This is a genomic window from Frankia sp. Hr75.2, from assembly GCF_949319125.1.
Taxonomy (GTDB): Bacteria; Actinomycetota; Actinomycetes; order Frankiales; family Frankiaceae; genus Parafrankia; species Parafrankia soli.
This window is the reverse complement of the sequence record NZ_CASGGV010000300.1, coordinates 1-51,774: the sequence shown is the minus strand read 5'-3', so window position 1 is coordinate 51,774 and position 51,774 is coordinate 1. Positions and strand designations below refer to the sequence as shown.

Sequence of the window (51,774 nt, the reverse complement as noted above, 5' to 3'; positions counted from 1 at the left end):
TTGCCTCCCGGCGTCGCCGCTTCAGGACTGCTACCCCATATCGAGCGCCCCGACACCCGTGCCCACGGGGAACATCCGTGGCCGGGTATCGCACGCTTCGACGTCCATGGCCGGGTATCGGTGTTCTCGCGGTTGCCTGCTGCGCCCAGGTGGCTTCCGATGCGCCCGAGAGCTGCCGGCTCGCGTTTCAGGGCCGTGGACGTCCGCCCGCCGCCTCGGAGCGCTCGGCCGCCCACCGTGCCCAGCCGGCCAGGGCCTCGTACAGCCGCGCTCCGCCCTCGATCGCCAGGCGCAGCGACCGGTTCTGTGGGGTGTCGGGGAAGTCGCCGCGGTCGGTGGCCTGCGCGTAGGCGCGGTACCGGCCGGCCGCCGACGCGAAGAACTCGGCCTCGCGCACCAGGTGCTGGTTGAGGTCCGCCGGTTCCATGAGCCAGAAGAAGAACGACCGCAGCAGCGACTGGAGCCGCATGGTGTGGTCGACCTCCGACGGCTCACGCAGCCAGCGCCTGATCTCGTCCAGGCCGGAGTCGGTGATCCGGTAGGCCTTGCGGCCGCGGGGGCCCTCGCTGTCGATCTCGATCAGGCCGTCGCCGGCGAGCCGGCTCAGCTCCCCGTAGATCTGCGGGTGCCCGGCCGGCCAGACGGCGCCCAGCACCTGCTCGAATCGCCTCGTGAGGTCGTAGCCACTGGCCGGACCCTCCGCGAGCAGCCCCAGCAACCCGTGACGTAGCGACACTCAGACACCTCCCGCTCCCAGTTCGACACCGAGCGTAACCGTCGGTGGCGCGGACTGCCCCTGCTCAGGAGCCGGGGGCGGCGGGACCGGGAGAGGCTTCGGCCGGGAGACGACCTCAGCGCCCCGGGAACGGCGACGGCCGGGTGCGGCCCTCCGGACAGAGAGGGAACGCACCCGGCCGTCCTGCGCCCGGTCGGGACGGCCCGGTCGCGGGCCGTCCCGGATGGAGCGGCTCGGCTGGTCAGCCGGCCTTGTGCTTCTGGATCTCCTCGGTGAGCTGCGGGACGACGTTGAACAGGTCACCGACCAGTCCGTAGTCCGCGAACTCGAAGATCGGGGCCTCGGGGTCCTTGTTGACCGCCACGATCGTCTTCGAGGTCTGCATGCCGGCCCGGTGCTGGATGGCGCCGGAGATCCCGACCGCGATGTACAGCTGGGGCGACACCGTCTTACCGGTCTGGCCGACCTGGTTCTGGTGCGGGTACCAGCCGGCGTCGGTCGCGGCGCGCGAGGCGCCGACGGCCGCGCCGAGGGTGTCGGCCAGCTTCTCGACCAGCGCGAAGTGCTCGGCGGCACCCAGGCCACGGCCGCCGGAGACGACGACCTGGGCCTCGGTGAGGTCCGGACGGCCGGACTTCGCCTCGACGACGCGGTCCACGATCTTCGCGCCCTTCGCGGCGTCGGAGATCGCGATGTCGACCGGGGTCTCCACCGGGGTCGTCGGCGCGGCCTCGGGTGCGGTCGAGTTCGGCCGGACGACGACGATCGGGGTGCCCTTGGTGACCTTCGAGTTGACGATCGTCGAACCGCCGAAGATGCCCTGGGTGGCCGTCAGGTCGGAGGTGAGCGCGGTGGCGTCCCAGATCAGGCCGGAATCCGTGCGGGCGGCCGTGCGGGCCGCGACCTCACGGGAGTCCGGCGTGGCCGCGGCCAGGACGGCTGCGGGCGAGACGTCCGCGACCAGCTTCGACAGGACCTCGGCCGCCGGCGCCCCGATGTAGTCGGCGACGTCTTCGGACTCGACCAGGTAGACCTTGGCCGCGCCGTACTGGGCCAGGTACTCCTTCGCCTTGGCGTAGCTGCCCGGGCCGCCGAGGAACACCGCCGACGGCTCGCCGATCGTGCGGGCCAGCGTCAGCAGCTCGGCCGTGACCTTCTTCGGCTCGCCATCGCTGTGCTCGACGAGTACAAGAACTTCAGCCATCGAACAACAACCCCTCAGATGAGCTTCTGGGCCGCGAGGAACGCAGCGACCTTCGCGCCGCCATCGCCCTCGTCCTTGACGATGGTGCCGCTCTGGCGCGGCGGTGCCGGCTGCGCGTCGACAACCGTGGACGTCGCCCCGGCGAGGCCAACCGAGCCCGCGTCGAGACCGGCGTCGGCGGCCGAGAGCTTGGTCAGCGGCTTCTTCTTGGCCGCCATGATGCCCTTGAACGAGGGGTAACGCGGCTGGTTGATCTTCTCGACCACGCCCACGACGGCCGGCAGGGTCGCCTCGACGAGCGCGTAGCCGTTGTCGGCGAGGCGCTCGACGGAGACCTTGTTCGCGCCCGGGTCGACCGTGACCTTGCGGGCCTGCGTGAGCTGCGGCAGACCGAGACGCTCCGCGAGGAGGGCGCCCATGACGCCGCCTCGGGCGTCGGAGGCCTCCGAGGAGGTGATGATCAGGTCCGGCGAGAGCGTGGAGATCACCTTCGCCAGCGCGGCGGAGGTGGCGAGGGCGTCGGAGCCGTGCAGCGACTCGTCGGTCAGGTGCACCGCCTTGTCGGCGCCCATCGAGAGAGCCTTGCGGATCGTCTCGACGGCCTTCTCCGGCCCCATCGTGACGACCGTCACCTCGCCGCCATGGGCTTCCTTGATCTTCAGGGCCTCTTCGACCCCGTACTCGTCCATCTCGTTCATGACGTTGTCGACGCTCTTACGGTCGACCGTCTTGTCCGAGGCGTCGAGCTTCTTCTCCGCCCAGGTATCGGGAACCTGCTTGACGGTAACCACGATGTTCACGCCTTGGGGCCTCCGTAGCCAGCAATATCGATGTCGGTCCTCCACGCATCGTCGCATCTGACGCCCTGACATGCCCGATGATCGGCGCCGTGATGCAGGCCGCAATCCGCCCGCTCCGGGCATGCCAGCCCGGCGGTGACGGACATCCGGGAGACATCATCCGGACACAACGGCGCCGGCCGGCGCAGCCTCGACCGGCGTATCGCGACACGGCCGCCCACCCACGGCGACGGCCACCGACCGCGCGCGGCGGCGGGACGGGTAACGCCCACCGGGCGCGTCCGCGGGCGGACCGATCTAACGGATCGGCCATCGACGCCGCCCGGCACCGCCGCGACAGCGGCCTGGTTTGCCATGATGTCTCCCACTTCGACCGCCCCTACCGCAAGAGGCCCGGGTCCCACCATGACCGTGCATTCCGGCCCACTACTGCACACCCTCTTCCTGAATGTGTGACCAATCGGCTACTTTCTGCCCCATGAGGTAGCCGAGGGCCTGGTAAAGGCCCATCCGGCCACATCGAGCAGACGGGGGTCCGATGGTCGCGGAAGAACTCATGGTGGCTGGGCCGCCCCTGGCCCTGTCGGGCCCGATCCGGCCGGGCCGCCTGTCGGCCCGTATCTCCCCGGACCACACCTCCCCGGAGATCATCCCGCCGGACCGCATCTCGACAGCGCAGTCCGCCGCCGACATCCCGGGCACGCACATCCCGGCCACCCAGCTCCCGAACAACCAGGTCCCGGCGCCGTCGATGGCATCCACCGGGCGCGCCAGGCCGACGGCGAAGGCTGCCGCGGGCAAGGCCGCCGGCGGAACGTCCACCGGCGCGGGTGGCGCTGGCGGCGCCAGCAGCACCCGCGCAGGCGGCACCAGGGGTGCCGGTACCAGCCCCGACACCGGCGAATCCGGCACGCCGACCCTGTTCTCCCGCCTGCTCGCCGAGGCCAACGTCTCCGACACCCGCTTCGCACGTCAGGTCAACAACCGCGCCCGATCCCAGCGCCGCATCGAGCTCGGCCTGGCCCGGACGACCGTCGGGCACTGGCGCCGCGGCATGCGGCCCCGGGACCCGATGGTCGCCGAGCTGGCCGCGGCCGAACTCTCCGCCCTCGTCGGCTACCCGGTGACCCCCGCCGACCTCAGCTGGCGGGGCGAAGCCAGTGAACGCGACGACCTCGGCCTCGCCGTCGCGGACATCCCCGACGACACCCTGCGGACGCTCGCTGGACTTTCGGGACGAGACATGCGGCGACGTGACGTCCTACATGACGGGGCGGCCTTCGTCGCCACCGCCTTCGCCGACCCCGTGCTGTCCAGCCTCACCGGCATGATCCGCCGGATCAGCGCGGACGTCCCGTCCTCCCCGTCCGGCGGAGCGATGATCCGGGACATGACCGAGACGTTCCGCCGCCTGGACGCCCGGTTCGGCAGCAGTGAGATCCGCCCCCAGGTCGTGACGTTCCTGCACGACCGGACGCGGGCGGCCGTGGCAGGACCGGCCGACACCGACACCTTCGGCGCCCTCGCAGAGCTGGCCCAGTTCAGCGGCTGGCTCGCCCAGGACTGCAACCGCCAGGCACTGGCCCAGCGCTACTACATCCAGGCACTCACGCTGGCCGAGCACGCCGACGACGTCATGATGGCCGGCCGGGTACTGTCCGCGATGAGCGACCAGTCCGCGGCCCTGGGGCACAACCGGCACAGTCTGTCCCTGGCGCGCGCGGCGATCGACCGGTCCGCCCGGCAGTCCGCGCCGGCCGTGCAGGCGATGCTGCAGGACAAGCTGGCGTGGGCCCTCGCCCGCAACGGCGACGAGGCCGGCTGCATGCGTGCCCTGGACGCGCTGGAGCGCACGATCTCCCGCGAGCCCGGCGACGCCCCGTCCTGGGCCGGGCACTACAACATCGGCGACGTGGCCGAGTGTCAGGGCCACTGCTTCCTCCTGCTGGGCCGGGCGGAGATGGCCGAGAAGCGGCTGCTGGAGGCACGTGACCTGCAGGGTCCGGCGCGGGCCCGGACCCGCGCGTACGCAGAGGCGGACCTGGCGCTGTCCTACCTGAAACGCCCGCGCCCCGAGCTCGAGGCGGCCCTCGAAGCCGGGTACCGGGCGGTTGAGGTGGCCGGTCCGGTGTCCTCCACCCGGATCGTCAACAAACTCGCCGAGCTGGACCGGACGATCGCCGGCTTCTCGAAAGCCGTCGCGGCCCGTGAGTGGCGCTCACGCGCCGCTGGTCTCGTGCGACCTTCCCCGCAGCGGCCGGAACCCGCCGTCGGCTGACCGGCGTGGACCGGGCACCCTATGTCCGGTGAGCCCCGCGAAGGGCATCGGCCGCCGCATCGGCCGACGCGCCCCCACCTCCAGCAACGGCACCAACATCGGCGGAGCTACCGACAGCGGCGGAAGCCGCGGAGGTGACGGCGGTGGGAGCGGCGGCGGCAACGGCGGAAGCGGAAGCGGCGGGGGTGACGTCGGTGCCGGGACGGGCACGGGCATCGGCGCGGGCGACATCCCGGCGATCCCGTCCGACCCGCCCGGCCGGGCAGGCGGGACGCATCCGCCGGCCCGGATCGCCCTGGTGCTCGCCGCCTGGGTCGTCACGGTGGCGCTCGCCGTCATCGCCGCGGTGCGCCTCGTCCACCTCGACGACGCGTTCGCCTGGCCGTTCGCCTCGTTCAACGCGCTGACACCGCTGCTGTACCTGCCGGTCTACGCGGCGCTCGCGATCGGCTTCGCGCTGCGGCGCAACCTGCTCATGATCTTCTGTGCGCTGCTCGTAGTCGCCCACCTGGTCTGGGCGCTGCCCGAGGTCCTCCCCGGCGACGCCGACGACGTCCCGCAGGGCTCGGCCCGGCTGCGGGTGATGAGCGCGAACCTGCTCTACTCCAACACCGAGGCCGGCCGGCTGGGCCGGCAGATCGAGGCCGCCGACCCCGACGTCCTGGTGCTGGTCGAGCTCTCGCCGCTGACGTTGGCGGACGTCCAGGCGTCAGGTGCACTGAAGGAGTACCGGTACTCCGAGGTCCACCCGCAGGACGGCGCGTTCGGCTCGGCGGTGTTCTCCCGCTTCCCGCTGTCGGACACGGCGGCACCCGAGGTGGCCGGCAGCATGTCACTGCGCACGACGGTGCGGGTCGACGAGCGCCGCTCCTTCGTCATGTACGCGGTACACACGATCTCGCCGACCAGCGGGGACTACGCGAAACGGTGGCGCGCCCAACTCGACCACCTCCGCGAGGACGTCGAGACGTCGAAACTGCCGGTCGTGCTCGCCGGCGACTTCAACGCCACCCGCGACCACCGTCCGCTGCGCCGGCTGCTCTCCGCCGGTGTGCGCGACGCCCACGACGTCCTCGGCGCCGGTTGGACACCGACCTGGAACGCGAAAACGGTCGCGTTCCCACCGGTGCTGCGGATCGACCACGTCCTCGCGTCACCGGCCTTCGCGGTCACCGGCTACCAGGTCGGCTCCGAGTTCGGCAGCGACCACAAGCCGGTGACCGCCGACCTGGCCCTACGCTGACCAACCCGGCCCCGGGCCTGCACTGACCGAGCCGGGCCGAGCCTCGCGCCGGCCGGCCCGGACCGCAGACCGAGCCGGGGCCGATGTCGGGTGCTGCGACGGCTAGCTAGCGGCCGACGAAGTCGGCCTTGCCCGGGCCGCGCTCGATGAACGAGTCCATGCCGTGGCGGCGGTCCTCGGTACCGAACAGGCCGATGAACAGCGCCGACTCCAACCGCAGCGCCTCGGAGAGCGCGAGGTCGCCGCCGTCGTCGATCGCCTGCTTCGCCGCGGCCAGTGCCAGGGCGGGCCCCGTGACGAAGCGACCCGCCATCCGCAGGGCCTCGGCGTACACCTCATCGGCCGGGACGACCTTGTCGGCCAGCCCGATCGCCTCCGCCTCGGCGGCCCGCACCTGCCGGCCGCTGAAGACGAGATCCTTGGCCCGGGCCGGCCCGACGAGCCGCGGCAGGCGCTGCGTGCCACCGGCGCCCGGGATCACACCGAGGGTGATCTCGGGCAGCCCGACCTTCGCGTTCTCGGCGAAGACCCGGAAGTCGGCACACAGCGCGAGCTCCAGGCCGCCGCCGAGGGCATAGCCCGTGACGGCCGCGACGACCGGCTTCGGGATACGCGCCACCAGGTCGAAGGCCGCGGCCAGATCGCGGACCCAGCCGGTGATGCCAGCGACGTCCAGCCCCGCCATCTCCTTGATGTCCGCCCCGGCGGCGAACACCTTCTCGCCGCCGTAGATGACAACGGCCCGGACGTCCGCCCGGGCGGTGGCCTCGAGGGCGGCGGCGCGCAGCTCAGCGGCAAGCGCCGCGTTGAGCGCGTTCATCGGCGGCCGGTCCAGCCTGATCGTCCCGACACCGTCGGAGACCTCGAGCCGCACGACCGCCATCGCCAAACCTCCGCATCGTCGCGAAACCATGAATCCTCATCACGATTCCGCGCATCCGTGAGCCACCCGCCCGCCGGAGACTCCCCCGCCGGGCCGCAGCCAACACTAGACGAGTAGGCCTCCACGTTCAGGCCGCCAACAACCACCCCAAGACCACACTCAGCCCACACCCTTCCCCGGCGAGAGCCTGCCCGAGGCACACAAGCTCCCCCAGGCGCCGAAGGCCCTGAAGCCGGGCCGGGACCACGCCAGATGGGGCACCTCGGGCCCGGGTGGGGGCCGACAGGGTCCGGGCGTCGGCCAACTGGGTGCGCCGCGGGAGGGGAAGTGACGCCGGTCACTTGGGATGGGTGGAGGTGAGAGTTCGGGGGACCACCGGATGATGTGGCGGTTAGCGTCGTTCCCATGATCCGCCCCGGCTCGGCCACCCCGCTCGGCGTGTGGTGGGACGGCGAGGGAGTCAACGTCGCCGTCGTGGCGCCCGGTGCCGACGCGGTGGATTTCTGTGTGTTCGACGGCCAGAACGGCTCGGGCGGCCAGAACGGCTCGGGCGCCACCGGCCGCACCGACCTCGGCACCGACCCGGCCCGCGGAACGGACGGTGGCGCGGAGACCACTTCAGGTGGTGAGACGCGGTACCGGCTTCCCGAACGGGACGGCGGTGTCTGGCACGGTTACATCCCCGGGGTGGGCCCGGGGCAGGCCTACGGCCTGCGGGCTCATGGGCCGTACGCGCCCGGGCGCGGCGAGCGGTACAACCCGGCGAAGCTGCTGCTCGACCCCTATGCGCGCCGGGTCACGGGAAGCTTCGTGCCCCATCCGGCGGTGCACGGGTATGTGGCCGGCGATCCCTACGGGCAGGACCCCGACGACCGGGACTCGGCACCGTATGTGCCAAAGGGCGTCGTGACCGGACCCGTCACGCGGCCTCCCGCGGGATCCGTCACGGGGTCTGCCGCCGGGTCCGTGACGGGGCCGGACCCGGCCGCGAACAGGCCGCGGACGGCCTGGGCCGACACGATCCTGTACGAGCTGCATGTCCGGGGCTTCACCATGCTTCACCCGGGGGTGCCCGAGCGGCTGCGCGGGACCTACGCCGGCCTGGCGCATCCGGCGGTCGTCGACCACCTGCTGCGGATCGGTGTCACCGCGGTCGAGCTGCTGCCCGTCCACGCGCACATCTCCGAGACGACGCTGCTGGAGAACGGCCGATCCAACTACTGGGGCTACAACACGCTGGCGTTCTTCGCCCCGCACCCCGGCTACGCGGCCACGGACGACCCCGTCGCCGAGTTTCGCGCCATGGTCGCCGTGCTGCACGACGCGGGTATCGAGGTGTTGCTCGACGTCGTCTACAACCACACCGCCGAGGGCAGCGAGCGCGGGCCGACACTGAGCCTGCGCGGCCTGGACAACATCGCCTACTACCGCGTCGAACCCACCGACCCGCGCCGCTACCGCGATGTCACCGGCTGCGGGAACACCGTCGACGCCACGTCGCCGCACGTCGTGCGCCTGATCTGCGACTCGCTGCGGTACTGGGTGTCCGAGATGGGGGTGGACGGGTTCCGCTTCGACCTGGCGACGGCGCTCGCGCGGTCACCGGACGGGTTCGAGCCGGCCGCGCCGCTGCTGACCGCGATCCAGGCCGACCCGCTGCTGTCCTCGGTCAAGCTGATCGCCGAGCCGTGGGACCTCGGCTGGGGCGGGTACCAGGTCGGCGCGTTCCCGGCGCCGTGGGCCGAGTGGAACGGCCGGTTCCGCGACACCCTGCGTGACATCTTCAGCGACCGCACCGGCAGCGTGGCGGATCTCGGGTACCGGATCACCGGCTCGTCCGACATCTACGAGCATTCGGGACGCCGGCCCTGGGCCTCGGTCAACTTCGTCACCGCGCACGACGGTTTCCCCCTCGCCGACCTGGTCTCGTACAACGAGAAGCACAACGAGGCCAACGGGGAGGGCAACCGGGACGGGGAGTCGGAGAACCGGTCGTCGAACCACGGCGCCGAGGGACCGACGGACGACCCGAAGATCCTCACGAACCGCCGCCGGGCCCGCCGGGCCCTGATCAGCACGTTGCTGCTGTCGGCCGGTGTGCCGATGCTGCTCGCCGGCGACGAGCTGGGACGTTCGCAGGGCGGCAACAACAACGCCTACTGCCAGGACAACGCGGTCTCCTGGCTCGCCTGGCCGAACGGAACGGCAGGAACCCCCGAGGCCGGTGGGCCCGGCGAGGTGCCGGCCGGCGAGGTGCCGGCCGCGGATCCGGCAGGTCCCGATCCGGCGCTGGTCACGCTGGTGGGCGGGCTGAGCAGACTGCGACGGGCCGCGCCGGTGCTGCGGCGGCAGCGGTTCTTCCGCGGTGGCGCGCCGACCCCGCAGCGGCTGCCCGACATCACCTGGTTCCGGCAGGACGGCGCGGTGATGTCGGCCGCGGACTGGAACGCCCCGCAGGTGGCGATCCTGGTGGCGCACCTGGCCGGGGAGGGCATCGAGTGGACCGACGCCGCGGGCACGCCGATCACCGGGGAGAGCCTGCTGCTGGTCATCCATCCTGAGGGCGAGGACCGGACGGTCGTGCTCCCCGGGGCGCCCTGGGCGACCTGGTACGACCTGCTGCTCGACACCGCCGCGGACGACCTCGCCGGGTTCCCGGACACGATCACCGAGCCCCGCCGGACGCTGGCGGCCGGCGCGCAACTCGACGTGGCCGGACGAACAGTCCTCATCCTGCGGGCCCTCGGCGGCTCCGATTGCAGTGTGGCGGCCGAGTGAGTCCACGATGACACTCGGCCACCACACCGGCCGCCCTGGGCCCGGAGGCCGGAGGCCCAGGGCGCGGGGGTGGGTCAGGGGTTTGTGACCAGGCCTAGTTCGGCTGGGCTTGCGGTGAGGCGATGGCGGGGCAGGACTCGCACCGTGTAGCCGAAGGGGCCGGTCCGGCCGAGCGGGATCGTGCCCTCGTACCGGTGGCCGTGGCCACCCTCCCCCTCACCCACGTCGGTCAGCGGGAGCGTGCCGGGCGCCATGATGCGGTCGGTCTCGTCCACCCGGCCGTAGGAGGCGATCACCTCGACGTCGGCCGGGTCGAGCCCGCCGAGGTCGACCGTCGCCCGCACGACCAGCGACTGGCCCACCTGGGGGGTGTCCCCGAGCCCGGCCGAGTCGACGTTGAGCACGTGGACGCCCGACCAGGCGCTGCGCACCCGGTGCTTCCAGGCCGCGAGGTCGCGCGCCCCGGCGAGGTCGCCCTCGGTGGCCTGGCGGGCCGACACCCCGGCGGGCACGTAGTAACGCTCGACGTACTCGCGCACCATCCGGGTCGCCAGCACCTGCGGGCCGAGCGTGGAGAGGGTGTGCTTGACCATCGCCGTCCACCGCGGCGGGGCGGACGTCGGCGTCGCCCGGTCGTAGAAGCGCGCCGTCACCGTGTTCTCGAGCAGGTCGTACAGGGCCGCCGACTCGATGTCGTCGCGGCGGTCGGGGTCCTCGACGCCGTCCGCGGTCGGGATGGCCCAACCGTTCTGACCGTCGAACATCTCGTCCCACCAGCCGTCCCGGATGGAGAGGTTCAGGCAGCCGTTGAGCGCCGCCTTCATCCCGGACGTGCCGCACGCCTCGAGCGGGCGCAGTGGGTTGTTCAGCCAGACGTCGCAGCCGGCGTAGAGGAAGCGGGCCATGCCGATGTCGTAGTCGGGCAGGAAGACGATCCGGTGGCGCACGGCCGGGTTGTCTGCGAACTGGACGATCTGCTGGACGAGCAGCTTGCCGCCGTCGTCGGCCGGGTGGGCCTTGCCCGCGATGACCATCTGGACGGGGCGGTCGGCGTGCAGCAGGAGCCGCTTGAGGCGCTCGGAGTCACGCAGCATCAGCGTGAGCCGCTTGTAGGACGGCACCCGGCGGGCGAACCCGATGGTGAGCACGTCCGGGTCGAAGACGGACTCGACCCAGTCGAGCTCGCCGGGGGCCGCGCCGCGCTGCAGCCAGGAGACGCGGACCCGGCGCCGGATCTCGGCGACGAGCTGCTCGCGCAGTTCCCGCCGGGTCGCCCAGATGGCCTCGTCGGACACCTTGTCGAACCGGATGAAGGCCTCGGCGCCGCCGCTGAGCAGGCCGGGGCCGGGCTGGCGGTCGGCCAGCTCGGTGATCGAGCGGGAGACCCAGGTCGGGGCGTGCACGCCGTTGGTCACCGAGCCGATCGGCACCTCGGCGTGGTCGAAGCCGGGCCACAGGCCGGCGAACATCTCCCGGCTGACGATGCCGTGCAGGCTGCTGACGCCGTTGGAGCGCTGGGCCAGCCGCAGGCCCATGTGGGCCATGTTGAACACGTTGGGGTCGGGCTCGGCGCCGAGCTCGAGCACCCGGTCGACCGGGACGCCGGGCCAGCTGTTGTCGCCGCCGAAGTGGCGGGCCACCAGGTCCTTCGGGAACCGGTCGATACCGGCGGGCACGGGCGTGTGGGTGGTGAACAGCGTGCCGGCGCGGGCGGCCTCCAGCGCCTCGTCGAAGCTCAGCCCGGTCTCGGTGAGCTCGCGGATGCGCTCCAGCCCGAGGAAGCCGGCGTGGCCCTCGTTGGTGTGGTAGACCTCCGGCGCCGGCGAGCCGGTGACGGCCGCGTAGGCGCGCAGCGCGCGGACGCCGCCGATCCCCAGCAGCATCTCCTGGAGGAGCCGGTGGTCGGTCCCGCCGCCGTAGAGGCGGTCGGTGACGCCCCGCTCGGCGGACTGGTTGTCCTCGACGTCGGAGTCGAGCAGCAGCAGCGGGACCCGTCCGACCTGCGCCTTCCAGATCTGGGCGTGCAGGGTGCGCCCCTCGGGCAGGCCGACGGCGACCTTCACCGGGGCGCCCTCGGCGTCGGTGAGCTGCGTCAGCGGCAGGCCGTGCGGGTCGATGCCGGGGTAGCGCTCCTGCTGCCAGCCGTCCCGCGACAGCGACTGGACGAAGTAGCCGGCCCGGTAGAGCAGGCCGACCCCGATGATCGGCACCCCGAGGTCGCTGGCGGTCTTCAGGTGGTCGCCGGCGAGGATGCCCAGGCCGCCCGAGTACTGCGGGAGGACCTCGGTGATCCCGAACTCCGGCGAGAAGTAGGCGATGGCGCTGGGTGCGCCCGGGATCGCCTGCTTCTGGTACCAGAGGTCGGAGGTCAGGTACTCCTGCAGGTCGTCCGCGGCGTCGGAGAGCCGGCGCAGGAACTTCCGGTCGGCGGAGAGCGCCACGAGCCGATCGTGGTCGACCTCGCCGAGCAGCCGGACGGGATCGCCCTCACAGACCCGCCACAGCTCCGGATCGACCGACTCGAACAGGTCGAGGGTCTCCGGATGCCACGACCAGCGAAGGTTCAGAACCAGCTCGCCCAGCGCAGCGAGCTGCTCCGGGAGCTGGGCACGGACAGTGAATCGGCGCAGCGCTCTCACGAGACGGGAAGCCTAAACAGGGTGCATGAACTCGCCGCACCCGGGTTCGACCCGCCGGTTGCCGAGCCGCAACAACTTCTCCACGATCCCCCCAGGACGGATATTCCGCACTCCGCGCCGCCCGTCCACCGCGCGGTGGACGGGCGGCGGGGACGGACGGCGGGGACGGACGGGACGGCGGCTACTCGTCGGGGGCGGTGGCGACCTTCTCGGCGAGCGCGGACATGACCGCCGGGTCGCGCAGGGTCGTGACGTCACCGAGCTCGCGGCCCTCGGCGACGTCCCGCAGCAGCCGGCGCATGATCTTGCCGGACCGGGTCTTGGGCAGGTCGTCGGCCCAGATGATGCGGCGCGGGCGGGCCAGCTTGCCGATCCGGTGGGCGACGTGGTCCCGGAGCTGGGAGACCATGGCGTCGTCGCCGACCAGCTCGCCGCGCAGCGTCACGAACGCGACGATCGCCTGGCCGGTGTCCTCGTCCGACTGGGCCACCACGGCCGCCTCGGCGACGGCCTCGTGCGCGACGATCGCGGACTCCACCTCGGCGGTGGACAGCCGGTGCCCCGACACGTTGATCACGTCGTCGATCCGGCCGATGATCCAGAAGTAGCCGTCCGTGTCGAGCCGCGCGGCGTCGCCCACGACGTAGGTGCGGGGACCGAACCGGGAGAAGTAGGTCTGCACGAACCGCTCGTCGTCGCGGTAGAGCGTGCGCAGCATGGACGGCCACGGGCTGGTGATCACCAGGACCCCGGTGCCCTCGGTGACCGGCTCGCCGTCCTCGGACAGCAGCGCCGGGCTGATCCCGGGCAGCGGCGTCGTCGCCGACCCCGGCTTGGTCGATGTCACCCCGGGGATCGGCGAGATCAGGATCGAGCCGGTCTCGGTCTGCCACCAGGTGTCGACGATCGGGCAGCGCCCGCCGCCGATCACCTGGTGGTACCACAGCCAGGCCTTCGGGTTGATCGGCTCGCCGACCGAGCCGAGCAGCCGCAGCGACGACAGGTCATGCCGCTCCGGGTACCGCGCTCCCCACTTGATGCACGCCCGGATGGCCGTCGGCGCGGTGTAGAAGACGGTGACCTTGTACTCGGCGATCAGCCGCCACCAGATGTCGTAGTCCGGGTAGTCCGGCGCGCCCTCGTACATCACGCTCGTCACGGCGTTCGACAGCGGGCCGTACACGATGTAAGAGTGGCCGGTGATCCAGCCGACGTCGGCGGAGCACCAGTAGACGTCGGTCTCCGGGTCGATGTCGAAGACCGTGCGGTGGGTGTACGTCGCACCGAGCAGGTAGCCGCCGGTGGTGTGCAGGATGCCCTTCGGCTTCGCCGTCGACCCGGAGCTGTACAGGATGAACAGCGGGTGCTCGGCGGAGAGCGGCACCGGCGGGCACAGCGGCTCGGCGGCGGCGAGCAGCTCGTGGTACCAGACGTCGCGACCGGCCGTCATCACCGTCTCGGCCCCGCCCACCGGCCCGGTGGAGCGGACGACCACGACGTGCTCCAGCTTCGGCAGGTCACCCAGCTCGGCGTCCACGCCGGCCTTGACCGCCGCGGTGCGGCCCTTGCGGCGGGCCCCGTCCACGGTGATCAGCACCTTGGCGTCGGAGACCTCCATCCGCTCCCGCACCGCGGACGGCGCGAACCCACCGAAGACCACGTTGTGCACCGCGCCGATGCGGGCGCAGGCGAGCATGGCCACCGCGACCTCGGGGATCATCGGCAGGTAGATGCCGACGACGTCGCCCGGGACCACCCCGAGGGAACGCAGGCCGTTCGCCAGCCGCTGGGTGTCGGCGAGCAGCTCGGAGTAGGTGACGGCCCGACGCTCACCCTCCTCGCCGTGCCAGTGGTAGGCGACCCGGCCGCCCAGGCCGGCCGCCACGTGCCGGTCCAGGCAGTTGGCGGAGACATTGAGCTCGCCGTCGTCGAACCACTTGTAGAAGGGCGGGTTCGCGTCGTCGAGGACGCGGGTGAAGGGCTTCTGCCAGGTCAGCAGCTCGCGTGCCTTTCCCGCCCAGAAGGCCAGCGGGTCGGCGGCGGCCGCCGCCACGTCGGCGGCGTACGGCTGGCGACGGGCGAAACCCGGCGGCGGGTCGAAGCGCTCCACGGTCTGCAGGCGCTCCAGCTCGGCCTCGAGCGCTCCACCGGCGCCGCCGCCGTCGCCGTCCGTCCCGCTTCCTGCGTGCATGCCTGCCACGGTCACGCGTTCCTCCTGCGTCGGCGAAGGCCCGAACAACGGCAGCCCGGACAACGCGGTCACCTACGGTTTCACCGGTGTATCACGAAGCCCCGCGACCTCCCAGGGCCACCGGGCCGCACGGGCGGCCCGGTTCAGCGGCGGGCGGGCGGGGCCGTCAGCCGACGGTGAGCGCGAGCAGGACCATCATGGCCTGCTTCCAGTTGGGCGACGGCGCACCGTCGGCGCCGTCCCCGAACCGGAACCAGCCGCTGAACGACAACCCCACGGTGCGGACGTCGAAACCGGCGAAATGCCGCCGCCCGTCCGCGAGGAGTTTCTCCCGGGCGGCTGAATCCAGCCATTCCTCCAGGTGCCGCATCGAGTCGTACCGGAAAAGCGCGACCCAGTGCTCCTGCACCCCGGGAACCGGCCGGAAAAGTTCGTATCCCAGGAATCCCGGCGACCTCGCCTGCACCCGGCGTGCCTTCTCCTGCCAGGTCTCGAACTCCCGCTCGTGCCCCCGGCGCACGACACCCGACCTGGTGCGGATCGGCTTCGACGACGCCTACCCGTACGAGGACTTCAGCCGTCCCGTGAACGAGCGGGGCATCCACATCGAGCAGGTCTGCCAGGAGGTCGACGCGACGGCGTACGCGGCCTGGAACGCCAGGCCCGACCGCCACCCCTGCTGACCCAGCTCCGGTACTGACCCACCTCCGGCTCGGCTCGGCAGGAGCGCGGCCCCGGGCCGCGATGGTTACCGGGCCGGCTCGGGGTGGGAGGTTGACCAGGTGTGGAGGAGGGTCAGCAGTTCCTCTGCCGCCAGGAGGCCGGTGGCGGTGGTCACCGTGAGGTTCGGGGCCTGCCAGCCCTGCTCGTGCAGCTCCCCGTGCGCCGGTCGGACGGCCAGGTCGGCGGCGGCGAGCATCGGCGCGTCGAGGACGGAGTCGCCCGCGGCCAGCACCCGGGACGCGCCGGCCCGGCGGGCGACCTCCGCGACGGCCGCCTGCTTGGTGAGGGCCGTCGGAACGAGGTAGACCTTGCGGCCCTGGGTGGACAGCGACCACCCCGCCGACGCCACCTCGGCGGCGACGTCGGACAGGTCGGGAATCGCCTCCCGGCTGTGCGCGACCAGGTAGACGAACAGGCCGTCCGCCACCCGGACGATGCGGGCCCATCCGGCGGCGTCGAGCCGGGCGGCCAGGGCCTCCATCTCCGCCAGCGGCGCGCAGGTGCCCGTGAGTCGGGCCGCGACCTGCTCCGCCCAGGCGGGGTCGGGCTCGCCGTCGACGAGCAGGTGCCCGCCGTTGGCCGCGATCGCGAACGCGGGGCGCACCCCGAGGTCGATCCGCCGGTACTGGGCGAGGGTCCGTGTGGTGACCGGGACGAAGACCGCCGTCCGGTGCAGGCGGGCGAGGATGTCGAGCGCGCGGGTGGTGGAGTAGGCCGAGGGGACGCCGTCGATCCGTTCGACCAGGGTCACCTCCGGCTCGGCCGTCCCGGAGGCCAGCCGGAAGGACTTCCGGGCGAAGATCAGCGTCTGGTCGAGGTCGCAGGCCAGCAGGTGCGGACCGTCCGGCGCCGGCACCGGCACCGGCGCGGGGCGGGGCGGGGCGGTCACGGCGTCTCCGGACGCCAGCGCGCCGCCGGGGTGTGGAACACCGGTCTCTCGCCGTCCGCGGCGCGTACCGGCCGCACCAGGCCGACGCAGGAGAAGGGCAGGTCGGCCATCTCCTCCACCGGCACCCCGCGCGCCTCGGCCAGCGCCAGGACGTGCGCGAGCTCGTCCAGCCGGTCGGGGGCGACGAGGATGCGCCACGGAACCCGGCGCAGCAGCACCCGGGTGGCCTCGCCCACCCCGGGCTTCACCATGATCACATCCGGGATGTCGAACCGCTCGGCGATGCGCTCGACGGCGGCCCAGCCCTCCCAGGTCGGTGTCCGGTCGGCGGCCCACAGCCGGGGCCAGGCCGCCTCGACCTCGTCGGCCACCTCGTCGAACCGGTCGACGACCGTGTCGATGAAGTGCCGGGAGAGGTCGTGCGGGAGGAGCTCCCGGTAGAACTTCGCGCCGTGGAAGTCGTCCGGGCCGATGTGCTCGGCGTTGAGCACCGTCCGGCTGACCAGCCCGCTGACCGTGGAGTTCAGGCAGGCGCTGGGGATGAGGAAGTCGTCGCGGGTGCCGAACAGCGGCACGCAGCGGGCCGGGTCGGCGAGCACGGCCAGGGTGTCGTCGACGCCGAGGCCGCGGACCGCCTCGGCCAGCACCCGGGTCATCACCCCCTTACCGGTCCATCCGTCGACGAACTGGATGGCCGCGCGGTCGTGACGGTCGGTGATGTGGCGCAGGGCGTTCATGTCGACGCCGCGGTCCTTGATGACCGAGATCGCGTAGTGGGGGACGTCCAGGCCGTGCCGGAGCGCGTACCAGCGACGCATCAGGATTCCGATCGGCGTGCCCGCGCGGGCGATCGAGGCGATCACCGGCGCGGGCTTGGTGTGCCGGACGAGCTCCGCGACGATCCCGGTCGCCAACGCCACCCGCCGTGCGGACCGCTCCAGCGCCTGGTGGTAGATCCGCAGGTAGGCGGCGTCGGGCTGGTACTCGATCGGCAGGTCCTCGGAGTAGTGCCGGCCGGACTGGAAGCCCTCCTCGCGGTCCTCCGTCGGCCGTTCGAGGTTCGCCGCGCTGAGGTCGGTGAGCAGGAAGGTGACATCCTCGGGCAGGTAGGAGCCGGAGCCGATCAGCGTTCGCCCGCCGGTCACGACGGGCCGCACCGCGCTCACCGGGCGTCCTCGGCGCCGCGCGCCGCCGGCACGTGGCAGGGGATGGTGACGACGGTGACGTCGGCGCAGCGGCGCAGCTCGGTGAGCAGGCCGTCCAGGTCGGGGCCGTCGGGGACCGGCCCGCGGTCGTCCATCCCCGAGTCCACGACGAGCACGATGTCGTCGTAGCGGCCCGGCGTCACGTTGTACACGTGGCTGACCCGCTCGGGGCCGTCGGGCGCCGGGAAGGTCAGCGCCGCCCGGATGGCGTAGCCGTCGACGTCGAGCGGATGGACCGGGGAGCGGGTCGTCGACTGGTAGACCACCCTGCGCCCGGTCAGTTCCGCCAGGCCGTCCGCCAGCCGCATCGGCACGTACATCAACTCCTCGGTACCCAGGACCAGGATGTCCCCGCCGCGGGCGGGGTCGGGCAGTCCCGCCAGGACGTCCTTCGCCACGGCCGGAACCGCGTCGGTGAGGCGCTCACGGGCGGCCGGGGACCAGCCGTGGCGTGCCCCGTCCGGCAGACCCGCCGGCCAGCTCACCGCCACCCGGGTGACCCGGTGCTCCGCGCGGCCGCCGTCATCGTCGGCGACGCCGTCGCCGCCGCCCTCGGCAGGGGTCGGGGCGCCGAAAGCGGCGCGGATCCGGCTGGCCCGGGCCGTCACGTCCGCGGGCACCGTGACGGTCGCCGCGACGAGGGAGACGACGTCCAGGCGGATGCCGAGCTCGGCGGCGAGGGCGTCGAAGGCAGCCCGGGCGGACGGCGGCCGGGCGTCGACGAGCGCCGCCACTGCGTAGTCCGTTCGGGGGGCGAAGGCATGCAGGATGCGGATGGTGCCCATCGCCGTCCGTCCGGTCGACAGCTCGTCGTCGACGAGCAGCAGCCGGCCGGGGGTTTCCAGCACACCGGGATCGGCGGGCATGAGCCAGTGGTGGGTGGCGTGCGAGTGCGACTCGACGAATTCCAGGACAGGCGTGCTGCCCGGTACCCGGCGCCGCGTCGTGTGCAGGTAGTGGCTGTTCGGCAGGCCGTCGGCGACGGCGTGCCCGAGCGCGGTGGCGGTCTCGCAGTACCCGATGACGAGCGGGACCTCGGCCGCCCCCGGCCCGGGGCCGGCCCACCGGGCGGGTGCCGGCAGGGCCCGCACCCGTTCGGCCAGGCGGGCCGCCGCGTCCAGCGCGGTAGCCGGCGGCACCGGCAGGTGCTTGCCGAGGACCCGGCTGACGAGCAGGTGCGCCCGCAGCGGGTTGCGGCGCAGCGCCAGCCCGACGAGCCGGCGCAGCTCGGCCGCGTCCGCGGGCGCGGCCGGTTCGCCGCCGCGTACCTCGATCCCCAGCCCGAGCTCCTCCCACAGCCAGTCGGGGTCACGCGTCCGGTCCTGGCCGAGCATCCGATCCTGCCCGGTCACCGCAACGCGTCCTGCGTCGCGGCCAGAACGTCGACGAAGGTGAGGCCCTCGCGCAGCACGCCGAAGGCCCGTGCCCGCCGTTGCACGGCCTGCGCCCACGGCCGGTGCGGGCGCAGCTCGTTCATCTTGTTCGCGTAGCTGCTCGGCCGGACGCCGCCCGCGTCCCCCTCGAGGACCGCCTCCGCGTCCTCGTACTCCTCCTGGGTCACGACGTACAGGGCGTGGACGGCCGGCACGTGGCTCGGGTGGATCACCGTCTTGCCGATCAGTCCGTTGGCCTTGTCGAGGACGACCTCCCGGATGAGCCGGTCGAGGTCGGCCGAGACGAGCTCCGTGCGGATCCGCGCGCCGCGCTCGCTGCCGTCGACGAGGTCGGCCTCCTCGAACGGCGTCACCCGCAGGGAGCTCACGAACAGCCGCTCGGGCTGGGCGAAGTACTCCCACACCGGGCCGGTGACGACGTGGTCGCCGCCGCGGGCGCAGATGTTCACGATGTCGGCGATGCAGTCACGTACCACCGCGATGTCGTAGATGGTCAGGTCACGGTCGCGGCGCAGGCCGAACACCCCGGACAGGTCGGTGGCGCCCAGCCGCACGGCCAGCACGTGGTCGGCGTGCTTGTCGACGAGGCGGCGCACGGCCGTCAGCGCCTCGATCCTGGTCTCGCGGTAGATCACCTGCGGGCTCTCCAGCACGGGCATCGCCCACAGCAGCCGGCCGAGGGTGTCGGACCCGCGCAGCACCGCCTCGAGCGCCGCCTCGCCGCTCTCCTCCCCGAACTTCGGCAGGACGAACCCGGCGAGCAGGGAGCGCGCGGGCCCGCCCAGCCGGGCCAGCAGCGCCGGGATCTGCGCGACGGCGCGCACCCGGACGAACAGCAGCGGCAGACCGTCACCGCAGACCGGCGGATCCTCCCCCAGGTCGGCGAGCGCCGCGGCCACGTTCGACTCGGCCCCGAGCACCTCGTGGTCGGCGATGGCGTCCTCCAGGCAGAGGACCATCGAGGTCACCCCGGCCGCCACCTGGCGGCGGACGTCCGAGGCCAGTCGCGGGCGGGTACCGGGGGCGTACAGGGTGGCGCCGAGCGCGGTGGCGACGAGCCGCCGGTCACCGCCGGTCGTGATCTCTTCCGGAGCTCGGTGGAACAGGGTCCTGGCGGCCTGGCCGTCCAGGAAGCTGAAGTGACGCAAGCGGCGCGCTCCTGTCGAGACGATCCGACGATCCGGGGACGGACGATCCGGCGGGCCTGCGCGAGCGATCCCGCGAGCCCTCGTAAGCGGGAACCGCAACCGCGCAGGTCACAGGGCGGGCTTGGACATGGTGCCCGGGGCTGACGCTACCGCGCCACTCCGGGAGTTCGACACGAAACAGCACACGACGCCTCCGTGCACAGGTGTTGGTCGGCAGACGAACGGGCCGTCACCCCCGCGATGCCGGGGTGACGGCCCGTTCACTGAAACGAACGATCATCTGTGTGCCGAGAGCGGTCCGCCGTTCGGACCGGGCTGCTCAGCGCTGCCCGGAAGACGAGCAGCGCTGAGTGGCGCCGTTCAGAGCGAGCCGAACAGTTTCTTGTACAGGGCGGACGCCTTCGGGTTCTGGCCGCCGTTCATGATGGTCGAGCAGACGTTGCCGGGCGCCGCGTCGTGGAAGTACGCCTCGTACGCCATCACGTCCGCGTACTTCGTGAACGTGTCGAACATCTTCTGGATGTAGAAGGGGTTGTCACCGCCGCCGTTGCGGCTGCACGAGGACACGCCCCATTCGCCCACGCCCACCTTCTTGCCGTGCTGGCGGGCGAACTCAAGCAGGTAGCACAGGCCGTTCGGGTCCTCGCACTGCTTCTTCCAGGTGGCCTCGTCCCGCGACGGCGGGTACCAGTCGTAGGAGTCGATGCCGACATAGTCGACGTACTCGTCACCCGGGTAGGCCGCCCACGGGGTGCCCCCGTTGGGAACCGGCGAGGCGTGCGCGTTGAACGTCCAGTCGATCTTCACCGCGGGGTCCGTCGAGCGGATGGCGGTCGAGATCTTGCGGAAGCAGTCGCGGAACTCCGTCCCGGCCGGGTCCGAGTGCCAGTACATGAACTTGCCGTTGAATTCCCAGCCGATGCGGACGATCGAATCGGCGCGGCCGTTGTTCTTGAGGAACGTGCCGAAGGTCTTCCAGTAGCTGTCGTACTCGCCGCGGGCGCAGGCCGCGTTGTTGCCCTGGCCCTTCGGATAGGTCGGCTGGCTGATGATCAGCTTGCCCGGGAAGGCCTTGTACAGGTCCAGCGGCCAGCGCGGCTCGACCATCGCGTTCCAGCCCTGGGTACGGACGGTGAACACGTGCGCCACGTCGTTCGCCCGCCCGCGCCACGTCCCGAAGGACATGACCTGCGACAGGACGTGCGACGGGTAGACGCCGGACATCCAGGGCAGGCCGGAGAGCCGGCCGGTGCCGCCGGTGGTGGTGCCGGTGCCCGTCCCGCTCCCCGCCGACGGCGCGGCCGTGGGCGCTGGCGCGGGTACGGCGGTCGGCGCCGGCGAGCCCCGCCGGCCGGTGCTCGGGGGGGTGGTGGCCCGAGCGGTGCCCGTCGGCTCCGAGCTGGTGGGCCCGGAGGCCGTGGGCTCCGAAGTCGTGGGCTCGGCGGTCGTCGGCGCCGGGGTGGCCGCGGGGCCCGGGACAGGACTCGCCGTCGGGGCTGGTGCGGGGACCTCGGCGCCGTTGGCCGCCCCGTTCGCCAGGCCCGGCGTGCCAGCGTCGACGACGTCGAGCGTGCCGCTGGCCTCCACCGACTCCTGCTTCGCCGTCACGGTCACCCGGCCGGAGAAGCCAAGCGGCACCTGGAAGCCGAGGATGAACCGGCCGTCCGCGCCGGACCGGGCGCTCGCGGAGCCACCGAGGTCGGTGGTCGCGGCGGTGACCGCCACGTCCTTGCCGGGCCCGAAGCCACGCCCGCCGACGAGCACGATGTCGCTGTCGAACAGGACGAGAGTCAGTTTCGACTGCCCGGCGGTGGCCGGGCCGGAGGTCAGGCCGGCGACCGGGACCTGCTGGTCGGCGACACCCCCGGCCGACGAGGACGGCACGGGCGACGAGGTTCCGTCAGCCTCCGGGGTCGTGCCCACGGTGGGTGACGGTGTCGGTGTGGCGGCCGTCGGCGCGGCACCGGCCGGTGCCACCAGCGGCAGGGACAGCGCCAGCACGAAGCCGGCTGCCAGGCCCAGCCGCGGCCCACGGCCGAAGCGGTGCCGGCGGCGCGGCCGCGGCGGCCGGGACGCCGGGGCGCCCGCGGGATTCCGGCCGAAGCCGAACCGGGAGGTGCGGTCGACCTGAGGGGTCGGTCGGCCGCCGGGTGTCGAGGCCATGCTCGCGCGCCGCCTTTCGGTCGTGGCGTCGGACGGAGCATCGACGGACAAACAACTCGGCACACGCGGGAAACCGGCTGTGCGCGGTCTCCCTGCGGCTCGTCCCCTCCGGGCCACCACCACCGTGGTGGGACCCAGCGTGCCGCCTCGGCGCCAGAGCCGACGGCGTCCGACGGATTCTCCGGCTGCAACGGCCGGATCCGGCAGAATCCGGCCTTACCACCCTGGGACTGATCGAAAGTGCCCCAGAGCTGATCGAAGCCATCGTAAGGGACTAACCAGAACGGGGGTGGTACTACCCCGGAAACAGCTGGTGCGATAGGAGGAAAGTGCCAGCACGGCAAATACCATCCATAACACGACAGCCAAAGTAACGGATACACAACAATCCGATCATCTTTGGCGATCCTGCTCACAACGACGGGCGAACAGCGAAAGAGTTCACGGTTCGTCCGGAACACACGAGGACGGCGGTGACAGCGCGGCTGGTTGTCACCAAGCAGGTCGGAGCGCACGCGACCGTCGCAATCGCCCGCCACCGCCCCGCGGGTGGCGGGCGAGACCAGGGCCCTCGTCCGCGGGGACGCTCAGCGGACGACGAGCATCGGGTCCTCAGGATGGTCGATCCACACCGCCGGAGCACCCGGCGTGACCACCGGCAGGAGCCGGACCCCCCACGGGAGCTGCGCCCCCTCGAGGGTGACCTCCATGGTCCACGACCCCGAGCTCGGAGCCGGCTGCAACTCGGCCAGCACCTGTCCCTCGGCCGGCGACCCGGGCGGCTCCTCGCCGGGCCGCGCCAACAGCACCAGCCGGGGGGCCGGCCCGGTCACCCGCACCTGGACGCGCAGGGTCCGCCGGCGCCACCCCGCCTTCGACACCGAATAGGTGACGGACGTCAGCTCCGCCGGCGGTGGCACCGGCACCGGCGGCTGGAGCTGGGCCGGAGAACCGAACGGCGCGGGCGGCCCGGGAACCAGGGCGTGGCCCTGGGTCTGGGCGGGTGCGGGGGGCGGCGCGGCGAGCGTGCCGGGGCCGGGTGCGCCGGGACCGGCCGGCGCCACGGGGTGCACGCCGACGTCGGGCGTCGCCGGACCCGTCCCCATGCCGGGGTGCGCCCCGGACGTGGCGGCCGCCGGTCCCGACCCGGGTGCGGCGGCGCCCATCGGGTCCGGCATGCCCATCGGGTCCGGCATGCCAACCGGGTCAGCCGCGGGCCGCGGGCCGGCGGCTGACCACTCCTCGTGTCCCGGACGCTGGTCCGCCCCGGACTCGTCCGACGCCACGGGCAGCGGCATTCCCACCGTCGGCGGGCCCACAGGGCCCCCGCCAGTCCCCGGCGCGCCGCCTCCGGCGCTCGGCCCGCCGGGCCCCGCCGGACCGCCGGGGATCGGAAGGGCACCTGTCGCCGGCGGAGGGCCCGGCACCGGCGACGCGCCGGGAGCGGGCTGCGCACCCGAAAGCGGCTGCGCACCCGAAAGCGGCGGGGCACCCGTGAACGGCTGGGCACCGGGAAAGGGTTGGGCTCCGGTCACCGGCGAAACGCCCGGGGACGGCAGGACACCCGATACAGGCGGACCGACCGGAGACGACGGACCGAGCGGAGACGCCGGACCACCTGGGGACGACGGACCGACAGGTACGGGAGCTACGAGCGGAGCGCCCCCGGGCGCCCGGACGGTCTCCGGGGACGGCATGACGTCGATCATGACCGGCCGGGCGTCCGCGGACACCGCGGGCAGCGGTGGCCCACCGGCCGGCGGGCCACCGCCATGGCCGGGAGCGGTACCCCCGTGGCCCGGCGGGGCGGACTGCGCGGGACCGAGCCCGGCGCTGGCGGGATCGTGACCACCGTTGCCGGGACCGTGACCACCGTTGCCGGTCGGGAAGTCGGCGATGCCGGTGGTGAACTCGGAGACGTCATGCGTCACCACCGGGAAGCGGTGCGGAGCCGAGCGGCCGAGCACACCGAGACCACCGACGACCGTGACCGGGGTGTAGATCAGCTCGCCGGTGCCGGGAGCAAGCGGGACCGCCGCGTCCCGCAGGTGGCCCTGCCGGCTCGCGCCGACCAGTCGCAGCGGTGGTGTCAGCGCGGCGAGCGGGACCTCGGCGCCCTCGCCGCCCAGCAGCGCCAGCGGGCCGGAGCTCGGCTCGGGCCCCCGCCCGAACTCCCCCGCCCCGACCGACACCGCGCCGGCGCCAAGCACCCCGGTGCCGTGCCCACCGGAACCGTGCCCACCGGCACCCTGCCCACCGGCACCGTACGCACCCACGCCATACCCACCGGCCCCGTTCGCACCGGAGCCCGACCCGTCCGCACCGGGACCACCCGGGTGGAGAGCGCCGACGGCGCCGCCGGACGGGGGGACGGCCGTCGCGTAGACCCGCACCTCGGCCCCGGAACGCGGCGTCCACCGCAGGGCGACCTGCCCGTCCTCGGCGCCGACGACCAGGTCGGTGACCGGTCGCGGCCGGGTGAGCAGGCCGAATTCGGCCCGCGACCCCGAGGTGCGGGCGGCGCTGCCGTCGACGTCGGTGTACTCGACGAACACGCGGTAGCGGTAGCCCACACCGGGCAGCACGTCGGAGTCGAGGAAGCTCCCGCCGGTCACCCGGGCCCGGCGCGGCGGGGCGGAGACCGACGAGTCGGGATCGACCGTGCGCTCGATCGTCACGGTGTCGGACGGCCCGCTCGGCCGCCAGGTGAGGCGGACCCCGGTCGGGGTCGCCTCGGCCCGTAGGTCGGCGACGTCCCGCACGGCGATGACCGGCGCGGTGCTGACCGGCCGGGAGCGCCGCTCGCCGGAGAGCGCGGTCACCTCGTGCCGGACCGGCGTCCACGGTGGGGCGCCCGCGTCGGCGAGCTCGGTGGAGCTGGTGGTGCCCAGGCCGCGCCGGGTGAGCTGCCCGGAGCCGGGGTCGACGGCGACCCGCTCCACCCGGTAGGTGACCGGGCCGGCCGAGGCGGACGGCCGCCAGCGCAGCAGGACCGCGTCGTCGGCCAGCACGGAGGTCAGATCGGTCGGTGGCTGCAGCGGCAGAGCAGCGAGAGCGCGCAGCGCGTCCGCGCTGTCGACGGCGGTGGCGAGCACGGCGACCAGCGCGGCCTCCTGCTGCTCGGGCGGCAGGCCGCGGGCGGCCTCGACCCGGCGCCGGATGACGGCCTGTTGCGCGGTCAGCTCGCCGAGCACCTCGGCCGGCGGGCGGCCGTCCGGCCCGGGGACGTCCGCCGCGCGGGCGACCAGCCAGCGGGCGCGTTCCACCGCGGCGTCGGAGCGCAGGGTGGAGCGTTCCTCCGCCAGTGCCCGCCAGCCCGCCTCGGCGGCGCCGAGCCCGGCCCGGACGAGCGACTCCAGCTCGTCGGCGGCCTCCGCCGTCCCGTTGCCGGCCCCCGAGCCGGCGGCCGCGACGGCCGCGCGCACCCGGGCGAGGCCGTCGCTCGCCTCGCGGGGGCGGCCGGCCTCCAGCGCCTGGCGCACGGCGGCGAGCGCGTCGCCGGCGGCCCGGACCTGGCGCAGGCTGTACCCGCAGCGCCGGCAGGTCACTGCGGCGGCCTCGGTGAGCGAGGCGCACCCGGGGCAGGTGGTGTAGAGCCCCGCGTCGCAGTACCGGCAGGTCCGCGAGCCGCCGACCGGCTCGGGACGTCCACAGCCGGGGCACAGCACGTAGTCGACGGCGCCGCCGGTGCTGACCGCGGCGCCCAGGTTGCGGGCGATGCCCAGGATGACCGTCTTCGCCTGCTCGGCGCCCAGCCCGCGGCCGGCGGCCAGGGCGGCCCGGACGAGCCCCTCGTAGGCGACCGCCGTCAGCTCGCCGTCGAGCACGACGTGCTCCTCGACGATCGGGCGGAGCTCGTCGGCGACATCGGCGAGCAGACCCGCGGTGTACGCCGCCGGGTCACCCTCGACCAGCCGGGAGCGCACCATGGCCAGCAGGTCGGCCGTCAGCGTCTTCTCGCGGTCGTGCGGGCGCCGGGCGTTGCCGGCCGCCACCGCCTCCCAGGCGGAGCGGATGCGGTCCGGCCCGGCGTCGGGCGGCAGACCGAGGAAGTCCCACAGGGAGGCGGTGCCGGCCCGGTCTCCGCCGCGCAGGACGCGCAGGTCCTCCAGCCGCTGCCGGATCTGGCTGCGGACCTCGGGGGCGAGCGCCTCGACGCCGGCGCCGCCGCCGTCCGCGATGATGACCTCGCGGCCCAGCCGGGCGTCGAACTCGGCCCCGGTCACCCCGGCCGCGGCCGCGAGGCGGCGCAGGCCGGCGACCCTGGAGGCCGGGATGCCACCAAAACGATCACGCAGTGTGACGAGGTAGCCGTCGACCTTGGCGAGCCGCTCGGCGTCGCCGTTGCGCCGGGCATCGAGGACGGTGTGCCGCAGGCGGGCCCGGGCGTCGCCGTCGAGCAGCGGCGCCTCCCACTCACCGCGGCGGCGCACCAGCTCGGTGGCCAGCGCCGCGTACTTCGCCGAGTTGCGCTCACGCTGCAGGAACGCCATCACCCGGGCGAGCTGCGCGGCGACCTCGGAGTCGGTGTGCTCGAGCAGCGGATCAAGGTCCGCGACCAGGTAGGGGTCGGCCGTGTCCACCGGGGTCCGGGCACGCAGCGGCGCCAGGACCCGTCGCCGGTAGCCGCTGCCGTCGAACGCCGCGCTCACCGTTTCACCCTCGTTCCGCCACCGCCCGCACGCCCGGGCACACCCGCTCCAGGTCGAGGGTACGGATCTCGGCTCGGGCCGCGGTCACGGTGGTGCTCATCCCCGCGAGCACCACCGCCGCCCCGACGGAGATCAGTTCCGTTGCTTGAGGAGATTGACCTTGGCCGATTCCTCGGTCTTCATGCTCTCGCTGCCGACCCCGGCCTTGACCCGCAGGACAAGCGGCTCGGAGGCGCCCACATGGGTGGCGGTGACCTGGATGGTCTGGTCCCGGCCCATCTCGAAGGTGACCTCGACCGGTGTCCCGCGGGGATGACCGGCCGGGATGCCACTGATCGCGCCGGCCACGATCACCTTGTTGTCCTCGATGCGCGTCGACTCGACGCCGGTGCCCTGCTCGAAGACCCGGATGTCGACCTCGGACTGGTCGTCGGAGATCGTGTAGAACGTGCGCTTCACCTGGATCGGCAGGGCGTCGTTCTGGTGGGCCAGAAATGCCGCCACCGCGCTGCCGCGATCTTCCGCGAAGATCCCGAAGCCACGCGAGGTGACATCCGTCACGCGGGTGCGCACGAGGTCGACCACCGACGAGGTCGTCAGCCCGGCGGCGGACGCGCTCGCGGCGGCGGCGACCTCAAGGTCACCGGTCGCGGCCGCGTCGAGCTGCTGGTCCGGACGCAGCCGTCCGCTGGCCACCAGCTCCGCGCGGACCTCACGCTCCAGCGCCTTCTTCTGCCCGTAGACCGCCGCGCCCTTGGCGACGGCGAGGTCCGGGTCGACCAGCCGGCAGGTGAGCCCGAAGGTCTCCCCCAGCCGGCGGGCGACCGCGGGCAGCTTGCTCATCCCGCCGACGAGGAGACAGAGGTCGATCTTGTCGACGCCCTTCTCCTTGGCCCGCTGCAGGACCGCGCCGGTGAGGTCGATCGTGCGCTGCAGCAGCGGCCCGGTGATCTCCTCCAGCGTCGCCCGGGTCACCGGCACGCTGCTCCGCCGCCCGCCGTGCATCACCAGGACGTCCACGCTCTCCCGCCCGGACAGCGCGAGCTTGGCGTCCTCGGCCGCGGTGAGCAGCTCCTGCTCGTCGTGGACGTCGTCGAGCGGGTCACCGGCGTCCGGCTGCTCCTGGACGAACTTCTGCGCCAGGTAGCGGACGATCTCGTTGTCCCAGTCGGCGCCGCCGAGCTCGTGGTCGCCGTCCGTGGCCACCACGGTGATGTCGTTCTCGCTGAGCCGGATCACCGTCGTGTCGAACGTGCCGCCGCCGAGGTCGTAGACGAGCACCGTCGAGGTGGACTGGCCGTCCTGGGCGAACCCGTAGGCGAACGCCGCCGCGGTCGGCTCGTTGATGATGTCGACGACGTTGAGGCCGGCGAGCTCGCCGGCGAGCTTGGTCGCCTTGCGCTCCTCGTCACCGAAGTAGGCCGGGACGGTGATGACCACGTCCGTCACCGGGGTCCCGGTCGCCCGCTGCGCGTCCGCGGCCAGTGCCTTGAGCACCAGGCTGGACACCGACGCAGCGCTGTACTCGACGTCGTACGCCACGAACCGCCAGTCCGAGGCGCCCATGTGCCGCTTGACGAGCCGCGCGACGTCGTCCGGGCGGATGCGCGCCTGACGCTTGGCCTGGGTGCCGACCACGAACGACGTCGAGCCACCGCCGCCGGACGCACCGGCCACCGCCCCTGCCGTGCCGGCCGTGCCGCCTTCCGCGCCGCCCGGGCCACCGGCGGCCACGCCGTCGAAGAGGACCACCGAGGGGGTCGTCGGCTGTGACTCGATGTTGCGGATCACGTCCGGGCGGCCGTACTCGTCGACCTGGGCGATACACGAGTAGGTGGTGCCCAGGTCGATTCCGAACACCTTGGTGCCTGCCACCGTCTGATCTTCCCTTCACCTGACGACTGCTGCGGCCGGCAGACCACGACCGGCGACGCCCCCACCCGGCCGGCTTACGTGCCACCGGCTCCGCCGCCGGCGGCGTGCGCGCCGGCATCTGCCTCATGATGATGACGCGCGCGTGCCGGGCCGTCGGAGCCGGCCGTCCCCCGGGCCGTCCCGCCCCGCCGGAACGCCCGGTCGGGACGCCTGGTCAGAAGGCCCGGTAGACCTCGGTCTCGGCAGGTCGGACGACCATGGACTCCCCGCGGACGAAGCCGGGACGAACCGTCCGGGCGACCGTTCCCTCCAGCGCCGGATCGTCGGTGCCGACCCGGCGGACCCCCAGCGACCGCCCCGGATCGAACGGGTCGCCGGCCGCCGGCGCGTAGGGACGGACGTCCGCGGCCAGGTCCAGGATCTGGAGCAGCTGCTTGCGCAGGATCCCGGCGACGCTCTGGGCGTCCTCGGCACCGAGGCTGCTCATCTGGTCGTACAGCCGGACCAGCCCGCGCAGCAGCGGGGTCATCGCCTCGGTCAGCTCACCGCCGCGCAGCCGGCCGTTCTCCGCGTGCAGGCGGTCGACCAGCTCGGCGTCGTGGCGGCGCAGGCGGACGAGCTCGTCCACCCGATCGGCGAGGCGTTCCAGCACCTGCCGGTCGACCAGCGCCGCGGCGGACACGTCCACTCCGGCTCCGTTCATGACGGCTCCGTTCAAAGCACCGTCCACGGCGGCGGCCGGCGGGGCCTCGTCCGACGGGACCGCGCCGGTCACGGCCGGGCCATCGGTGTCCCCCACCGCCAGGCCCACCGGGACCGCGGCGGACGGCACGACCCCGGCACCCACCGAAACGGCGCCCGCCGGCCCAGCGCCGGCTGACCCAGCGCCGGCCGGAACGGTGCCCGCCGGAACGGTGCCCGCCGGAACGGTCTGCGCGGGCACGGCGTCCGCGCCCGATCCGTCGATCACGTCCGCGTCGGCCGGCCGGCCGGTGCCGTCGAACGGCCCCCGCTCGAAACCGAGGCCGAGGCCGGTGCCCGGCGGTGGTGCGCCCAGCGCCTGCGCGCCGGCCCCGTCCGCCGTCCTGCCGGTGCCTGCCTCGTCTCCTGTCAGGAGATCATCTCCCGTCAGGAGGTCATCGAACGCCACAACATCATCGGATGCCGACAGATCACCGGACGCGACGACGTCGTCGGGCTCCAGCAGCTCGCCGGACGCCACGACCTTGCCCGCCGCGGCATCGCCCGCCGCGGCATTGTCCGGCACAACACTGCCCGGCACGATGTCGCCCGCCACGACGTCGCCTGTCGCCACGACATCGCCGGCCGCCACGACATCGCCGGCCGCCACGGCGTCGTCCGCCAGGTGGCCACCCGGTGTCGGGAGGTCACCCGGCACGAGGACGTCCACCCGGTCCCGCGCGGCGAAGGCGTGCTCCGCTGCCGGGTAGTTCCCGATCGGGTCCCCGGCGTCGTCGAGCTGGCCGGGGACGCGGCCGGCGGGGGCGTCCCCGGCATGCCGGTCGGACGCGCTCCCGCCGAGGATCTCGTAGTCGAGCAGGTCGAACTCGTCCCGACGGCTGGCGGGACGGGCCCCCGTCGAGTCCCCGCCGTCCCCGACCGGGGCGTCCGGCATGCCGGCGGGCTCGGTCGACTGGCGCACGTAGCGCCGGAAGAAATCAATCTTCTGCGCGGGCATCGGCGGCAGCTCGGCACCGCCGCGATCGCCGGCTCCGTCGTAGCCGGCGGCGGCTGTGTACTCACCGTCGCCGGAGTAGCCGGTGTCCCCGCCGTAGCCGGTTCCGCCGCCGGGCGCGAAAGCGGTGCCGCGTCCGGCATCGGCCTTCGCCTCGTAGGCGGCGCCACCCGCGTAGCCCGCATCATCGGTGTAGTCGGCGCCACCGGCGTAGGCGGCGTCGCGCCGGTATGCCGGGCCGTCGGGGAAGTCGCCCTCGCGTTCGTACCGGTCGGACCCGCGGGCGTACGGCGCGGCATCCGGGTGGCCCTCGCCACCGGCACGCGGGCCCTCCCCCGAGTACTCCTCGTCACCGGCGAACGTCGTGTCCCTCGGGTACTCCGCATCTCCCGAGAACTGGGAGTCGCCCGAGAACCGCGGGTCGTCCGAGAACTGGGAGTCGTTTGAGAACCGCGGGTCGTCCGGGTACCGCGCCTCCCCCACGAACCGCGCGTCACCTTCAGTGAACCGCACGTCACCGGAGTACTCGGCGTCGCCGGAGTACTGCGCACCGGCCGGGTAATCGGCCTCGGCGACGTACTCCGGCGTACCGGGGCCGTCCGGGACGAACTCCGGGTCGCGGGCGTATCCCGGCGTGCCGGCATACGCCGCGGCACCGCCGCCGTCCCCGGCGTACCGGGGCTCGCCCCGGTAGCCGCCGTCGTCGGGATAGCCGCGAGCGGCGTTGTAGCTGGTCCGGCGCGGGAGCGGGGGCTCGCCACCGCGGATGTAGTCCGCCTCGCCTGTGAAAACCGCCTCACCGGGGAAGCCGGGAGCGTCGGCGAACCCGTCACCGCCCGCGTACCGCGGCCCGCCCGGGTACCCGGGACCGCGGTCGTACTCGCCGTCGGCGGTCTCGGGCCGCCGGTAGCCGTCGCCCGCGTACCGGTCCTCGCCCTCCGGCCCGGACTCGTACGTGCTCTCCTCGTACCCGCCGCCGGCGTACCCGGGGTCGCCGTACCCGGGGTCGCCGTAGGCCTCGTCCGGGTAGGCGGAGCGGTAGCCCGCCTCCGGATCTCCCTCGCCGCGGTCCGGTGGGCCGTACCCGGCGCGCTCGTAGGTGTCCGGGGCGAATCCGCGACCGCCCCCGGCCGGCGCGCCCGCGCCACCGGAGTCGGAGCGCTCGCGCCCCGACCGGCCGCCCGGCAGCCGTGACACGTAGCCCCTGGGACGGAGGTACTCCCCGTCGCCCGGGTCGGTGCCGTCGTCCGTGTCGTACCAGGCGGACGTCCGCTCCGGCCCGTCCGACCGGGGCTCGCCCCGATCGTCCTCACCCTGCTCCCGGGTGTCGGGCAGCTCCTCGCCGGGCAGGTCCTCAGGGGCGAACCAGCGGTAACCACCGGCGCCGCCCCGGCCCTCGCCCGCCTCACCCGGGCCGCCGGAGCGGCCTGACCGGGAGGAACGCCGTGGCTGGAACATGGAGTAACGCCCCTCCCCGTCAGGCGGCGGCAACGGACGGGTCATCCCGGTGCGTGGGCCCTGATCACGACTGATTCCCGGCTACTGCGGACAGCCTGCCCGGTTCCGGCGTTCCACTCAACTCCGGGTCCGCCCCTCGCACCGCGGGACGGGCCGCGGTGACCGGTCACTTGCGGCCAGCGGTCCAGTCCAGGCCCCACGAGTACGCCTTGTCCAGCTCGCGGTGTCCGCTGACATACCGGACCTCCCGGCTGACGGAGAAGTCACCACCGGTGTTCGTCAGCAGTGCGATCGCGCACATCCGGGCGCCGCCGGCCCGCTCGTCGAGGCGGACCTCGATCGGCGCGCCCTGGGCCGGGGTCAGCGTCACCACGGCGTCGGCCTGGTCGAAGGAGGCCACGCCCTCGTAGATGAAGGCGAAGACCAGCAGGCGACGGATCTCACCGATCCGGGCGAGGTTGACGTGCAGGTTCTCACCGCCGGTTGCGGCCCCGGTCCGGTCGTCGGCGTCGAGGTTGACGTACGGCGGGTTGTCGAACGAGCCGAAGGCGTTGCCGAGCGCCTGGACCACGCCGGAACGGCCGTCCGCCAGCTCGAACAGGCAGGCCAGGTCGAGGTCGATGCCGCCACTGCCGGCGCTGAGCACCCGCTTGAGGAAGCCGCCCTTACCCCCGCCGCCGCCGCCGGTCCCGGTCTGGTTCCAGTTCAGGTTGACGTGCAGCCGCCCGCCGCCACCCTGCTTGCTCAGCGACACGGTCGGCGTGGACTTGGTCAGCGTGACCTTGCTCAGTGACACCGGCGGCCCCGCCGCCGGTGCGGCGGGTCGTTTGCTGTAGTCGATGCCCATGTTCCGCTCCCTTGCGGTCGGTGGGTGATGGCAGTGGGTGACGGCGGTGGGGTGGTCGGCGGTGAGATAGGTGGTGGGTGGTGGTCGGTGGTGACGTCAGCTCCGGGTGCCGACGACCGGCGCGCTCTCGGGATCGCCGGCGTCCCCGGACTGGTCACCCGCGGCCGCGTCGTCCCCGCCGTCGAGGTTCTCCTGCCGCTCCTTCGAGCGGTGGCGGATCGAGGACAGCAGGGCCAGCCCGATGAACGCCACACCGATCAGCCCGGTGACGATCTCGTGCACCTCGGTCTCGATCGAGACCGCCAGGATGACGGCGAGCGCGCCGATCGCGTAGTGCGCTCCGTGCTCCAGGTAGATGTACTCGCCCAGTGTCCCGCGCCGGACGAGGTACACCGTGATCGACCTGATGTACATGGCGCCGATACCCAGGCCGGCCGCGATGATGAAGATGTTCTGCGAGATGGCGAACGCCCCGACGACGCCGTCGAACGAGAACGACGCGTCGATCACCTCGAGGTAGAGGAACAGGAAGAAGGCGGCCCGGCCGGTCGCGAGGACCACGTCCGAGGTTCCCGTGGTGCGACCGGGTGCCGTGGTCTTCCCCGCTGCCGAGCCGTCGACCCCGGCCTTCTCGTCCTCGTCGTCCTCGTCGTCGTCCGCGCCGATTCCGCGGGCCTCGAAGAACTCGCCCAGCCCGCGGACACCCAGATAGGTGGCGAGACCGGCGACCCCCGCCGTCAGCACCTGCTGGGTGTGGTCGCCGGAGAAGGCCTCCCCCACGACCAGCAACGCGACGAGCCCCAGCACGACGGACACGACGTCGAGCTGGCCGGCCCGGCGGAACGGCTCCTCGATGCGCTTGATCCACTGGATCTCGCGCTCCGGGTCGAACATGAAGTCAAGGAAGATCATAAAAAGGAAGATCCCGCCGAAGGCGGCGATCGAGGGGTGCGCGTCGTGCAGCCGGGCCCCGTACTCCTCCTCGTGGTTCAGCGCCAGGTCGAAGACGTCCACCGGGCTGAGATGCGCCGTCAGCGACACGATCACGATCGGGAACAGCAGCCGCATCCCGAACACGGCGATGATGATGCCGACGCTGAGGAAGATGCGCTGCCAGAACTCGCTCATCCGGCGCAGGATCGTCGCGTTGATGACCGCGTTGTCGAACGAGAGGCTGATCTCGAGGACGGCGAGGATGGCGACGATCGCCGCGGCGTCGCCGCCGCCGATCACACCAGCCCCCGCGACCCCGATCACCGTGATGGCGAGGGACCAGCCGAAAATTCGAAGTGCGTGCACTCCTTGAAACACCTCCCGGACCGGCTCACAGTGCTTCGACAGGCGTTTACGGACGAGCTCCGCGGTCCGTACGGAACCCACCACACACAACGTCACACACTGTCGCCGACCGCTGCGTCCAGCTCACCGGGCGGTGTAGGTCCCGCGGTCGAGCGAATCGTAGCCAGGTACGGGTCACTCGGCACGACCGAAACCCGACAGGCACCCACCTTCCCCACCGTCCGTACACGACTGGATCCATCGGCGCGAACGCGTCGCAGGGGGCCGGCCCGTGACCCGCTCGAGCTCCCGGCCGGGGCCCGCCGGCGGAGCCGGAGTCGATGCCGGGGTCAGCGCCAACGCCGAGGATCACCCCGGGACCAAGTCGTCCCGGGGTGATGTCGCGCACGCGGACGCGAACCGTCAGACGTTCACCCCGTAGTCACGGGCGATTCCCGCGAGGCCGGAGGCGTAGCCCTGGCCGACCGCGCGGAACTTCCACTCCGCCCCGTGCCGGTAGACCTCGCCGAAGACCATGGCGGTCTCGGTCGAGGCGTCCTCGGTGAGGTCGTAGCGCGCGATCTCGGCCTGGCCGGCGGCGTTCACCACGCGGATGAACGCGTTTCGCACCTGCCCGAAGCTCTGCGAGCGCGAGTCCGCGTCGTAGATGGAGACCGGAAAGACGATCTTGTCGATCTCGGTCGGGAGGCCCGCCAGGTCGACGTTGATCTTCTCGTCGTCCCCCTCGCCCTCACCGGTGAGGTTGTCGCCCTGGTGCTCGATCGCGCCTTCCGGGCTCTTCAGGTTGTTGAAGAAGATGAAGTGCCCGTCCGAGACCACCTTGCCGTCCGCCCGGCACGCGATCGCGCTGGCGTCCAGGTCGAAGTCGGCGCCGGTGGTCGTCCGCACGTCCCAGCCGAGACCGACGATGATGTTCGTGAGACCGGGCGCCTCCTTGGTCAGCGACACGTTGCCGCCCTTGCTGAGGCTGACTCCCACTGCTCCTCCAGGTTCGGTGTTGTCGGATGCTCGCCGGGCCGGCTTCCCAGCCGGCCCGGCGCTGTCGCCCGCGCGCGGTGGTCGCGCCGGGGGCGGCGCGCCGCCCCCGGCCGCCCAGGGGTCCGGGCGCCGGCAGCGTACTGCGTCACACATCACGCCCCGGGCCCTCGCGGGTCCGGTGTGTCCGCCTCGGACCCTCGCGGGCCCGGTCTGGTCACCTGCGTCACATGTCCAGCCGCGCGCGAGCCGGCGGGACCTGCCCGGCAGCGACGCGTGCCCCCGGGCAGTTGCCGGCAGCCACCCGCACCGCCACTTCGCCCGAGGGCGACCGCCCCGGCGGCCGTACCCTCCGGCCGCCGTGGCCGGGCCGTGCTCCGCCCGCCCGGCGCCCGGGTCGATCGGAACTCGGTGTTCTGCAGTTCTGTGTTCAGCGGGACGAACGAGCGCGCGACGAGGTTCCCAGATCACCGAGCGTGCCACCACCAAAGGCTCACCACCCCCAGGGGCCACTGTCACCCAAACGACACATCACCCGAACTCGACGTGCGGCGGGCGATGTGGTGGGCACACCGTCAGAAACGAGCGCCATCGAGGCTCCCAGACCGGCGCAGCGACCCGTCCGACGTCACCCACTGGACACACCACAGTCTCTACGAGAGCAATACTCGCCGCGGAAGGTTAACCACCGGAGCAAGCCGGGAACATCGGTCAGGACCGTGACCATCGGGACAGCACAGGCAGACCCACCACAGAGACAACGTGGGCCCATCCGGTGGTTGCATGCAGTTCACGTGGCGGTGTCACCGAACGCCATGTACAGGGTCGACCATTGAGTCGTGGTTCGTCTGGATAAGGTCCCCATGATGATCGGACGTTCAGTAGGCCGGGTTGTCATCACTGACGCGCGCCCGGTCGTCTCCTGTGGCCAGTGGCCGTCGCGGGCGGTGGAGGGGGAAACCCTCACCGTCAGCGCGACGGTCTTCCGTGAGGGGCATGACCTCATCGGGGCCAATGTCGTTCTTTCCGGCCCCGACGGCCAGGGAGTTCCGTTTACGCGGATGAAACTCGCCGGCGCGGGCACGGACCGCTACGAGGCCGATGTCGCCATGGGCCGCGAGGGCCTGTGGGGCTATCGCGTGGAGGCCTGGGCTGATCCGCTGGCCACCTGGCGGCACGGCATCGAGCTCAAGGTCGGTGCCGGCCAGACGGTGGACGAGCTGGCGGTCGACTTCGAGGACGGCGCGCGGCTGCTGCTGCGCGCGCTGCCCGGAGTGCCCGAGCCCCGCCGGGTCGACATCGCGCGGGCCGTCGCGGTCCTGCGCGACGACAACGTGACGGATCCGCACGAGCGCATCGCCGCCGCCTGCTCCCCGGAGCTGGCCGGTCTGCTCGACGAGCACCCGCTGCGCGAGCTCGTGACCCGCACCCCGTTGTACCGGGTGTGGGTGGACCGCGAGCGGGCGCTCTACGGCAGCTGGTACGAGCTGTTCCCCCGGTCCGAGGGTGCGAGCCTCGACCCACCGCGATCGGGCACCTTCCTCACCGCCGCGGAACGACTGCCGGCCGTCGCCGCGATGGGCTTCGACGTGGTCTATCTGCCACCGATCCACCCGATCGGCGAGATCAACCGCAAGGGCCCGAACAACACCCTCACGCCCGGCCCGGAGGACCCCGGTTCACCGTGGGCCATTGGCAGCTCGCAGGGCGGCCACGACGCCGTCCACCCGGATCTGGGGACCCTGGACGACTTCGACCTCTTCGTCGCGCGGGCCCGCTCGCTCGGCATGGAGGTCGCACTCGACCTGGCGTTGCAGTGCGCGCCGGACCACCCCTGGGCGAAGCACCATCCGGAGTGGTTCGTCGTGCGCAGCGACGGCTCGATCGCGTACGCGGAGAATCCGCCGAAGAAGTACCAGGACATCTACCCCCTGAACTTCGACGCCGACCCGATCGGTCTATATCACGAGATTCTGCGGGTGGTCCGGTTCTGGACGGCCCGCGGCGTCCGGATCTTCCGGGTGGACAATCCGCACACGAAGCCGGTCGAGTTCTGGGAGTGGCTCATCGGCCAGGTCAAGGCGACCGAGCCGGACGTGCTGTTCCTGGCCGAGGCGTTCACCCGCCCGGCGATGATGCACACGCTCGCCAGGATTGGCTTCACCCAGTCCTACACCTACTTCACCTGGCGCAACGAGCGCCGTGAGCTGGAGGAGTACGCGCAGGAGCTGGTCGACGCGGCGCACTACATGCGGCCCAACTTCTTCGTCAACACCCCGGACATCCTGCCCGGGTTCCTGCAGACGGGCGGGCCGGCGGCGTTCCGCATCCGGGCGGTGCTCGCCTCGATGCTCTCCCCGACCTGGGGGGTGTACGCGGGGTACGAGCTGTACGAGAACTCCCCCGTGCGGGCCGGGAGCGAGGAGTACCTCGACTCGGAGAAATACCAGTACAAGCCGCGGGACTGGGCCGGCGCGGAACGCGCCGGGGCCTCGCTGGCGCCCTACCTCACCCGGCTCAACCAGATCCGGCGCGACCACCCGGCCCTGCACTGGATGCGCAACCTGCACATCCACGAGTCCGCGACGCCCGAGATCACAGTCTTCTCCAAACGGCACACCACGGCCCGGGCGGGCGGACCCGCCCTCGGCCGCCTCCGCCCCGACGACGACCTCGTCATCGTCGTCGTCAATCTTGACCCGCATTCGGCCCGGGAGACCACCGTGCGACTGGACATGCCCGCTCTCGGGCTTGACTGGGGCGACCGCTTCGAAGTGCACGACGAGATAACCGGCGCCACCTACCAGTGGGGCCGTGAGAACTACGTCCGCCTGGAGCCGACCGAGCCCGCCCACATCCTGACCGCGCGGCGCCTGCCGTGAACGAGTCGGAACCGTTCGCGGAGCAACCGCTGCGCGAGACCGCGGCCGAGGGCGGCGACACGGGGACGTCCCAGGACCCGCTGTGGTTCAAGCGGGCCGTGTTCTACGAGGTCCTCGTCCGCGGCTTCGCCGACTCCAACGGCGACGGCACCGGTGACCTGGCCGGGCTGGTCTCGAAACTGGACTACCTCGAGTGGCTCGGCGTGGACTGCCTGTGGCTGCTGCCCATCTACTCCTCGCCGCTGCGCGACGGCGGGTACGACATCAGCGACTACTTCCAGATCCTCCCCGAGTTCGGGGACCTGGGTGACTTCATCAACCTCGTCGACGAGGCGCACCGGCGCGGGCTACGGATCATCGCCGACCTGGTGATGAACCACACCTCCGACGCACACCCGTGGTTCCAGGCGTCCCGCTCGGACCCGGACGGGCCGTACGGCGACTTCTACGTCTGGTCCGACACCGACGAGAAGTACCCCGACGCCCGGATCATCTTCGTCGACACCGAGAAGTCGAACTGGACCTGGGACCCGGTGCGCGGGCAGTACTACTGGCACCGGTTCTTCTCCCACCAGCCCGACCTCAACTACGACAACCCGGACGTCCAGGAGGCGATGCTGGAGGTCCTGCGCTTCTGGCTCGACCTCGGCCTCGACGGGTTCCGCCTGGACGCCGTCCCCTACCTGTACGTGCGCGAGGGCACGAACGGGGAGAACCTGCCGGAGACGCACGAGTACCTGCGCCGGGTCCGCAAGGAGATCGACGCCAAGTACGCCGACAGGGTCATGCTGGCCGAGGCGAACCAGTGGCCCTCGGACGTCGTCCAGTACTTCGGCAACGACGACGAGTGCCACATGGCCTTCCACTTCCCGCTGATGCCGCGCATCTTCATGGCGGTGCGGCGGGAGTCGCGCTACCCGATCTCGGAGATCCTGGCGCAGACCCCGGAGATCCCGCCGAACTGCCAGTGGGGCATCTTCCTGCGCAACCACGACGAGCTGACCCTGGAGATGGTCACCGACGAGGAGCGGGACTACATGTACGCCGAGTACGCGAAGGACCCGCGTATGAAGGCGAACATCGGGATCCGCCGACGCCTCGCCCCGCTGCTGGACAACAGCCGCGACCAGATGGAGCTGTTCACCGCCCTGCTGCTCTCCCTGCCCGGCAGTCCCGTGCTCTACTACGGCGACGAGATCGGTATGGGCGACAACATCTATCTCGGTGACCGCGACGGCGTGCGCACCCCGATGCAGTGGTCCCCGGACCGCAACGCCGGGTTCTCGACAACCGACCCGGCCCGGCTGTACCTACCGGTGATCATGGACCCGGTGTACGGCTACCAGGCACTGAACGTCGAGGCCGAGCAGCGGATGCCGACGTCGTTCCTGTCCTGGACCAGGCGGATGATCGAGGTCCGCAAGCGGCATCCCGTCTTCGGGCTCGGCACCTACGAGGAGCTCGGCGCGTCGAACCCGTCGGTCTTCGCGTATGTCCGGGAGTTCGGTGACGACAGGGTGCTCTGCGTCGCGAACCTCTCCCGGTTCGCCCAGCCCGTCGAGCTCGACCTGCGGAGATTCGCCGGCCTGGTGCCGGTGGAGCTGCTCGGCCGGGTCCATTTCCCACCGGTCGGCGAGCTTCCGTACCTGCTGACACTGCCCGGTCACGGACACTACTGGTTCGCTCTGTCCAATCCGGGGGAATTCACTCAGTAGACGTCAGGACAGCCGTCAGGACATGCGGCTGGACGCGCCGTACGGCTGGCGTCGCCCGCGCGGTGTGTCCGGGCGGAACCGAACCGGGCCGAACCCGGTCGGTTCGGTCTTGATCTCCGGGCCGGACGACGCCAGGATTCACTCCTCCGGTGCCGCGCGGTTCTCCACATCCCGGGCGGCACCCAGGCCGGAGGAGAGCCGCGGAACACGGCGGGGCGGCTCGACGCCGATGACGAAGTGAAAAGTGACGCGCAGGGAGGTCGGGCATGACGGACCACCACTCCGAGCTCACGGCCCTGCTCTCGGACTGGCTGCCCAGGCAGCGCTGGTTCGCGGGCAAGGGCCGGCCGGGCGGGAGGCTGCGCGTCGGGCAGGACGTCCGCCTCAGCCTCGACGCGGCGGTGAAGGCGGCGATGCACCTGCTGGTGGTGGAGGTCCGCTACGACGACGGCGGCCTCTCCGACCACTACCAGGTCCCGGTGGTGATCCGGCCGGACGCCCCCTTCGGCCACGAGGGGTTCCTCATCGGCGAGTCGTCGGTGGGCCTGGTCTACGACGGCCTGCACGACTCCGACGGAAGCGCCGCTCTGCTGGACTACCTGCGCCGGGGCGCGAGCCGCGAGGGGCTGACCGCGACGGCGGTCGAGTCGTTGGACGACCTGCCCGCGCACGCGGTCGGCGCCGAGCAGTCGAACACCTCGATCGTCTACGGCGACGCCTACATCCTGAAGGTCTTCCGCCGCCTGTGGCCCGGGACGAATCCCGATCTGGAGATCACCCGGGTTCTGGCGCGCGCCGGCAGCGAGCACGTGGCCCGGCCGGTGGCCTGGCTGAGCGGGCAGCTCTCCGGCGTCCCGACGACCTTCGCGTTCATGCAGGACTTCCTGCGCACCGGCGCCGAGGGCTGGCTGCTGGCCCTGGCCAGCGTCCGCGACCTCTACGCCGAGGGCGACCTGCACGCCGACGAGGTGGGCGGCGACTTCGCCGCCGAGGCCGAGCGGCTGGGCGCCGCGACCGCCCAGGTGCACCGCGACCTGGCCGCCGCGCTGCCGACCCGGCCCGCCGACGCCGCCGCGCTCGGCGAGGTCGCCGACTACCTGCACAGCCGGCTCGACGCCGCGCTGGCGGCCGTGGCGGAGCTCGCGCCGTTCGAGGCCGCACTGCGGACCGCCTACGACGAGGTCCGCCGCGCCGACCACGCGGCGCCGTTCCAGCGCATCCACGGCGACCTGCATCTCGGCCAGGTGCTGCGGGTGGAGTCGGGCTGGGTGCTGTTCGACTTCGAGGGTGAGCCGGCGCGGCCGGTGCCCGAGCGGACCCTGCTCGAATCCCCGCTGCGCGACATCGCCGGCATGCTCCGGTCGTTCGACTACGCGGCCCAGTCGATGCTGCTCGAGCGCTCCGACGAGCCGTCGCTGGCCTACCGGGCGCTGGAGTGGGCCGACCGCAACCGGGACGCCTTCTGCCGCGGCTACGGCGCGGTGTCCGGCGCGGACCCCCGGGACGGCGGCGCCGTCCTGCGTGGTCTCGAGCTCGACAAGGCCGTGTACGAAGTGCTCTATGAGGCGCGCCACCGGCCGGGCTGGATCAGCATCCCGCTGCGTTCGGTCGAACGGTTGACCGGCGGGCGACCCACTGAGCTCCCCGCGCCCTGAGTGGACAAACGCCCCGTGCGCTGAGCGAACAGCGCTCCCCGCGCCCTGAGCGACACGCCGAAACCCACCGGGGGGCGCCTGGGTGGGACGCGATCTCGACGACGAGAGAAGGACAGGTGGCCGGAGTGGACGACCCCGACGACACGAGGCGGACCGGATCCGTGAACGGGCGCCCTGACTCGGTGAACCTGTCGAGGTTCACCGACACCGCCGTCGTGGACCGGCCAGGCGTTGTAGAGAGGACCGGCGCCACGGACAGGACCGGTGGCGCGGACAGGACCGGTGGCGCGGATCCGGCGGCCCCGAGCGGTGCTCCGGAACCGACCGCCGCGGCCCGCCCGGCCGGTGCCCCGGAACCGACCGGCACACCGGACCCGGCGAGCGCGCCCCCGCTGGGACTGCCCGGGGAGGTGCTCGACCGCCTCGCCGGCGGAGCGCACCACGACCCGCATGGCGTGCTCGGCGCGCACCCCACCCGGGGCTGGACACTCATCCGCGCGCTGCGCCCCGACGCCACCGCCGTCACCGTCCTCGTCGACGGGACGCGCCACCCGATGACGAGGCTGCACAGCGGTGGGATCTTCGCCCTCGCCGTGCCCGGCGGCATCCCCGACTACCGGTTCGAGGTCACCTACCCCGACTCGATCCACGTGGTCGACGACCCGTACCAGCACCTGCCGACGCTCGGCGAGATCGACCTGCACCTGATCGGCGAGGGACGTCACGAGCGGCTCTGGCACGTCCTGGGCGCGCACGTGCGCCGCCTCGACCGCGGGCCGGGCGGCGGCGCCGGGACAGTCGCGGGGGTCAGCTTCGCGGTCTGGGCGCCGAACGCCCGCGGTGTGCGGGTGGTCGGCGACTTCGACTTCTGGGACGGCCGCGGCTTCCCGATGCGCTCGCTGGGCTCGTCGGGCGTCTGGGAGCTGTTCGTCCCCGGTATCGGGGCCGGCACCCGCTACAAGTACGAGATCCTCGGCTCTGACGGCGTGTGGCGGCAGAAGGCGGACCCGCTTGCCTTCGCCACCGAGCAGCCCCCGGCCACCGCCAGCGTGGTCCACGAGTCGAGCTACACCTGGGACGACGCGGCCTGGCTCGAGCGGCGTGCGAGCATCCCCTGGCACGCCGCGCCGGTCAGCATCTACGAGGTGCACCTGGCCTCGTGGCGGCGCGGCCTGAGCTACCTCGAGCTGGCCGAGCAGCTCGTCGAGTACGTGCGCGAGAACGGCTTCACCCACGTCGAGATGCTGCCGGTTGCCGAGCACCCGTTCGGTGGCTCCTGGGGCTACCAGGTCACCTCGTACTACGCGCCGACGTCCCGCTTCGGCAGCCCGGACGAGTTCCGGCACCTCGTCGACGCGCTGCACGCCGCCGGGATCGGCGTGATCGTCGACTGGGTGCCCGCCCACTTCCCCCGGGACGCCTTCGCGCTGGGCCGCTTCGACGGCACCCCGCTCTACGAGCACCCCGACCCGCGCCGCGGCGAGCAGCCCGACTGGGGCACCTACGTCTTCGACTTCGGCCGGTCCGAGGTACGCAACTTCCTCGTCGCCAACGCGCTGTACTGGCTGGAGGAGTTCCACGTCGACGGGCTGCGGGTCGACGCCGTCGCCTCGATGCTCTACCTCGACTACTCCCGGCCCTCGGGCGAGTGGGTGCCCAACGCGCACGGCGGCCGGGAGAACCTGGAGGCCGTCTCGCTGCTGCAGGAGGTCAACGCGACCGTCTACCGGCGGGTGCCGGGAGCGATGATGATCGCCGAGGAGTCGACGGCCTGGCCCGGCGTGACCCGCCCGACCCACCTCGGGGGCCTCGGCTTCGGCTTCAAGTGGAACATGGGCTGGATGCACGACACCCTCGACTACTCGTCGCGGGCGCCGCTGTTCCGCACCTACCACCACCACCAGATGACGTTCTCGCTGATGTACGCGTTCTCCGAGAACTTCGTCCTGCCGTTCAGCCACGACGAGGTCGTGCACGGCAAGGGCTCGCTGCTGCGCAAGATGCCGGGTGACCGCCGGGCCCAGCTGGCCAACCTGCGGGCGCTCTACGGCTACATGTGGGCGCACCCCGGCAAGCAGCTGCTGTTCATGGGCTGCGAGTTCGCCCAGGACAACGAGTGGAGCGAGGCCACCTCGCTGGACTGGCACCTGCTCGGCGAGGCCGGGCACGGCGGGGTGGCCCGCCTGGTCCGCGACCTCAACCACACCTACCGGGAGATCCCGGCCCTGTGGGAGCGCGACTCCGATCCGAGCGGCTTCTCGTGGATCGACGCCAGCGACGCCGAGAACAACGTCTTCGCGTTCGTACGCCGGGGTGAGGACGGCGAGCGGGCGCTGGCGTGCGTGACGAACTTCGCCGGCGTCGGCCAGGTCGGCTACCGCCTCGGCTTCCCGTTTCCGGGCCGCTGGCGCGAGGTGCTCAACACCGACGCGCTCGACTACGGCGGCGGCGGCATGGGGAACCTCGGCGGGATCACCGCGGTGGCGGACCCGTCGCACGGCCTGCCCGCCTCGGCGGCCCTGTCACTTCCCCCGCTGGGCACCGTCTGGTTCGTGCACGAGCCGGCCGACGGCGGACCTGCCGGCGACGGAACTTCTGCCGACGGGCAGACCGACAACGAGCTGACCGCCGGCGAGCCGGCAGACGGCGTGCTGTCCGACCCCGAGGCCTGACAGCCGGGCCCGCCGGGGCGACCGGTCCTCGTCGGACTCGGCCTCCCCGGCGGCACACCGCGGCTCCGCGGTGACAGCAGTGTCAGACAGACGTGCTCAGAACAGGGCGGCGGCGAGGGCCCGCCGGGCCGGGGCGACCGCCGGCTCGCCGTCGCCCAGCGCCTGGAACAGCCCGACCAGATGCGCCCGCAGCTTCTCCCGGTCGTCGCCCGAGGTGCGGCGGACGAGGTCGACGAGGCGACCCAGGCCGGTGGCCGGGTCGCCCTGGGCGATGGTCAGGTCGGCCACCGCGAGCGCCGCCTCGACGTCGTCGGGGTTCTCCGAGAGCCGCTGACGCAGCCAGGCCGGGTCGTAGCCGCGCACCCGCCGCAGCAGCTCCACCCGGGCCAGGCCGAGGGTGGCGTCCGCGTCCCCGGGGGCCTCGGCGAGCTGGGCCTGGTAGGCGGCGGCCGCCGCGTCCAGGTCGCCGGTGGCCATCGCGTCCTCCGCGGCGGCGATGTTCGGCGGCAGCGCGGGACCGCCCTCGACTCCCGCCCCCGGCAGCCCGCCCATCGCCTCCCCGACGACGCTCAGGAGCTGGTCCAGCCAGCCGCGCACCTCCCGCTCGGGGACCGCGCCGGTGAACTCTCCGATGATCCGACCGCCGACCACCGCCTTGACCGCGGGGATGCCCTGCACGCCCGCGGCCTGCGCGAGACCGGGGTTGGCGTCGACGTCCACCTTGGCGAGCACCCAGCGACCACCGTCGGCGGCGGCGAGGCGCTCCAGGACGGGGCTGAGCTGCTTGCACGGCCCGCACCACTCGGCCCAGAAGTCGATGACCACGGGAACCTGCATGGAACGGTTCACGACGTCCTCGGCGAACGTCGCCTCGGTCACGTCGATCACGACCTGGCCGGCGGCACCGGCGGGCGCCGCGCCGCCGGGAGAGCCGCCGGGGCCGGCCCGGCCGGCCGGGGGCGCCGGCGGCTGGGCCGGCTTCGGGTCTAGGGGAACCGCACCGGCGAGCCGTAGGCCGCCGAGGGTGTCGGGCATACTGCCCGGCCCGCCCCTGCGCGGCGAGCCGGGTGGGACAGGTGACCTCCGCTGCATGTCTCCATCGTTACACCCGGCGGTCGCGGTCAGGACGCCCCCGGGCCACTTTTCCGCGCGTGGTCACCCCGGTGGCAACACCCGGACACCCGGAGACCCCGCGCCCGGCCTCAGCCGCCGGCCAGGTGGCGCTCGACGCTGGCGACCTTGGCGTGCAGCGCGTCGCTCACGCCCTCGCGTAGATCAGCCTTGAGCACCAGGCTCACCCGTCCACACCGGGCCGCCACGGCCTCGGTGGCCCGCCGTACGACGTCCATCACCTCGGCCCACTCGCCCTCGATGATCGTGAACATCGCGTTGGTCTCGTTCGGCAGGCCGGAGTCGCGTACGACCCGGACCGCCTCGGCGACCGGAGCCGAGACGTCCTCGCCGAGACCGATGGGAGTGACGCTGAAGGCAACAAGCATGTGGACAGGCCTACCATGCCTCGCGCTGCGGACACGGAGGTCCGTGCTGGTTCCACGCGGAGTCGAACCATGGGTGCCCACCCGACCGGAGAGCCATTTTTCGCGACGAACCCGTCACGGGATGTTGATGCTAGGTGAGAATTGACCGGAGTTCACCAAACCCGGGACAACGCGCGCTGACGGTACGCCCTACCATGACCCGCCGTGGGGTGGATGCAGACTTATGACGAGGCAGACGAGGCTTAGGTGGGGCTGAGTACCCTGCTCGACACGCTGACCGACCTGGTGGTGGTCGTCGGCGGTGACGGGCGTGTCCTCGAACTCGGCGCGGCCGCGCGCGCGTTCGTGGGAGACCGGATCGGCACGGCGCCGCACCTGCACGACCTGTCCGACGTGGTCGATCCCGCGTGCCGGGTCGAGCTCGCCGGCCCGGTGTCGCAGGCACTGGCCCGGACGGGCGTGTGGCGGGGCACCGTCTCGCTGATCGACCTGGCCGGCACGACCGCGCCGTACACGGTCACGGCGCGGCTGGACCCGGCCGGCGGGATGGTCATAGTCGCCCGCGACACCGTCGATGCGCGTGCCCGCCGGGCCGCCGAGACCGAGTCGCGGTCCAAGGACGAGTTCGTCGCGCGGCTCGGCCACGAGCTGCGCACACCGCTGAACGCGATGCTCGGGTTCGCCCAGCTCCTCGAGCTCGAACCGCTCACGCCCGACCTGCACGAGGACGTCGAGCGCATCATCACCGGCGGCCGCCACATGCAGGCCCTGATCGACGACGTCCTCGACCTGGCGCGGCTGCGCGCCGGGCGCGGTGACATCAACAAGGGGCCGGTGAACGTGCTGGACATCGTCCAGGGCGTGGTCGAGCTGGTCGAGCCGCTGGCCGAGCGCCGCGGGATCCGGCGGATCATCCATCCGGCCCGACCGCTGATCGCCGACGCGGACCGCCGCCGGCTGTGGCAGGTCCTGCTGAACCTGGTCGGCAACGCGCTGAAGTACGGCCGGGAGGGCGGCAACGTCCGGGTCGGCGTGGTCCCGGTCACCGGTTCACGGATCCGCATCGAGGTGGAGGACGACGGGATCGGGCTGTCCCCGTCCGCGCTGTCCCGGCTGTTCCGGCCGTTCGAGCGCCTCGGGGCCGAGGACACCGGAGTCGAGGGCAGCGGCCTCGGTCTGGCCCTCTCCCACGCCCTTGTGACGGCGATGGGCGGTGTTCTGACGGTTGCCAGCAGGCCCGGGGTGGGCAGCGTCTTCGCGGTCGTCCTGGACGCCGTGGACGTCCGTTACGACCACACCGAGGATGACCCGGACGACTTCATGGGCGACGGGCAGCTCGAGCCGGGTGGCCTTCGTGTGGTCCATGTCAGCGGCGACCCGGGGCTGCGCGCCCTGGTCAGCGACACCCTGGCGAGCGCGCTCGGGGCGGACACCATCAGCGTGCCGCGCGGGGCCCTCGCGGTCGAGGCCATCCGGCGGGCCCGCCCGTCGCTGGTCCTCCTCGACCGCGACCTGCCGGACGTGACCGCGGTCGATCTCCTCCCCCGGCTGGCCGCGGACCCGGTGGCGGGCACCGTCCCCGCCCTGGTGCTGACCACCGAGGTGGACCCGGACGAGTGGACCCGCCTGCGCCGGGCGGGCGCCGTACAGGTCCTCGGCATGCCGCTGGACGTCACCTCGCTGATCGCCGCCACCTCGCAGCTCACCACCGCCTGACGCCTGGAGGGCGGCCGGCTGTCAGCTGGCCGCCCTGGCAGCTGACCGTCGCGTCACCCGGAGCGCGGGAGGTGGGGGTCGGGGATGGCGGCCAGGAGGGTGGCGGCCGCGGTATAGGGGTCGAGGCGGCCGGAGGTGACCTGGCGGGCCAGGTCGGCCAGCTGGGCCGCGCCGTTGAGCCTGCCCAGCCGGGCCCGCATGCCGGCCAGGGCGATCTGGGAGATCTCCTCGGCCGCGCGGTGCAGCCGGCGGCGTTCGAGCTCACCGGACGCCCGCAGCCAGTCGTGGTGGCGCTCGATCGCGTCCAGGAGCTTCGGCACGCCCTTCCCGGTCGCGGCCTCGAGTCGCACGACCTCGGGCCGCCAGCCGGCTTCCGTCTCCCCACCGGCCGCCGTGCCACCGACCGCCCTGCCACCGGCCATCCGGACGGCGGCGACGAGGTCGCGGTAGGTGTGGTCGGCGCCGGGACGGTCGGCCTTGTTGACGACGAGGATGTCGGCGATCTCCATGATGCCGGCCTTGGCCGCCTGGATCCCGTCCCCCATGCCCGGGGCGAGCAGGACCAGCGTGGTGTCGGCCAGCGAGGCGACATCCACCTCGGCCTGGCCGACACCGACGGTCTCGATCAGCACGATGTCGAAGCCGGCCGCGTCGAGGACCCTCAGCGCCTGTGGGGTGGCCCAGGACAGCCCGCCGAGGTTGCCCCTGGTGGCCAGGGAGCGGACGAACACGTCCGGGTCGGTGGCGTGCTCGACCATCCGGACCCGGTCGCCCAGCAGCGCGCCGCCGGTGAACGGGGAGCTCGGGTCGATCGCGAGCACGCCCACCCGCAGCCCGCGAGCCCGGAAGGCGCCGACCAGCGCCGAGGTGGACGTCGACTTCCCCACCCCGGGAGCCCCGGTCAGACCGATCACCCGGGCGCGGCCGGTGTGCGGGGCAAGCAGGGCGCTCACCTCGCGCAGGGCGTCGGATTCGTCCTCGACGAGCGAGATCAGGCGGGCCACCGCGCGCCGGTCACCGGCCAGGGCGGCGGTGGTGAGCTCCGCCGGGCTCGGGCGCGCGGCGCGCGCCCGCCCGGCTGGAGCGACCCCGGCGGAGCCCGCGCTCACGCCGGAGCCCGAGCTCACGCCGGAACGCGCAGCACCAGGGCGTCACCCTGGCCGCCGCCGCCGCACAGCGCCGCCGCGCCGATGCCGCCGCCGCGACGCTGCAGCTCGAGCAGGAGGGTGAGCGCGACCCGGGTGCCGGACATCCCGACCGGGTGGCCGACCGCGATCGCGCCGCCGTTGACGTTGGTGATGTCCGGGCCGATCCCCAGCTCGCGCATCGACTGGATGCCGACGGCCGCGAACGCCTCGTTGATCTCGACGAGGTCGAGGTCGGCCGGGGTCAGCTTCTCCTTCGCCAGGGCGGCGAGGATCGCGTTCGACGGCTGGGAGTGCAGGGACGAGTCCGGGCCGGACACGTAGCCGTGGTGGCCCACCTCGGCGATGATCGGCAGGCCCAGCTCCTCGGCCTTCGCCCGGCTCGTCACGACGACCGCGGCCGCGCCGTCCGAGATCTGGGAGGCCGAGCCGGCGGTGATCGAGCCGGCCTTGTCGAACGCCGGGCGCAGCTTGGCCAAGCTCTCCGCGGTCGTCTCGGCCCGGACGCCCTCGTCCGCGCTGACGACGATCGGGTCGCCGCGGCGCTGGGGCACCTCGACCGGGACGATCTCGTTCTCGAACAGGCCGTTCTTCGCCGCGGCCGCGGCCCGCTGATGGGACCGGGCGCTGAACTCGTCCTGCTCCTCGCGGGTGATGCCGTAGCGGGAGTTGTACCGGTCTGTCGCGAGACCCATCGACACCTGGTCGAACCCGCAGGTGAGGGCATCCACCGCGATCGAGTCCGTCAGGGTGGTGTCGCCGTACTTGACGCCGCCACGCAGCGCGGGCAGCAGGTGCGGCGCGCGGGTCATCGACTCCATGCCACCGGCCACGATGACGTCGTACTGACCGCTGGAGATGTAGAGGTCCGCCAGCGAGATGGCGTTCAGGCCCGACAGGCACACCTTGTTGACGCTGGTGGACGGCACCGTCATCGGGATGCCGCCCTTCACGGCGGCCTGGCGGGCGGCGGCCTGTCCGGCGCCGGCCTGGATGACCTGGCCCAGGATGACGTAGTCGACGGCGTCGCCGGCCAGCCCTGCCCGCTCGAGCGCGGCGCGGATGGCGATACCGCCCAGGTCGACCGCGGTGAAGTCCTTGAGTGCGCCGGAGAGCTTGCCGATCGGGGTGCGCGCACCGGCCACGATGACAGAACCAGGCATGGACGCCTCCTAGGTCACGGGTACCGGCTCGCGCGGCACCGGCCCTGCACGGTTACCCCCGCGATATGCCGCGAGGCTACCCCCGCGATGTGCCGCGACCGCGTTCCGCCGGCCACGACAGCCGGACGGGTGGGGAGAACAAAACTCTCCCAGCAACAATAACGTGATCTTGGTGGACGCGCCGGGGGTGCCGCCCGCCGGAACAGCCCCAGGGCGGCCCTGTGTGACGAACATCGCCCACCGTGCCCGGAGGAGCGGCGGCGAACCACGGCGGCGGTCAGGACGAACGGGCCGTCGGCCTACCGGTCAGGAAGAACGGACCGGTGGGCGGACCGGTCAGGAGAAGACGCCGCAGGATGCCCGGAACTGGCCGTTCGCGCCCGACGCCGGCATCTGGGTGGTCGTGCCCTGCCCGGCCGTGACCAGCCCCTCCAGGGTGAGCTGGAGCGGGGTGGTGACGACCTGGAAGTCCGTTCCGACGGTCGACGACGTGCCGGCGACGAGCCGCATCCCGGTCTCGTCGCAGCCGAAGCCGAAGCCGGCGTTGTCGCGCTGGCCGGCGGACAGGCGCACTCCGGGGCCGAGGGTGACCGGCGCGAGTACGTCCCGCGCGGCGTAGCGGAGCATCGTGTACTCCTCGATGCCGTCGCGGGTCGCGGTGCGGACCAGAATCTCGGCGAAGCCGTCGACGTTCGCGTCCACGACGGCGTGAACCGTCGGAAGCTGCAGGCCGGGCAGGTCGACGCTGGTGGTCCTGCCACTGCGGGAGAGGGTCACCTCGATCTTCGAGGTCGTCTCGTTGACCCGGACCGGGTCGCCGATCCCGTCCCCGTCCACGTCGCTGGCGCCCGCCGGGCGGGTAACGGGGGTGGGCAGGTCCGCAGCACCGGAGCCGCCAGGCCCCGGCGTCGAGCTCGCGGGCGGGCTCGACGGGCTCACGGTGGACGGCGGGGTCGTCGCCGCCACCGACGGGCTGGACGTCGCCCGCGGCGGCCTGGTCGAGCCGGGGACGCCGTTGCCGCCGTTCGAGCCGCCAGACCCCCCGGTGGACGGGGTGGCCGGCCGGCTGGTCTCGGAGAGCACCGAGGACACCAGCGGCGGTGCGGCAGGCTCGACGACCTGCTGGTTCGACGACTTCGGCCGGACCGCGACGATGGCCAGGACGATCAGGGCGGCCATCGCCACGCCACCGGTGGCCATCAGCGGCAGGCGCCACCAGCGGCGGCGCTCCACCCCGGCCCGGATGCGGTGCAGCGCGTCGGGGGACGCCCGCACGGGCTCCACCGCCGCCCGCAGCAGGCGGGTGAGCTCCTCCGGTTCGAGCCCGCTGCTCACCGCAGGCCCTCCAGCTTGCCGCTCAGTGCCGCCAGCCCCCGTGACGTGTAGGCCTTCACCGACCCGACGCTGCAGCCCATCACCGCGGCGGCGTCAGCCTCCGACATGTCCGCGTAGTAGCGGAGCACGACCGCTTCCCGTTGCCGTCTGGGCAGCTCCCGCAGTGCCTGGACGACGGCGGCCCGCTCGACCAGAGAGTAGGCCCCCTCTTCGGCGCTCGCGGCGTCGGGCATCGGCTTGGGGGCGTGCTTGAGAGCGACCAGTCGACGCCGGAGGGTGGACCGTGCGAGATTGACCACCGTCTGACGGAGGTAGGCCAGGGCCTTGTCCCGGTCCTGGAGCCGACCCCAGGCACCGTGCACCCGGATGTAGGCGTCCTGCACGACCTCCTCGCACAACCCGATGTCATCCAGCAGCAGTGCCGCGAGACGGACGAGGGATCGGTAGTGCTCGGAGTACAACGCCGTCAGAGCGGCGTCGGCGTCCCGCGCGACGGCGCTACGGGCGGCGTCGCTCCGCGCAGGCACGGGCCGCCACCCTTCCACGACTGTCATGGGCGCGGTCACGCAAAGTCTGACGCGCGCCGACCCTCCAAGGTTGTCCCAGAAGTTCTATCGCGTCGCGCGGCACGCCGACACCCCTCAGTTCTCCTGGCCCGCCGACCTGCGGGTCGTCCACCACGCCGGGCGGCGGAGCCCCGCCACCGGGCACCCGACAGACGCCGGAGGTAGATCGAGAATGAAGCGGATCCTCGAAGCGATCATGGCTGGTGGGGGGCGTTCGCCGGAGCGGCGGGCGGAGTTCGGGGCGTTGGCGGTGCCGGAGTCGTACCGGGGTGTGGTGGTGCGCAGGGACGAGGTGGGGATGTTCGAGGGGCGGGTGTCGCGGGAGAAGGACCCGCGGGAGTCGTTGCATG

At 72.7% G+C, this 51,774-nt stretch carries 33 protein-coding genes and 1 pseudogene; 10 read left to right on the top strand and 24 right to left on the bottom strand.

Annotation, left to right across the window (positions count from 1 at the left end):
* Positions 1–187: 187 nt before the first annotated feature.
* The 3 genes from AC559T_RS24535 to AC559T_RS24525 all read right to left on the bottom strand — a co-directional run bounded on the left by AC559T_RS24535 (position 188) and on the right by AC559T_RS24525 (position 2,740).
* Positions 188–736, bottom strand: a complete 549-nt coding sequence (locus AC559T_RS24535; RefSeq protein ID WP_020458713.1) for a helix-turn-helix transcriptional regulator — start codon at positions 734–736, stop codon at positions 188–190.
* A gap of 241 nt (positions 737–977) precedes the next feature.
* Positions 978–1,940, bottom strand: a complete 963-nt coding sequence (locus AC559T_RS24530; protein ID WP_071066011.1) for an electron transfer flavoprotein subunit alpha/FixB family protein — start codon at positions 1,938–1,940, stop codon at positions 978–980.
* A 14-nt stretch (positions 1,941–1,954) separates the two neighbouring features.
* The gene (locus AC559T_RS24525; RefSeq protein ID WP_041253713.1) at positions 1,955–2,740 is read right to left on the bottom strand and encodes an electron transfer flavoprotein subunit beta/FixA family protein; all 786 of its coding nucleotides are present in this window, start codon (positions 2,738–2,740) and stop codon (positions 1,955–1,957) included.
* Positions 2,741–3,296: 556 nt separating this feature from the next.
* Between AC559T_RS24525 and AC559T_RS24520 the strand changes: the two genes are divergently transcribed.
* Together AC559T_RS24520 and AC559T_RS24515 are read left to right on the top strand one after the other, a co-directional pair.
* Complete coding sequence (locus AC559T_RS24520) at positions 3,297–5,018, top strand: NsdA family TPR-like regulatory protein (protein WP_420497695.1); 1,722 nt, start codon at positions 3,297–3,299, stop codon at positions 5,016–5,018.
* A gap of 28 nt (positions 5,019–5,046) precedes the next feature.
* Positions 5,047–6,261, top strand: a complete 1,215-nt coding sequence (locus AC559T_RS24515) for an endonuclease/exonuclease/phosphatase family protein (protein WP_235014518.1) — start codon at positions 5,047–5,049, stop codon at positions 6,259–6,261.
* Positions 6,262–6,367: 106 nt separating this feature from the next.
* Here AC559T_RS24515 and AC559T_RS24510 read toward each other — a convergent pair whose 3' ends face one another.
* Positions 6,368–7,144: an enoyl-CoA hydratase/isomerase family protein gene (locus tag AC559T_RS24510; protein WP_071066009.1), complete on the bottom strand. Its 777-nt coding sequence runs from the start codon at positions 7,142–7,144 to the stop codon at positions 6,368–6,370.
* Between the two features lie 405 nt (positions 7,145–7,549).
* Here AC559T_RS24510 and glgX point away from each other — a divergent pair, with 405 nt between their 5' ends.
* The gene (glgX, locus tag AC559T_RS24505) at positions 7,550–9,922 is read left to right on the top strand and encodes a glycogen debranching protein GlgX (protein WP_498870226.1); all 2,373 of its coding nucleotides are present in this window, start codon (positions 7,550–7,552) and stop codon (positions 9,920–9,922) included.
* A gap of 74 nt (positions 9,923–9,996) precedes the next feature.
* Here the strand turns inward: glgX and glgP are convergent, their stop codons facing one another.
* The 3 genes from glgP to AC559T_RS24490 form a co-directional block, all read right to left on the bottom strand.
* Positions 9,997–12,561: an alpha-glucan family phosphorylase gene (gene glgP / locus AC559T_RS24500; protein ID WP_112108181.1), complete on the bottom strand. Its 2,565-nt coding sequence runs from the start codon at positions 12,559–12,561 to the stop codon at positions 9,997–9,999.
* A 181-nt stretch (positions 12,562–12,742) separates the two neighbouring features.
* Complete coding sequence (gene acs / locus AC559T_RS24495) at positions 12,743–14,752, bottom strand: acetate--CoA ligase (RefSeq protein ID WP_498870225.1); 2,010 nt, start codon at positions 14,750–14,752, stop codon at positions 12,743–12,745.
* Positions 14,753–14,918: 166 nt separating this feature from the next.
* Entirely contained in the window at positions 14,919–15,272 is a 354-nt protein-coding gene (locus tag AC559T_RS24490; RefSeq protein ID WP_235014519.1) for an antibiotic biosynthesis monooxygenase, read from the bottom strand.
* A 13-nt stretch (positions 15,273–15,285) separates the two neighbouring features.
* Here AC559T_RS24490 and AC559T_RS24485 point away from each other — a divergent pair, with 13 nt between their 5' ends.
* On the top strand, positions 15,286–15,435 hold the full coding sequence (locus tag AC559T_RS24485) for a hypothetical protein (RefSeq protein ID WP_235014521.1): 150 nt from the start codon (positions 15,286–15,288) through the stop codon (positions 15,433–15,435).
* 65 nt (positions 15,436–15,500) lie between these two features.
* Here AC559T_RS24485 and AC559T_RS24480 read toward each other — a convergent pair whose 3' ends face one another.
* From AC559T_RS24480 to AC559T_RS24430, 11 genes are all read right to left on the bottom strand, one after another.
* The gene (locus tag AC559T_RS24480; RefSeq protein WP_498870224.1) at positions 15,501–16,364 is read right to left on the bottom strand and encodes a sucrose-6-phosphate hydrolase; all 864 of its coding nucleotides are present in this window, start codon (positions 16,362–16,364) and stop codon (positions 15,501–15,503) included.
* Positions 16,361–17,530: a cysteine protease StiP family protein gene (locus AC559T_RS24475; protein WP_071066006.1), complete on the bottom strand. Its 1,170-nt coding sequence runs from the start codon at positions 17,528–17,530 to the stop codon at positions 16,361–16,363. The genes AC559T_RS24480 and AC559T_RS24475 overlap by 4 nt, the downstream gene beginning before the upstream one ends.
* On the bottom strand, positions 17,527–18,903 hold the full coding sequence (locus AC559T_RS24470; RefSeq protein ID WP_368954419.1) for a phosphoribosyltransferase family protein: 1,377 nt from the start codon (positions 18,901–18,903) through the stop codon (positions 17,527–17,529). The genes AC559T_RS24475 and AC559T_RS24470 overlap by 4 nt, the downstream gene beginning before the upstream one ends.
* A gap of 14 nt (positions 18,904–18,917) precedes the next feature.
* On the bottom strand, positions 18,918–20,111 hold the full coding sequence (locus tag AC559T_RS24465; protein WP_112108182.1) for an HpcH/HpaI aldolase/citrate lyase family protein: 1,194 nt from the start codon (positions 20,109–20,111) through the stop codon (positions 18,918–18,920).
* 360 nt (positions 20,112–20,471) lie between these two features.
* Positions 20,472–22,274, bottom strand: coding sequence for a glycoside hydrolase family 26 protein (locus AC559T_RS24460; RefSeq protein ID WP_071066004.1), 1,803 nt, complete (start codon positions 22,272–22,274; stop codon positions 20,472–20,474).
* A 587-nt stretch (positions 22,275–22,861) separates the two neighbouring features.
* Positions 22,862–26,926 carry a zinc ribbon domain-containing protein gene (locus tag AC559T_RS24455; RefSeq protein ID WP_498870223.1) on the bottom strand — a complete coding sequence of 1,355 codons (4,065 nt, stop codon included), beginning with the start codon at positions 26,924–26,926 and terminating at the stop codon, positions 22,862–22,864.
* Positions 26,927–27,058: 132 nt separating this feature from the next.
* On the bottom strand, positions 27,059–28,801 hold the full coding sequence (locus AC559T_RS24450) for an Hsp70 family protein (RefSeq protein ID WP_112109413.1): 1,743 nt from the start codon (positions 28,799–28,801) through the stop codon (positions 27,059–27,061).
* Positions 28,802–29,015: 214 nt separating this feature from the next.
* The gene (locus tag AC559T_RS24445) at positions 29,016–31,955 is read right to left on the bottom strand and encodes a hypothetical protein (RefSeq protein WP_498870222.1); all 2,940 of its coding nucleotides are present in this window, start codon (positions 31,953–31,955) and stop codon (positions 29,016–29,018) included.
* Positions 31,956–32,121: 166 nt separating this feature from the next.
* On the bottom strand, positions 32,122–32,802 hold the full coding sequence (locus AC559T_RS24440; protein ID WP_112109412.1) for a TerD family protein: 681 nt from the start codon (positions 32,800–32,802) through the stop codon (positions 32,122–32,124).
* 96 nt (positions 32,803–32,898) lie between these two features.
* Entirely contained in the window at positions 32,899–34,101 is a 1,203-nt protein-coding gene (locus AC559T_RS24435) for a DUF475 domain-containing protein (protein ID WP_071065999.1), read from the bottom strand.
* A 402-nt stretch (positions 34,102–34,503) separates the two neighbouring features.
* Entirely contained in the window at positions 34,504–35,079 is a 576-nt protein-coding gene (locus AC559T_RS24430) for a TerD family protein (RefSeq protein ID WP_020458691.1), read from the bottom strand.
* Between the two features lie 860 nt (positions 35,080–35,939).
* Here AC559T_RS24430 and AC559T_RS24425 point away from each other — a divergent pair.
* The 4 genes from AC559T_RS24425 (at position 35,940) to glgB (ending at position 44,000) form a co-directional block, all read left to right on the top strand.
* A complete protein-coding gene (locus tag AC559T_RS24425; RefSeq protein WP_498870227.1) occupies positions 35,940–37,958 on the top strand; it encodes an alpha-1,4-glucan--maltose-1-phosphate maltosyltransferase in 2,019 nt (672 codons plus the stop codon).
* Complete coding sequence (treS, locus tag AC559T_RS24420; protein ID WP_071065997.1) at positions 37,955–39,673, top strand: maltose alpha-D-glucosyltransferase; 1,719 nt, start codon at positions 37,955–37,957, stop codon at positions 39,671–39,673. Before AC559T_RS24425 ends, treS begins: the two co-directional genes overlap by 4 nt.
* Before the next feature lie 266 nt (positions 39,674–39,939).
* On the top strand, positions 39,940–41,328 hold the full coding sequence (locus AC559T_RS24415) for a maltokinase N-terminal cap-like domain-containing protein (protein ID WP_112109410.1): 1,389 nt from the start codon (positions 39,940–39,942) through the stop codon (positions 41,326–41,328).
* 125 nt (positions 41,329–41,453) lie between these two features.
* Complete coding sequence (gene glgB / locus AC559T_RS24410; RefSeq protein ID WP_498870221.1) at positions 41,454–44,000, top strand: 1,4-alpha-glucan branching protein GlgB; 2,547 nt, start codon at positions 41,454–41,456, stop codon at positions 43,998–44,000.
* 96 nt (positions 44,001–44,096) lie between these two features.
* Here glgB and AC559T_RS24405 read toward each other — a convergent pair whose 3' ends face one another.
* The gene (locus AC559T_RS24405; RefSeq protein ID WP_498870220.1) at positions 44,097–45,035 is read right to left on the bottom strand and encodes a tetratricopeptide repeat protein; all 939 of its coding nucleotides are present in this window, start codon (positions 45,033–45,035) and stop codon (positions 44,097–44,099) included.
* A gap of 167 nt (positions 45,036–45,202) precedes the next feature.
* A complete protein-coding gene (locus AC559T_RS24400) occupies positions 45,203–45,499 on the bottom strand; it encodes an MTH1187 family thiamine-binding protein (protein WP_020458684.1) in 297 nt (98 codons plus the stop codon).
* 246 nt (positions 45,500–45,745) lie between these two features.
* On the opposite strand from AC559T_RS24400, the gene AC559T_RS24395 reads away from it, so the two are divergent.
* A complete protein-coding gene (locus tag AC559T_RS24395; RefSeq protein WP_071065992.1) occupies positions 45,746–47,215 on the top strand; it encodes an ATP-binding response regulator in 1,470 nt (489 codons plus the stop codon).
* A 53-nt stretch (positions 47,216–47,268) separates the two neighbouring features.
* On the opposite strand, the gene meaB is transcribed toward AC559T_RS24395, so the two are convergent.
* From meaB to AC559T_RS24375, 4 genes are all read right to left on the bottom strand, one after another.
* The gene (gene meaB / locus AC559T_RS24390) at positions 47,269–48,342 is read right to left on the bottom strand and encodes a methylmalonyl Co-A mutase-associated GTPase MeaB (protein WP_498870219.1); all 1,074 of its coding nucleotides are present in this window, start codon (positions 48,340–48,342) and stop codon (positions 47,269–47,271) included.
* On the bottom strand, positions 48,339–49,523 hold the full coding sequence (locus tag AC559T_RS24385) for an acetyl-CoA C-acetyltransferase (protein WP_112109406.1): 1,185 nt from the start codon (positions 49,521–49,523) through the stop codon (positions 48,339–48,341). The genes meaB and AC559T_RS24385 overlap by 4 nt, the downstream gene beginning before the upstream one ends.
* A 336-nt stretch (positions 49,524–49,859) precedes the next feature.
* A complete protein-coding gene (locus tag AC559T_RS24380) occupies positions 49,860–50,858 on the bottom strand; it encodes an FG-GAP repeat domain-containing protein (RefSeq protein WP_498870218.1) in 999 nt (332 codons plus the stop codon).
* On the bottom strand, positions 50,855–51,412 hold the full coding sequence (locus AC559T_RS24375) for a SigE family RNA polymerase sigma factor (protein ID WP_050796088.1): 558 nt from the start codon (positions 51,410–51,412) through the stop codon (positions 50,855–50,857). Before AC559T_RS24375 ends, AC559T_RS24380 begins: the two co-directional genes overlap by 4 nt.
* A gap of 43 nt (positions 51,413–51,455) precedes the next feature.
* Here AC559T_RS24375 and AC559T_RS24370 point away from each other — a divergent pair.
* Positions 51,456–51,774 (top strand): annotated as a pseudogene (locus AC559T_RS24370) (hypothetical protein); the annotation flags it as partial.

Bases quoted from the DNA above. Each gene is read 5' to 3' on its own strand.
- AC559T_RS24530 (WP_071066011.1), bottom strand. From the start codon at position 1,940: ATGGCTGAAGTTCTTGTACTCGTCGAGCACAGCGATGGCGAGCCGAAG.
- AC559T_RS24520 (WP_420497695.1), top strand. From the start codon at position 3,297: ATGGTGGCTGGGCCGCCCCTGGCCCTGTCGGGCCCGATCCGGCCGGGC.
- AC559T_RS24510 (WP_071066009.1), bottom strand. From the start codon at position 7,144: ATGGCGGTCGTGCGGCTCGAGGTCTCCGACGGTGTCGGGACGATCAGG.
- glgX (WP_498870226.1), top strand. From the start codon at position 7,550: ATGATCCGCCCCGGCTCGGCCACCCCGCTCGGCGTGTGGTGGGACGGC.
- acs (WP_498870225.1), bottom strand. From the start codon at position 14,752: ATGCACGCAGGAAGCGGGACGGACGGCGACGGCGGCGGCGCCGGTGGA.
- AC559T_RS24470 (WP_368954419.1), bottom strand. From the start codon at position 18,903: ATGCTCGGCCAGGACCGGACGCGTGACCCCGACTGGCTGTGGGAGGAG.
- AC559T_RS24460 (WP_071066004.1), bottom strand. From the start codon at position 22,274: ATGGCCTCGACACCCGGCGGCCGACCGACCCCTCAGGTCGACCGCACC.
- AC559T_RS24445 (WP_498870222.1), bottom strand. From the start codon at position 31,955: ATGTTCCAGCCACGGCGTTCCTCCCGGTCAGGCCGCTCCGGCGGCCCG.
- AC559T_RS24440 (WP_112109412.1), bottom strand. From the start codon at position 32,802: ATGGGCATCGACTACAGCAAACGACCCGCCGCACCGGCGGCGGGGCCG.
- AC559T_RS24425 (WP_498870227.1), top strand. From the start codon at position 35,940: ATGATGATCGGACGTTCAGTAGGCCGGGTTGTCATCACTGACGCGCGC.
- AC559T_RS24415 (WP_112109410.1), top strand. From the start codon at position 39,940: ATGACGGACCACCACTCCGAGCTCACGGCCCTGCTCTCGGACTGGCTG.
- AC559T_RS24405 (WP_498870220.1), bottom strand. From the start codon at position 45,035: ATGCCCGACACCCTCGGCGGCCTACGGCTCGCCGGTGCGGTTCCCCTA.
- AC559T_RS24400 (WP_020458684.1), bottom strand. From the start codon at position 45,499: ATGCTTGTTGCCTTCAGCGTCACTCCCATCGGTCTCGGCGAGGACGTC.
- AC559T_RS24385 (WP_112109406.1), bottom strand. From the start codon at position 49,523: ATGCCTGGTTCTGTCATCGTGGCCGGTGCGCGCACCCCGATCGGCAAG.
- AC559T_RS24375 (WP_050796088.1), bottom strand. From the start codon at position 51,412: ATGACAGTCGTGGAAGGGTGGCGGCCCGTGCCTGCGCGGAGCGACGCC.